The sequence below is a fragment of the Brevibacillus sp. SKDU10 genome, assembly GCF_001645205.1.
Lineage (GTDB): Bacteria > Bacillota > Bacilli > Brevibacillales > Brevibacillaceae > Brevibacillus_B > Brevibacillus_B halotolerans.
In genome coordinates this window covers 1-57,671 of sequence record NZ_LSSO01000169.1, presented here as the reverse complement: position 1 = coordinate 57,671, position 57,671 = coordinate 1, and the positions used below count along the sequence as shown (strand labels likewise).

Annotated in this window: 47 protein-coding genes and 1 pseudogene (1 of these 48 running past the window's edge); 15 read left to right on the top strand and 33 right to left on the bottom strand. The window is 40.6% G+C overall.

All coding sequences use genetic code 11. The features are described from left to right. Together AYJ08_RS14430 and pgtP are read left to right on the top strand one after the other, a co-directional pair. Window positions 1-649, top strand: the 3' portion of a protein-coding gene (locus AYJ08_RS14430; RefSeq protein WP_064018357.1) for an ABC transporter substrate-binding protein. The gene continues 401 nt to the left of window position 1, outside the view; the window shows 649 of its 1,050 coding nt (coding positions 402-1,050); the start codon falls outside the window, past its left edge; the stop codon is at window positions 647-649. A 3-nt stretch (window positions 650-652) separates the two neighbouring features. Further along, window positions 653-1,987: an MFS transporter gene (gene pgtP, locus AYJ08_RS14425; protein WP_064018310.1), complete on the top strand. Its 1,335-nt coding sequence runs from the start codon at window positions 653-655 to the stop codon at window positions 1,985-1,987. 52 nt (window positions 1,988-2,039) lie between these two features. Here pgtP and AYJ08_RS14420 read toward each other — a convergent pair whose 3' ends face one another. The 6 genes from AYJ08_RS14420 to AYJ08_RS14395 all read right to left on the bottom strand — a co-directional run bounded on the left by AYJ08_RS14420 (window position 2,040) and on the right by AYJ08_RS14395 (window position 7,344). Continuing rightward, window positions 2,040-2,972: a response regulator gene (locus AYJ08_RS14420; protein WP_064018309.1), complete on the bottom strand. Its 933-nt coding sequence runs from the start codon at window positions 2,970-2,972 to the stop codon at window positions 2,040-2,042. Then, complete coding sequence (locus AYJ08_RS14415) at window positions 2,954-4,240, bottom strand: ATP-binding protein (protein WP_064018308.1); 1,287 nt, start codon at window positions 4,238-4,240, stop codon at window positions 2,954-2,956. Before AYJ08_RS14415 ends, AYJ08_RS14420 begins: the two co-directional genes overlap by 19 nt. Before the next feature lie 79 nt (window positions 4,241-4,319). Further along, window positions 4,320-4,970 carry an amino acid ABC transporter permease gene (locus AYJ08_RS14410; protein WP_064018307.1) on the bottom strand — a complete coding sequence of 217 codons (651 nt, stop codon included), beginning with the start codon at window positions 4,968-4,970 and terminating at the stop codon, window positions 4,320-4,322. 14 nt (window positions 4,971-4,984) lie between these two features. Beyond that, the gene (locus AYJ08_RS14405) at window positions 4,985-5,638 is read right to left on the bottom strand and encodes an amino acid ABC transporter permease (protein WP_003334084.1); all 654 of its coding nucleotides are present in this window, start codon (window positions 5,636-5,638) and stop codon (window positions 4,985-4,987) included. Window positions 5,639-5,729: 91 nt separating this feature from the next. Continuing rightward, window positions 5,730-6,578 carry a glutamate ABC transporter substrate-binding protein gene (locus tag AYJ08_RS14400; RefSeq protein WP_064018306.1) on the bottom strand — a complete coding sequence of 283 codons (849 nt, stop codon included), beginning with the start codon at window positions 6,576-6,578 and terminating at the stop codon, window positions 5,730-5,732. 37 nt (window positions 6,579-6,615) lie between these two features. After that, window positions 6,616-7,344, bottom strand: a complete 729-nt coding sequence (locus AYJ08_RS14395) for an amino acid ABC transporter ATP-binding protein (RefSeq protein ID WP_003342894.1) — start codon at window positions 7,342-7,344, stop codon at window positions 6,616-6,618. Between the two features lie 292 nt (window positions 7,345-7,636). Between AYJ08_RS14395 and AYJ08_RS14390 the strand changes: the two genes are divergently transcribed. Further along, entirely contained in the window at window positions 7,637-9,319 is a 1,683-nt protein-coding gene (locus tag AYJ08_RS14390; RefSeq protein WP_064018305.1) for a family 10 glycosylhydrolase, read from the top strand. 424 nt (window positions 9,320-9,743) lie between these two features. Here the strand turns inward: AYJ08_RS14390 and AYJ08_RS14385 are convergent, their stop codons facing one another. Next, window positions 9,744-11,756 (bottom strand): methyl-accepting chemotaxis protein, encoded by a 2,013-nt coding sequence (locus AYJ08_RS14385; RefSeq protein WP_064018304.1) that lies wholly within the window; start codon window positions 11,754-11,756, stop codon window positions 9,744-9,746. 450 nt (window positions 11,757-12,206) lie between these two features. Between AYJ08_RS14385 and AYJ08_RS14380 the strand changes: the two genes are divergently transcribed. From AYJ08_RS14380 to AYJ08_RS14370, 3 genes are all read left to right on the top strand, one after another. After that, the gene (locus AYJ08_RS14380; RefSeq protein WP_064018303.1) at window positions 12,207-13,262 is read left to right on the top strand and encodes a MerR family transcriptional regulator; all 1,056 of its coding nucleotides are present in this window, start codon (window positions 12,207-12,209) and stop codon (window positions 13,260-13,262) included. 79 nt (window positions 13,263-13,341) lie between these two features. Continuing rightward, window positions 13,342-14,034 carry a class I SAM-dependent methyltransferase gene (locus AYJ08_RS14375; RefSeq protein WP_064018302.1) on the top strand — a complete coding sequence of 231 codons (693 nt, stop codon included), beginning with the start codon at window positions 13,342-13,344 and terminating at the stop codon, window positions 14,032-14,034. Between the two features lie 92 nt (window positions 14,035-14,126). Further along, window positions 14,127-14,594, top strand: a complete 468-nt coding sequence (locus tag AYJ08_RS14370; protein ID WP_231929112.1) for an SEC-C domain-containing protein — start codon at window positions 14,127-14,129, stop codon at window positions 14,592-14,594. A gap of 100 nt (window positions 14,595-14,694) precedes the next feature. Here the strand turns inward: AYJ08_RS14370 and desA are convergent, their stop codons facing one another. From desA to AYJ08_RS14325, 9 genes are all read right to left on the bottom strand, one after another. Continuing rightward, window positions 14,695-15,717, bottom strand: a complete 1,023-nt coding sequence (gene desA, locus AYJ08_RS14365) for a Delta(5) desaturase DesA (protein WP_064018300.1) — start codon at window positions 15,715-15,717, stop codon at window positions 14,695-14,697. Window positions 15,718-16,351: 634 nt separating this feature from the next. Continuing rightward, window positions 16,352-17,086, bottom strand: a complete 735-nt coding sequence (locus AYJ08_RS14360) for an alpha/beta hydrolase (RefSeq protein WP_064018299.1) — start codon at window positions 17,084-17,086, stop codon at window positions 16,352-16,354. A 199-nt stretch (window positions 17,087-17,285) separates the two neighbouring features. Further along, window positions 17,286-19,787 (bottom strand): GAP1-N2 domain-containing protein, encoded by a 2,502-nt coding sequence (locus AYJ08_RS14355; RefSeq protein WP_064018298.1) that lies wholly within the window; start codon window positions 19,785-19,787, stop codon window positions 17,286-17,288. Further along, entirely contained in the window at window positions 19,787-21,052 is a 1,266-nt protein-coding gene (locus AYJ08_RS14350; RefSeq protein WP_197490678.1) for a TRAFAC clade GTPase domain-containing protein, read from the bottom strand. The genes AYJ08_RS14355 and AYJ08_RS14350 overlap by 1 nt, the downstream gene beginning before the upstream one ends. Before the next feature lie 12 nt (window positions 21,053-21,064). Continuing rightward, a complete protein-coding gene (locus AYJ08_RS14345) occupies window positions 21,065-21,700 on the bottom strand; it encodes a hypothetical protein (RefSeq protein ID WP_064018297.1) in 636 nt (211 codons plus the stop codon). A 19-nt stretch (window positions 21,701-21,719) separates the two neighbouring features. After that, entirely contained in the window at window positions 21,720-23,006 is a 1,287-nt protein-coding gene (locus tag AYJ08_RS14340; RefSeq protein ID WP_064018296.1) for a vWA domain-containing protein, read from the bottom strand. After that, on the bottom strand, window positions 23,003-25,351 hold the full coding sequence (locus tag AYJ08_RS14335; RefSeq protein WP_064018295.1) for a hypothetical protein: 2,349 nt from the start codon (window positions 25,349-25,351) through the stop codon (window positions 23,003-23,005). Before AYJ08_RS14335 ends, AYJ08_RS14340 begins: the two co-directional genes overlap by 4 nt. A gap of 19 nt (window positions 25,352-25,370) precedes the next feature. After that, window positions 25,371-28,760, bottom strand: a complete 3,390-nt coding sequence (locus AYJ08_RS14330; protein ID WP_064018294.1) for a tubulin-like doman-containing protein — start codon at window positions 28,758-28,760, stop codon at window positions 25,371-25,373. 15 nt (window positions 28,761-28,775) lie between these two features. Continuing rightward, on the bottom strand, window positions 28,776-30,557 hold the full coding sequence (locus AYJ08_RS14325; RefSeq protein WP_064018293.1) for a vWA domain-containing protein: 1,782 nt from the start codon (window positions 30,555-30,557) through the stop codon (window positions 28,776-28,778). A gap of 204 nt (window positions 30,558-30,761) precedes the next feature. Between AYJ08_RS14325 and AYJ08_RS24015 the strand changes: the two genes are divergently transcribed. Genes AYJ08_RS24015 through AYJ08_RS14315 form a run of 3 tightly spaced genes read left to right on the top strand, consistent with a single transcriptional unit; the run spans window position 30,762 to window position 33,672 of the window. Beyond that, window positions 30,762-30,911, top strand: coding sequence for a hypothetical protein (locus AYJ08_RS24015; RefSeq protein WP_197490676.1), 150 nt, complete (start codon window positions 30,762-30,764; stop codon window positions 30,909-30,911). Beyond that, the gene (locus AYJ08_RS14320; RefSeq protein WP_064018292.1) at window positions 30,908-31,849 is read left to right on the top strand and encodes a hypothetical protein; all 942 of its coding nucleotides are present in this window, start codon (window positions 30,908-30,910) and stop codon (window positions 31,847-31,849) included. The genes AYJ08_RS24015 and AYJ08_RS14320 overlap by 4 nt, the downstream gene beginning before the upstream one ends. Next, window positions 31,846-33,672 carry an SH3 domain-containing protein gene (locus AYJ08_RS14315; protein ID WP_064018291.1) on the top strand — a complete coding sequence of 609 codons (1,827 nt, stop codon included), beginning with the start codon at window positions 31,846-31,848 and terminating at the stop codon, window positions 33,670-33,672. Before AYJ08_RS14320 ends, AYJ08_RS14315 begins: the two co-directional genes overlap by 4 nt. Before the next feature lie 127 nt (window positions 33,673-33,799). On the opposite strand, the gene AYJ08_RS14310 is transcribed toward AYJ08_RS14315, so the two are convergent. The 7 genes from AYJ08_RS14310 to AYJ08_RS14285 form a co-directional block, all read right to left on the bottom strand. After that, window positions 33,800-35,515, bottom strand: coding sequence for a methyl-accepting chemotaxis protein (locus tag AYJ08_RS14310; protein WP_064018290.1), 1,716 nt, complete (start codon window positions 35,513-35,515; stop codon window positions 33,800-33,802). Window positions 35,516-36,479: 964 nt separating this feature from the next. After that, complete coding sequence (locus AYJ08_RS14305; protein ID WP_064018289.1) at window positions 36,480-37,979, bottom strand: DUF4179 domain-containing protein; 1,500 nt, start codon at window positions 37,977-37,979, stop codon at window positions 36,480-36,482. Further along, complete coding sequence (locus AYJ08_RS14300; RefSeq protein WP_064018288.1) at window positions 37,972-38,541, bottom strand: RNA polymerase sigma factor; 570 nt, start codon at window positions 38,539-38,541, stop codon at window positions 37,972-37,974. The genes AYJ08_RS14305 and AYJ08_RS14300 overlap by 8 nt, the downstream gene beginning before the upstream one ends. A 401-nt stretch (window positions 38,542-38,942) precedes the next feature. Next, window positions 38,943-39,767, bottom strand: coding sequence for a Cof-type HAD-IIB family hydrolase (locus AYJ08_RS14295; protein WP_064018287.1), 825 nt, complete (start codon window positions 39,765-39,767; stop codon window positions 38,943-38,945). A gap of 163 nt (window positions 39,768-39,930) precedes the next feature. Further along, window positions 39,931-40,065: a hypothetical protein gene (locus AYJ08_RS24765; RefSeq protein ID WP_003342937.1), complete on the bottom strand. Its 135-nt coding sequence runs from the start codon at window positions 40,063-40,065 to the stop codon at window positions 39,931-39,933. 16 nt (window positions 40,066-40,081) lie between these two features. Beyond that, complete coding sequence (locus AYJ08_RS14290) at window positions 40,082-41,377, bottom strand: helix-turn-helix domain-containing protein (RefSeq protein ID WP_064018286.1); 1,296 nt, start codon at window positions 41,375-41,377, stop codon at window positions 40,082-40,084. A gap of 190 nt (window positions 41,378-41,567) precedes the next feature. Next, window positions 41,568-42,293 (bottom strand): Crp/Fnr family transcriptional regulator, encoded by a 726-nt coding sequence (locus AYJ08_RS14285; protein ID WP_064018285.1) that lies wholly within the window; start codon window positions 42,291-42,293, stop codon window positions 41,568-41,570. Between the two features lie 117 nt (window positions 42,294-42,410). Between AYJ08_RS14285 and AYJ08_RS14280 the strand changes: the two genes are divergently transcribed. Then, a complete protein-coding gene (locus AYJ08_RS14280; protein WP_003342943.1) occupies window positions 42,411-42,752 on the top strand; it encodes a DoxX family protein in 342 nt (113 codons plus the stop codon). Between the two features lie 164 nt (window positions 42,753-42,916). Beyond that, a complete protein-coding gene (locus tag AYJ08_RS14275; protein ID WP_031412678.1) occupies window positions 42,917-43,432 on the top strand; it encodes a Crp/Fnr family transcriptional regulator in 516 nt (171 codons plus the stop codon). 2 nt (window positions 43,433-43,434) lie between these two features. Here the strand turns inward: AYJ08_RS14275 and hmpA are convergent, their stop codons facing one another. Further along, complete coding sequence (gene hmpA / locus AYJ08_RS14270) at window positions 43,435-44,649, bottom strand: NO-inducible flavohemoprotein (protein WP_064018284.1); 1,215 nt, start codon at window positions 44,647-44,649, stop codon at window positions 43,435-43,437. Window positions 44,650-44,950: 301 nt separating this feature from the next. Here hmpA and AYJ08_RS23050 point away from each other — a divergent pair. Further along, window positions 44,951-45,286: pseudogene (locus AYJ08_RS23050) on the top strand (NAD(P)H-dependent oxidoreductase); the annotation flags it as partial. A gap of 92 nt (window positions 45,287-45,378) precedes the next feature. Here the strand turns inward: AYJ08_RS23050 and AYJ08_RS14265 are convergent. From AYJ08_RS14265 to AYJ08_RS14250, 4 genes are all read right to left on the bottom strand, one after another. Next, on the bottom strand, window positions 45,379-46,101 hold the full coding sequence (locus AYJ08_RS14265; protein WP_064018283.1) for a stalk domain-containing protein: 723 nt from the start codon (window positions 46,099-46,101) through the stop codon (window positions 45,379-45,381). Between the two features lie 182 nt (window positions 46,102-46,283). Then, window positions 46,284-46,835, bottom strand: a complete 552-nt coding sequence (locus tag AYJ08_RS14260) for a phosphoribosyltransferase family protein (RefSeq protein WP_064018282.1) — start codon at window positions 46,833-46,835, stop codon at window positions 46,284-46,286. Between the two features lie 11 nt (window positions 46,836-46,846). Then, complete coding sequence (locus tag AYJ08_RS14255) at window positions 46,847-47,908, bottom strand: SulP family inorganic anion transporter (RefSeq protein ID WP_064018281.1); 1,062 nt, start codon at window positions 47,906-47,908, stop codon at window positions 46,847-46,849. A 694-nt stretch (window positions 47,909-48,602) separates the two neighbouring features. After that, complete coding sequence (locus tag AYJ08_RS14250) at window positions 48,603-48,986, bottom strand: winged helix-turn-helix transcriptional regulator (protein ID WP_064018280.1); 384 nt, start codon at window positions 48,984-48,986, stop codon at window positions 48,603-48,605. Window positions 48,987-49,161: 175 nt separating this feature from the next. On the opposite strand from AYJ08_RS14250, the gene AYJ08_RS14245 reads away from it, so the two are divergent. From AYJ08_RS14245 to AYJ08_RS14235, 3 genes are all read left to right on the top strand, one after another. Next, entirely contained in the window at window positions 49,162-50,373 is a 1,212-nt protein-coding gene (locus AYJ08_RS14245; protein ID WP_064018279.1) for an MFS transporter, read from the top strand. A 131-nt stretch (window positions 50,374-50,504) separates the two neighbouring features. Beyond that, window positions 50,505-51,347, top strand: coding sequence for an aldo/keto reductase (locus AYJ08_RS14240; RefSeq protein ID WP_064018278.1), 843 nt, complete (start codon window positions 50,505-50,507; stop codon window positions 51,345-51,347). A gap of 188 nt (window positions 51,348-51,535) precedes the next feature. Next, entirely contained in the window at window positions 51,536-52,003 is a 468-nt protein-coding gene (locus AYJ08_RS14235; protein ID WP_082890964.1) for a hypothetical protein, read from the top strand. Window positions 52,004-52,045: 42 nt separating this feature from the next. Here the strand turns inward: AYJ08_RS14235 and AYJ08_RS14230 are convergent, their stop codons facing one another. From AYJ08_RS14230 to AYJ08_RS14210, 5 genes are all read right to left on the bottom strand, one after another. After that, the gene (locus AYJ08_RS14230) at window positions 52,046-52,867 is read right to left on the bottom strand and encodes a hypothetical protein (protein WP_064018277.1); all 822 of its coding nucleotides are present in this window, start codon (window positions 52,865-52,867) and stop codon (window positions 52,046-52,048) included. A gap of 298 nt (window positions 52,868-53,165) precedes the next feature. After that, window positions 53,166-55,253, bottom strand: coding sequence for a Fe(3+)-hydroxamate ABC transporter permease FhuB (gene fhuB, locus AYJ08_RS14225; protein WP_082890963.1), 2,088 nt, complete (start codon window positions 55,251-55,253; stop codon window positions 53,166-53,168). Continuing rightward, a complete protein-coding gene (locus tag AYJ08_RS14220) occupies window positions 55,250-56,278 on the bottom strand; it encodes an ABC transporter substrate-binding protein (RefSeq protein ID WP_064018275.1) in 1,029 nt (342 codons plus the stop codon). Before AYJ08_RS14220 ends, fhuB begins: the two co-directional genes overlap by 4 nt. Window positions 56,279-56,302: 24 nt before the next feature. Beyond that, entirely contained in the window at window positions 56,303-56,587 is a 285-nt protein-coding gene (locus tag AYJ08_RS14215) for a hypothetical protein (protein ID WP_064018274.1), read from the bottom strand. Between the two features lie 28 nt (window positions 56,588-56,615). Next, window positions 56,616-57,479 carry a DNA adenine methylase gene (locus AYJ08_RS14210; protein WP_064018273.1) on the bottom strand — a complete coding sequence of 288 codons (864 nt, stop codon included), beginning with the start codon at window positions 57,477-57,479 and terminating at the stop codon, window positions 56,616-56,618. Window positions 57,480-57,671: the final 192 nt, after the last annotated feature.

Sequence of the window (57,671 nt, the reverse complement as noted above, 5' to 3'; positions counted from 1 at the left end):
GTACGGCTATGAGATCGAACAGTTATCTATCGCTATTAACGCAGACCGCTGGCACAAAGAGATTGAACCGTTAGGATTATCATTCCCAACAAAATGGGCCGATTTGCTGCATCCTGCATATAAGAACCAAATCGTGATGTCCAACCCTAATTTCTCCGGCACGGCCTACACGTTTATTTTATCCTTGTTTGAAACATTAGGTGAAAAGCAGGCAATCGACTATATTACACGTTTACATCCAAATATAGCTGCTCTAACTGTAAACGGCTACATGCCGGCACAGTTAGTAAGTTCTGGAGAGTATCTGATTGGAATTAACTTCCTCGGGGATCAGCGAAAGCTGCGCGAAGCCGGCTTCCCACTGATCAGCATTGTCCCTGAAGATACAGGATTAGCTGTCAATGCTCTCTCTAAGATTAAGCATGCACCAAACGGACTTGTTGCTGATTTATTTATTGATTATTCGTTGTCCAAACAAGCAGCAAAGGTATTAGAACGTGTATCATACGGGATTCCTACCGTACAACAAGAAAAGATGAATAGGTTGAATATGGATGTTATACAGATTCATGAGTCTATGAAATGGCATGATACCATCATCAAACTTTGGAACAAATTACGAGATACAAAACAACCTCAAGGAGAATGATTCATGTTTGGATGGTTAAAGCAAGCTCCAGCCGCACCTCGTCTACCTGAACATATGATCGCTAAGATGTACAAGATCTTCCGTATCCGTACATTGATCGGAATTTTCATCGGTTATGCTGGTTATTATTTAGTTCGTAGTAACTTCGCACTTTCTACAACCTACTTAAAAAGTGACTTTGGTTTTACTACAACTCAAATCGGTCTATTAAGCTCTGTTATGGCTATTACCTATGGCGTAAGTAAATTCTTTATGGGTAACCTGGCAGACAAAGCTCATACACAACGCTTTATTGCTTTTGGTTTAGTACTGTCTGCTTTGGCTAACATTTGCTTTGGTTTCACTTCTAGCTTTGGTCTGTTTATCGTTTTATTGTTCATGAATGGTATGTTCCAAGGTATGGGGGCTCCTCCATGCAGTATCGTAATGGCAAAGTGGTTCTCCAAGAAAGAACGCGGAACAAAAATGGGTATCTGGAATTGCTCTCATAATATTGGTGGCGGTATCATCGCTCCAATCGTTGGTGTGGGTCTAGGTATTTTCGGTACACATTTCTGGCAAGCAGGTGTATACATCTTCCCAGCAGCTCTAGCTATTCTTATTGCAATCTTTGTTTGGTTCTGCGGTAAAGATACACCTCAATCTTGCGGACTTCCGCCAATTGACGAGTATCGTAACGATTATGATGATGTAAAAGATGAATCAAATGGCACTGATCTATCTCCTAAAGAGATCTTGATGAAATATGTTGTGAAAAACAAATTTGTGTGGTTCCTCTGCTTTGCTAACGCATTTGTTTACTTGATTCGCTTCGGTGTATTGAACTGGGTTCCTCTATACCTAACTGATGTAAAAAGCTTTACGCAAGCACAATCCCATATGGCATATCTTGCATTTGAATGGGCTGCGATCCCAAGCTCTCTACTTGTTGGTTGGTTGAGCGACCGTGTGTTTAAAGGTAATCGTATGCCACTATGTATCATTAGTATGGTAGGCGTTGTTCTTGCAACATTGGTATATTGGAAATCTTCCAACATACTAGCAATCAGTATTGCGGTGTCTGTTATCGGTTGTTTGATCTATGTACCACAATTTTTAATCGGGCTATCCGCTATCGACTTCGTACCAAAGTTCGCTGTAGGTACAGCAGTAGGTATGACAGGATTGTTCGGTTATGTAGGCGGTAGCTTCGTAGCTAATGCCGTAATCGGATTTTTAGTTGATGCTTCCGGCTGGGATGGGGGCTTCATGCTAATGCTAGCTGGCGGTATTGCAGCTAGTGCCTTCCTAATCCTTATTCAAATGGGACAAAAGAAGCAAAAAGAAAAACTAGCATAACAGTGGTTTAAAAATAAAGGATGAGGGACGTCTCTTATGATGGAGACATCCCTCATTTTTTTGTTTCCATAAAAAATACAGATAAAAACTTCCTTACATTTATGCGACATTTCGTAGTTTTTTCGCCGGCTTCAAGCTCCTTCATTCGCAATCTCACCTCTTTGAAATCAAATAAGCGAGGAGCAAAATGTTCAAATGTAGGATTCGCATAATCGGTTAATCCTAACGAGGATAAATGTGTAAAGGCCTGTAGCACCATTCGGCGAATCCGCTGCTCCATAGCCCGAACTTCTTTTACAAGTACCTGCTCATCTATTTTATTGGACATTCTCTGCAATACCCGGGCATACAGCTCCTTTAGCTGCATATCCCGCAATAAATGCCCCCCACGTTCTTCCGTAGCCAGCCATTGAATCATGGCAAAAAGATCACGTGCCCCTGCCTCACCTGCAATTCCTAGCTGTAGTAAGAGCTGGCGTGCATTTTGTTCCAGATGGTTCTGTTCAAACGATCCAAGACGTGGTGCATGAAAGCCTTGATACCGCTGATTCATCTGTTCCTTCCCCTTAATATCCAATATCTGAAGCGATTTGCGAATAGATTGTAAGGATGCTTCCAATGAGAGATGGTCGGCTACCCGTTTTAATACGGAAAGCACCTCAAGCTTATTAATCGGCTTTTGAATAAAGGTATCTATTCCTTGTAAGTACGCTTCCCCGATCATTTCTTTATTTTCTACCTGAGATACCATGATAAATTTACCGGTAAAGCCCTCCCCTTGAAGCTTTTTAATCGTCTGTATTCCATCCATCCCTGGCATTAATAAGTCAATTAAAACAACGTCTACACCATATAATTGGTCAATAGAGACATGGATACCATCGCTGGCTTGTCCAATGATTTCCCCCAGCTTACTTTCATGAATCAGTCTCTCCAGCATTCTGCGTACAACAGCATCATCCTCAATTAGGAAAAACCGAAGCATAAGCCCCCCTCCTCTCTTAGCAACTGATCGGTTGGTATTCTCACCTCAAAATGTGTGATTGGTTCTGATTCATGTATGATCCTGAGTGTACCATCCAAGCTATGAATAATGCCTTTTGCATGCGTAAGGCCTATGCCTGTAGAGGGCTTTCCTTCTCTGTCATACTTTGTGGTATAGCCTAGTTCAAACACCCATTCCCGATCTTCATGCAAAATACCCGCCCCATTGTCCCTAACATGAAAAATAATTTCTCTCTTATCAAAACCCACCGAAAGCTCAATTTTCCCTTCAATAGGAATAGCCTCTACTGCATTGGCTACCAGATTATTTAACACAGAGAGTAGCTCATAGATTTGACTAGTGGACAGATTAACATCGCACTTCTCGGTGAACTGTATCCTCTTTCCCATCATTTCGGCATACTTCTGATTTGCGCGTATAACTAAACCACATAATTCCGATATGGATAACTGAGGCGCTAATTCCTTTTGATTAATAATTTTTAATAACCCAGCCAGCATGCGTTGGGAATCCTTTTTTACCTCATGCACATGCTCGGCTATGTGTAAGGCTCTTGATGATTCAGTATTTTCTGACGATAAAAGCTGGCAATATAATTGATAGCTCTCTCTGGTAATTTCCTCTAATTGCGTCATGGATTTACGCAGGTAAAAGGTTTCCTCATACAAGCCGGTGTTAATCATTCGCAGCCGTTCCAGCTCCTGCTGTCTAACTTCCCCTACCGCTCGTACTTGGCGAATGGAAAAGCTATTATATAGACCCACCGCAAAGAAGCTGCGCAGGGCTCCAAAGAACAAAAGCACCAATATACTTTCTCCCCAACTAGCAGGAGCTACTCCACTTATCTCACGTACCCACAGCTCTACTAAATTTGAAGCGCAGTCTATCGTAGCGCCTATCAAACCTAACAGTACCGGAGATTCTACATAGCGGCGGGCGCTTACTATCTGAAACAATAACGTGAAGCTACCATAATAAAAGGCGGAGGGCAAATGAATGAACAAGCTTTCTTGCCAGGCTGTCCCGTATGCCACAATGTCCAAGCCTACCCGAAACCACATAGTAAACACACCAGTTAACAATCCAATCAGCAATACCGGCACAGACTGGAACCACAATAACCCGAAGAAGAAGGCAGCAATCCCTAACGAAAACCGAAATGGTCCTCCAAACGGATTCACTTTCATCTCTCCAAAAAAGGCGGTTGCTAGCATAATGATCAGCAATAACAGAAGACGTTCGCGCATAAAACCTCCTTTTCTTAAAAAAAGAAAAATCTCTTTCCCCTATTTTACTAGGAAAAAGAGATGTGCAAAACCATTTCCTTTATATATGTTTATTTTCTAAGCGTTTAGAGACACGTGACAAGCTGTAATTCACTATAAAATACATCATCGCCACCATCAAAAAGGTTGGTATCACATAATTAACGTTTCGGCCGTTAATAATTTGGGCATGGTTCATTAATTCTGGCAGCGCAATAACAACTGCAAGCGATGTATCCTTAAGTAAGGAGATAAATTGACTTACAATTGGCGGAACCATTTTACGCAGAGCTTGCGGAAGCACCACATGCCAAAGTGTCTGCATATAAGATAGACCGGATGAACGCGCCGCTTCTATCTGCCCCCTATCAACGGAATTCAAACCGCTGCGAACAATTTCAGACAGCATAGCCGCTTCAAAAATTACCAATGCTAAAATAGCCGCTGCTACCTTATCCAGCTTTAAGCCAACCTCTGGCAAGGCAAAATACGTGAAAAAAATGATTAACAGAAGCGGCAAATTACGAATAAGCTCAATCGCCGTAGCAAGCGCCTGTGACACAACAGGAATCCGAGCATATCGCAAGGTTCCGATAATAATCGCAATAGCAAAGCTCAAGACAATCGAAATGAATGCTACTTTGAGCGTAACCCCAAAGCCCTCTACCAAAAAGACAAGATACTGAGGAGAGTATGCTCCGATAAAATCCATATATGCCCTCCCCTTTATTTATGGCTCGCCAAGCGTCGCTCCAGATATCCTACGAGGAAGCTTAGCGGCAGAGTTATCATGAGATAAAAAATAGCAACAAATATATATACATCAAATGTAACAAAGGTCTCGGCTGATATCAGATCACCAAAATACATTAAATCAAGGCCAGCAATAACCCCAAGTATCGAGGAATTTTTCACCAGATTGATAAATTGATTCCCCATGGGTGGAATTACAACTTTAAACGCCTGCGGCAAGATAATGTAGCGCATGGTTTGTACGTAAGTAAGGCCTGACGAACGCGCTGCCTCACTCTGCCCCTTAGGTATAGCCATGATCCCTGCGCGTATCGTTTCTGCAATAAACGCCGCTGTGTAGACTGTAAGCCCCAGCGTGCCAGCCAGAAACGGTTTTAATACAATTCCCAATGCAGGTAACCCCACAAAAAATAAAAACACAACCAGAAGGAGGGGAATATTTCGAATAAATTCTACATATGCTACCCCTATCCAATTTAGTGGGCGTACTGGTGCAATGCAAAAAACGGCAATAATTGTCCCTAATAACAAGCTTCCCGCTAATGCCAGCACACTCGCTTTAAGCGTATTTCCAAAGCCTTCTATAAATAGATCGGAGTGCTCTAAAAGAATAGAAAAATCGATCATCTCTGCTGTAATCCCCCTTTATCTTCATGACATAAAGGAATGAGCGGTAGGGAGGACGCCCATTCCATTCAGGTCTTCAAATCACTTGGTTCTAATTTTTTGGCTTTTCGCCAATCCATTTTTCGTAAAGCTTGTCATATTCACCATTTTGCTTCATTTCCTTTAGGAGATCGTTGACCAATGCTACGAATTCCGCATCACCCTTTGGCAAAGCAATTCCATATGGTTCTTCAGTAAATGTTCCCTCTACGACACGGAAATTCGGATCTTGTTTAGCCATTCCGTATAACAAAGCATTATCTGTAGTTAACGCATCACCTTGACCTGCCTTTAATGCGGTAAAGGCTTCTGCATAGTTTTCAAATTCAAGAACCTCTGCCTCTGGAGCATTTTCACGTATGTTTTTGGCTGAAGTAGAACCCTTTGCCGTCACTACTTTTTTACCCTTTGTAAAATCCTCCAGACCTTTGATGGTGCTGTCTTTCTTCACAAGGAAGGACTGACCGGCCATGAAGTATACGTCAGAGAAATCGACTTCCTTCTTGCGTTCTTCAGTAATTGTCATCGTTGCAATAATGGAATCAATCTCTCCGTTTTTTAACATCGGAATACGAGTCTTAGAGGTTACTTCCTTCAATTCAATTTTATTTTCATCGCCTAGAATTTTTTTAGCAATTGCCTTCGCTATATCAATATCAAAGCCTTCGACATTCCCCGTGGCTGGATCTTTTAACCCAAATAAATTCAAATCATACTTAACCCCGACTACGTACTTGCCTCGCTCTTTAATCTTAGCTACTGTACTAGTCGCTGCGGCCTTTCCTGATGAGCTAGCCCCATCCTGTGTTTTACTAGACCCGCATGCTGCTAATGCTGTTGCGCTCAACATCACTGCCAAGCCTACACCCAATACTTTTTTCCAGGTTTTATTTGCTTTCATTTGATTACCCCTTTTCCTTATTTTTATCTCGAAAAGATTAATGATTTAAAATCCGGCTTAAAAATAACTGGGCCCGCTCCTCGCGCGGATTGGCAAAGAACTGATCGGGATGCGCTTCCTCCAATATTTGGCCTTGATCCATAAAGACAATTCGATCAGCCACCTCACGCGCGAAGCCCATTTCATGTGTTACCACGACCATCGTCATTCCTTCTTTAGCGAGCTTTTTCATTACATCAAGAACCTCTCCGATCGTTTCCGGGTCAAGTGCAGATGTAGGCTCATCGAACAGCATGATTTTGGGCTTCATGGCTAGCCCGCGAGCAATGGCGACACGTTGTTGCTGACCTCCGGATAATTGGGATGGCAGCTTATCCGCTTTATCAGGTATCCCGACTTTCTCTAAATAAGACATCGCAGTCTCTTTTGCTTCTTTCTCAGAAATCCCCAACACCTTAATGGGAGCTAATGTGATGTTTTGCAACACAGTCTTGTGCGGATACAGGTTAAAATGCTGAAACACCATACCGATATCTCGACGAAGCCGATTAATGTCGGTATTTTTGTCATTGACCTTGATGTTGTCTACAATCAGTTCTCCATTTGAAATCGTTTCTAGGCGATTCATACAGCGAACCAATGTGCTTTTCCCAGACCCGGAAGGTCCGATGACCACGACAACCTCTCCCTGGTTGATGTGAAGATTAATGTTTTTAAGCACGTGGAAATTTCCATAATGTTTGTTCACTTGATGAAAGCTAATCAACCAGAATCCCCCTTATTTATGGTTTTATATTTCGTATCGTAAAGAGAACCTACCCGATTCTACAGAAAAATACAAAGAATTTTCTTTTTATTAGAATTTTTAAATAAAATGAAAGCTACTCTCCATATCGAGCTACATAAAGCAGTAATCCTGTTCCTCTCTGTTGTCCATGTTCTACCTAATTTTTTCTACTTGTTCTGGTAAATAAACGTAACAAAGTTTCCTACTAGAACGTCTAAAGCTAATAGAGCATTTTTTTAAAAAAATCTATTGATTCGGGAGGATTGTAAGAATGAAGCTTCGCCAGTTATTCGCCCTGCTTCTTTTGTTCACACTATGCGTCCCCATGATGGGCCAGTCGGTGCAAGCTCAGGCTTCCCAGGGGATTAGTATCTACCTGGATGGACAAAGAATAAATAGTGATGTTCCACCGTACATCATTCCAAAAGTAAATGTCACCATGGTTCCGCTTCGTGTTATCAGCGAAGGCCTAGGTGCTCAGGCCAATTGGGATCAATCTAAGCAAACCGTGACAATTCGTAAGCCAGACACCAACATAAGCATGACCGTAAAGCAAAATTATGCAACGGTAAACGGATCGAAAGTTCACTTAGACTCTTCCGTAGTAAACAAGCAAGGTCGTGTCATCGTTCCGCTGCGCTTTGTAAGTCAACAATTAGGTCTTCAAGTAGCTTGGGATCAGCCTACACAAACCATCACACTGCAATCAGGTAACCAAGCTAATTCTAATCAGTTGCCGCCACCAGACATTGCAGGACCGGGAAACGGACTATACCCTGAATATCCTGGCAATGTCATCAGTCCTGAAAATACAAACCCTGATTTCACTCCTATTCCCGGAGTGCCTACTACCATCGATCGTTCTTTGCGAGGTGTCTGGGTATCTACCGTTTATAATTTAGATTGGCCTTCCGCCGCTTCCTACAGCAATATGGGCAAACAACAACAAGAGTACATACAATTGCTAGACTCTATACAGGGAATGGGCTTAAATACTGTATTTGTCCAGGTTCGTCCTTCTGCAGATGCCTTTTATCCATCAACACTAGTTCCATGGTCTAAATACCTGACAGGAACACAGGGAAAAGACCCAGGCTATGATCCTCTTGCTTTTATGATTGAAGAAACACATAAACGCGGTATGGAGTTTCATGCTTGGTTTAACCCTTTTAGAGCTAACGTTGATGCAAAAACCGATCAATTAGCTGCTAACCATGTAGCAAAGCTCCATCCAGAGTGGATCATTAATGCGAAAAACAAGCTCTACATTAACCCGGGAATACCTGAAGCACGTCAACAAATCATCACGGAAATTATGGAGGTAGTCAACCGATACCAAATCGATGGAGTTCATCTGGACGATTACTTCTATCCATCTGACGGGGTATTCCCTGATGACGCCACCTTCAAGGCTTATAACTTCAACTCGTTTGCCACAAAAGCGGAGTGGCGCCGCGATAATATTAATCAATTTGTTCGTCAATTAGGGGAAGCCATTCATAGCGCTAAGCCACAAGTACAATATGGTATAAGTCCATTTGGTGTATGGCGCAATAAATCGATGGACAGTACCGGATCGGACACAAAAGCCGGCGTGACTGCTTATGACAATATGCATGCAGACGTTCGTACATGGATTAAGCAAGGCTGGATTGATTATGTTATGCCGCAAATCTACTGGAGCTTCTCCTTCTCTGCCGCCCAGTACGACAAGCTCGTTAATTGGTGGGCTAATGAAGTGAATGGAACCAATGTGAAGCTATATGTAGGGCATTCTCCTTATAAGCTGGGAACAAAGGAAGCAGGCTGGCAATCAGCTCAGGAGATTATTAATCAATTGCAGTTTAATACTCAGTTCCCTCAGGTAAAGGGCGATGTATTCTTTAGCGCTAAGGATCTTCGTAAGAACCCGCTTGGAATCGCCGATTTGCTAAGAAGCTATTACGGTAAATAGCAAAGGAAAATAGGAAGTACGCAAAACCCCCTCCTCGTCCATTTTAAAAGGGCGCAGGAGGGGGTTTTGTATGTTGGGGGTCTATCTATCATATGCAATTACTTCGTAAGCCTCTCGACAATAAAATCAAGCTGCCCCCCCCCTAACGAAATTGGGTCATTAAATACAGAGGAGTTTTTATCCATAGTAAATACTCGATCGTTTTTGACAGCAGGTAGTGATTTCCAAATACTACTGAATCTATACGGTGGAGCAAGACTGTCAATGTGGGCATATCTCATATATATGCCAGAAGGAGTGTTGGTCAGAAAATAAAAAACTGCTCCTCTTCAAGAGAGAAGCAGTCATCTGCAAATCAATATCAGTTGGTAAAATCTATTGCAAACACTCTATTTCTAGCAAGTCTGCTTTCATGGAATAATCCTTACACTTTAAAACGCTCTAATTCCTCCTGCATTTGCTTTGTCATGCCTGCAAGCGAACTTGCCGTTGCATGAACTTCCTGAGCTGCTGCAGAAGCTTGTTCAGAGGTTGCAGCGATTTCTTCCGAGGAAGCAGCTACTTCTTCAGAAATGCTAGAGCTTGTTTCTACTTTTTCTAAAATCTCTTCTTTTTGTTTTTGCATTTCTTGTGCAGAGTAGCTAATTTGCTCCAGCTTCGGATTGATGTTCTCTATTTCGCGAATAATTTCACGGAAGGAGCTCATTGCCAAATCCATTTCCTCTTTTTGACCAGACATAGCTTGACTCATTGATCTTGCATTTTCTAGCATCTGATCGGAATCAGAGGAGACAGAGGTAATCATATCGGCAATCATTTGAGCTGATTGGCGAGATTGCTCTGCTAATTTGCGCACCTCATCTGCTACTACAGCGAAGCCTCGTCCCGACTCACCTGCACGTGCAGCTTCTATAGCCGCATTTAAAGCCAATAGGTTTGTTTGTTCGGCAATCTCATTGATGGCAGTCGTAATATGATGCACACCGTTTAAATTTTCATTTGCTGCAACGATTCTATCAATAAATTCTTTGAAAATTTGATTCACCTGATCTACCGATACAATCAATTTGTCCATGTTTTCATTGCTTTCACTTGCTCTTGCATGAATGTTTTTCCCGTTGTGGTCCACATCCTCGATAGAGGCTACCATATCATCTAAGCCTTTGCCATACGAGGTCAGAATTTCACTGATTTCGACAAGCTCTTCTGTTTGAGAAGTTACTCCAGCAGCTACCTCTTGAATTGAATTGGAAACCGTTTCTGTCGCTGTACTCATCTCTTGCGAAATATTGCTTAGAGTATGGGAGGAACGATCAATTTCAGTGGACTGCTTTTGAATAACGCCAATTAAGCCACTAAAGGATTGTTTCATATCCTCGAGCATGTGTGACATATCACCGATTTCATCACGGCGGTTTAGTAGCTTCTGATCAATAGCGGTACATAGCTCACCTTTAGCCATGAAGGAAAAGATATTTTTGAAGCCTTGAATCGAACGTGATAGAGAATAAGAGTAGTAATAAACCGCAATACCTCCAAGAAGCAGGAAGACGGAGGAAATAGCGAATAAATAGTTGCGCATGACAACAGTTCCATTCAACAGGTCATTCTGCTCAATATAGATAGCAAGTCCGCCGCCAGTAAGTGGAATAGGGGCAAAGCCTACATATTTATTTACGCCGTTATATTCGTAAGACCCTGTACCATTGACCCCACTGATCATTTTTTGTTCGAGCTCAGCCAAATCACGGAGCGCTGGATCAGTTTCAGCCGCTTTTATTACGTTCTCTTGGGCAAAAACTAACTCCATATCTTCATGGGCTACTACCGTTCCTTGTTTATTAAGCACATAAGCTCGTCCTGTTTTACTAAAAGTAAGGTCTGAAATCATTTCCAATAATTTATCAACTTTATACTCCATGTACAACACGCTATTTATTTTTCCTTCTAAGTAGATAGGAGTTCCGAAAATGATGATTAACGAATTATCTTCCATGGAGACAATCACATCTGAAGTATTGGAATGACCAGCAAGGGCTTTCTTAAAATAGTCTCGCTGTGCGATACTCGTATTCGATTGAGGTCCTAAAACTACTTTTCCGGAGAGATCAGCAATTCCCCATTTACTTGCCCCACGTTTTTTTATCAGCCTAGAAACACTATCTTGAGCTTCCTGTGGGTTGGCTTGGTAATTTTCGATTTCCTTGCGGGATGCTACTCCCTCAATAAATGTTACCTCATTTTTTAGCTTATCCTCATAATAATTGGCCGTTTGCTGGGCAAGAGGAGAAAGCATCGTTTCGGCTGTATTTTCAATTTGTTTTTGAGCGGTAAAATAAGCTAACAATGTAAGCCCAATACATGTGGTAATAAGCAACCCACCAATGATAAAAAGCAGTTGCGCTTTAATCGATTTAAACTGAAGCCTAAAACTCAAATTAATCCCTCCACTTTCTGTGATATCCGTATATCGAAATTTTCTTGTACATTACTTTAATCGTACAAAATAGTAACAAAATCCATAGACAAACTGTTACAGATTTAATTTTAAATTTTATAAATATTTTCAAGAATAAAATATCCGTCCAAAAAAGGCCTCCCCTAGGCAACGATCTACCTCAAATGGGAAGCTGATGCACGAATATGAAATAACTAGTAAACTAGATAGCAGAAAAGCAATTTCTAGCAATCGGAAGGCTCGTAACCAACTGGGTCAAAGCACTCTCTTTAAGCTAGGTTCCTTGGTTTACAAGCTAACACTATGGATTATTTTTCGATGATGATTACCATTTTTTTATTCTGACATAGAAGTAGTTTCGCGAGCTTTCGTGCTTTCGACGTTTCCCCTGCGTTATTGTTTCAATAATCTTGGGTAGGTGACTGACAGATGCAAATCAAGGAAATATCAGACAAACTTACTATTTCTCCACGAGCCATTCGCTTTTATGAAGAAAAGGGATTATTAACACCAGCTAAAAATCAGGAGAACAACTATCGTGATTTTACAGAGAAAGACGTCTGGCGCCTGCAAACCATTATTGCCTTACGGGAAGTGGGGATGTCTATTCCTGATATTAAAGTGGCCCTAAAGCAAATCGATGAGGGCAATCATGACGAGCTTCAATATTACTTGGAGCTACAGCGGTATGTCATGTTTGCACAATGGCTGGAGCTGAAGGAAAACATTCGTACAACCGATCAAATGATAGAACGCTTGGTACAAAACAAGGAACTGTCGTTGGAGCAGATTTTTACTCTGGCAGAAGGCTCTAAACGTCTTAGAGACTTACGCAAAAACTGGCATGATAAGTGGAATTTTGATCATCAGGCTAGAACCCATGATGTGCACGTCTTGCGTAACGAACAGAGCTTTCATGTCTACCAAAACTACGAGGAAGCACTGGATATAACGCTTCAATGGGTCGATCCTATTCCTAAGGAAAGAGGATTGGACATGGGCACAGGTACGGGGAATTTAGCAGCACGCTTTATAGATAAAGGCATCCGGATGGCAGGTGTCGATCAATCAAAAGAAATGCTGAAGCAATGCAAACGCAAGTATCCACAAATGGAAACGAAACTGGGCAATTTCCTAGCCATTCCCTACCTGGACAATCAGTTTGATTTTATTGTGACCAGCTTTGCCTTCCACCATATTACAGATGCTCAAAAGCTGATGGCATTAGACGAAATGCGCCGAGTCTTACAGCCACGCGGCCGGATTTGTATAACCGATTTGATGTTTAAAAATGAAAGACATAAAAAGCAATACCTAGATGGGTTGCTGAAACAGGGGAAAAGAGACATCTATACAGCTATTCAGGATAAATATTATGCAAATAGCGAACAGCTTCTCGATTGGTTTACTCGCAATGGATATATTGTGAAGCACCAGAAACTACATGAGCTACTCTATGTCATGTATGCCGTCCCGATCAGATAGAGATGTGTCCCTTGGTATTGACCTTCTCGTAACGTCAAGCCTTATGCTAAAGTCCAACAACATATGAGGAGGACTATGCATGGCACAACCAAATCATCCCGATATCTATCAGAATCAAGCCGAGAAATACGAACGATTAATTTCAAAGCAACCAAGTCTCTATGCTGTAATGAACCAGATAACACCGATTGAAAATACAGACATTATTGATCTGGGAGCCGGTACAGGCAGACTTACTACAGCGCTAGCTAAGCATGCTAAATCAATCGTTGCTCTCGATGCATCCGAAGCTATGCTGCAAATAACAGCACACAAATTAAAGCAAGCCGGTCTTCACAATTGGAAAACACAGGTGGCTGATCACCGCGCTCTTCCCGCAGCTAATGACTCTGCTGATCTATTAGTATCAGGCTGGAGCATTGGCTACCTAGCAAGCTCTGCCGATCCTACTTGGAAGCATAATATCAAGCAGGTAATGGAGGAAATGAAACGCGTCCTTCGCCCTGGCGGTACAGCTATTATTTTGGAAACAATGGGGACCGGATATGAAACTCCGCATCCCCCGGTATTTTTACAGGATTATTACAGATCACTTGAACAAGATTATGGCTTTTCCTTTTCTTGGATTAGATTGGATTATCATTTTGAGAGTGTAGAAGAAGCTACAGACCTGACAAGGTTTTTCTTTGGAGAGGAGCTAGCAGAAAAAGTGGCTAGCCAATCGCTCCTACAGGTACCAGAGTGTGCAGGAATATGGACCTTACAGGTTTAACAAAAACAAAGACCATTCTTCGTCATCAGTCGAGGAATGGTTTTTTTATATGTTATACTACATATTATTAACAATCAGGTTATAAAAAGGAAGTGGTTATTTTGGATATTGGCAGAAACTCACTTTGCCCATGTGGGAGTGGCAAAAAATATAAAAAATGTTGTTTACCTAAAGATGAGCAACGCGATTTCCTTCATTCATCATCAACAGGAACCAATCAATTGTTGCATAAATATATTGATTTAGATTTAACATGGGATAACGAGGATTATATAACTACAGCCCACAATATTGTGAAGAATATGCAGGCAGATTACAAGCCTGACATCATTGCTGCGGCCATCAATTTATGGCATAAATACGCTCATGCTACCCATCCCGTAATCCGAAAAGCTGGAATCATAGAAGCTTCGATTGAATATTCGATTGCGACGATTATGGATATTCCCATCACTCAGGCGGCATTAGCAAGCAAATATAATGTCTCTGCCGGAACAATCTCCAAACGCGTACAGGACATGCTTGATAACGATTGGTTTGCAGAACAGACGACTTCATAACAACTACAACAAAACCTAGCCCATCATTCAGGTACTTGTTTTGTACCTATTGATCGGTGCTAGGTTTTTATTTCATGACTTTACATGGTACTCTTTTGAATTAACTGGTTTTTTCCAAATTATTTTTCATGATCCTGTGGTGTACATCTTTAAACCCCACGAATTTCTTGCTTTCCTCACTCCACAGTCGGAAGCGGAGTGATCTCAGACTTGATAGCAATGTAATGCTTCTCACGTCCTGTAAGAAGGCATTATTCTTATAAGCCGAAGCCAAGTAATAGTTAGGTACACGCGGACTTAAATGGTGAATATGGTGAAAGCCAATATTACCTGTAATCCAATGCAGGACCTTTGGCAATTTGTAAAAGGAGCTTCCCTGTAAGGCCGCTTTTACATAATCCCAGTTCTCTTCTTGTTCAAAATACGTATCCTCAAACTGATGCTGTACATAAAACAACCATACACCTGCTGCACCTGAGATAAGAAAGATCGGTCCCTGAATGAGCAAAAACGCTTGCCAACCTAAAGTCCAGCACAGTACACCCGATAGGGAAACGATGCCTAGATTGGTTATATACGTATTAAGGCGTTCCTTTTGCCCTACACCTTTGCGGTTAAATCGGTAATTAATCAAAAATATATAGATAGGGCCTAGACCAAACATGATGAATGGATTCCGATACAACCGATAGAACAACCGCTTACTAGGTGACAAGGCTACGTACTCATCTACTGTGAGTGTCCATACATCTCCCGTGCCTCGTTTATTTAAATTACTGCTTGTCGCGTGATGTATAGAGTGGGATCTCTTCCATTGCTCATAGGGGCAACATGTTAGAATCCCTGTAATCAAACCAACAATCTCGTTTGCCTTCCGATTTTTAAAGAAAGAGTAGTGGCAACAATCATGAAAGATAATAAATATACGAATGAGAAAACCTCCAGCAGGGACAATCAATACTAGACTCAACCAGTATGATACAGATAAACATAGATATGCACCATACCAAAGCAGACAAAATGGGATCAACGTATTGATTAGCTGTCGTACACTATACTTAATCTGGGATTTTTCATAGGGGGCGATTTTCTTTCTCCAATTAACTTGTTTTTCCAGCTTCACGCTAATAGTAATCTTCCTCTCTTTGAATCTTTACTTTTACAGTAACGCATGGATTCCGAATCAAAGGGGGAAGATGATTCATGCCCATCTATAGTACACTATAACAATGCAAAGGTTTTGATTGTTGTTAACCCTCTCTTTGTTAGCGACATATAACGTTACGTTCAACTCGTAACTAATCGTGCTTTTCCTTCCTAACTGCCTTTCATCATTATATTCGAAAATCGTTCTCAGTTGTCTTATAATTTTTTGCCGAAATCCACCACTTTTCAGAAAATTTTTATTCTTAGTTCTGAGAATCACACCCCAGATTAATAGATTACCCAATATTGTATGTATAGGCTCTATGTGTCAATAAGACTCTGACACAAATCGTCCTTCATGCATTCTAATTTTTGACACGATAAATAGACAAAATATTCCACACTAAACTCGTTATTTTACATGGAACATGTGAGTGCCCATATCAATAAAATAAAAAAGAGAAGATAGCATAATGACCGTATCTTCTCTCAATCTATTTCATTTGACAATCAATCCTCATGATGTAATTTTACTATCCAAGCATTCATCTCATTGGCGAATAGAATCGACGAGTTAATATCAGTTTTACATACTAGTTCAGTTTTTTTATTTACGATGTAAACAGCCATTTCATCGCCTGTGGAAAGTGCTTAATAAAGAAAAGCCCGTCATGCGTCCCGCCTTCTTCTACCACGAGCTTCAATTGCTCCTTTGGAAATCCATTTCCGATTAAAAACTCATGAGCCTTATACGTATACTCAACCATATTAGCCTGAATGTTTTTCTTATAGATGCCTTCCAGACTTCCTACATACATGTACATTCGTTGCTTACCAGAACCAATCTGATGGTCACGGATATAATCTAGCAGTCCTTCAAACCATACGGAGGCAGATAGCAATCCTATACGTCCAAATACTTCAGGATACAGGTAAGCGGCATATAATGAAATCATTCCGCCAAAAGAGCCGCCGATTATTCCCGTATGCTCCGCTTCCGCTTTTGTTCGATAAACGGAATCTACATGAGGCTTTAACGTATGAACAACGTAAGAAAGGTACTCTGCGCCCTTACCACCAAAATCAGGGTAGCTGCTAAACAGTGCTTTTGCAGGCCATGGCGTATATTCATCATTTCGATTGTGCGGTGGAATACACACGAAAATCATTTCGGGCAGCTCCTTGGTAATGAAAAGATGCTCCAGCAAATTCATGCATGTATGGACCAAATAGCTGCCATCCTGTACGTATACCACAGGAAAGCTCCCCCCGGCTTCATAAGTAGGAGGCAAGTAAATCATAATTTCCCTGTCTCCCACCGTTTCTGTAACGAAGACCTCTCTCATCTCCTTATCCCCCTTCTCATCATGTCTTTATAAATAGTAGTTGAAATAGAGACGCGACAGCCATGGATTAAATCCCGAATCATAATGGAGAATTTGAGCTTTCTATAAAAAAAGAAGACCAGTCCAAATGAATTGACTAGTCCTCTTTTTTATAGGTAGGGCTCTTTGGCCTTACCTGCTTCTATTTTTTATACCTGCTCTATTTAGCTGGGACAGACGATATGTTCACCGGTTTCACATTTGGCTGCAATAGCATATAGATTGGTGTGTTGTCTATTGATTCAGCTTGTCCCTTTTCCACAAATATCGGTGTAGCATCCTCTTCTTCACTAGTAACAGGTGTTGTTACTGCAGCAGGAAGGGTCGCTGGAATAGGAGCCTGGCTTTTGGAATAAAGCATTACCCCTCCAACTGTACCTACCGTAAGCATCGCTAGCAACCCGATCACAGCCATGCCCTTGTTTTGGCGAAAGAATCTCGATACAGCATTTGACGACTCACTCTCTGCCTCATGCAGTATTTCTCTAAATTCCGGGTTACGAATAGCGTACCAACGTTTTCGCCATTCTTTATCCCGTAGTCTTTTAGCGTTATCATGCAATAGATATTGCTTCAAGACGTGACGATAAGAAGGGACAAGCTTTCTATCTATCAGAAACATCCTTTGCTTTACGAACCACCGAATGAACAGATAGGCAGTTTCTTCTCCCCCATGCTGCCGAACAAAAGTAAGCATGCTGTCAAAATCAAACGCGGTATGCGAATTCTGGGAATCGCCACGATAAAAAATAAGCGCTATCTTTGGGAAACTGCCTTCATCTAATGGACTGACTACCATCTTGCGAATCAGCTTCTGCTGGATTTGGATGTCAGCCGCATCCCAATTCCGATAAAATTCTTCGGGCAAAGGCGTCCCCGTCTCTGTTTCTAGAGAAAAGACGTTCATTAGTAGTTCCAGCTTATATTCGCTCTGTGAATCTAGTGCTGTGAAAAAGCTTTGCGGTTTATGCTCAAACAAAGAAACAATCTTCTTAACATCCTCCTTGGATAAGACCTCCAAAGAAAGATGCTTCAGTAAACTTTTGTCTAGCTCTTCTAACACCCTGCTCGTATAACTGTGACCGACTCGCCACTTACCCAACGTTTGATGAACCGACAGTGCCGCTTCTACCTTTCGTTTCTCCTCTTTAAATAAGCTCAGCAATTTTTGCTCCGTACTATTCATGAAAAAAGGATTCTGCAGAGCTTGGGAAGCATGAACAGCCCAAAAGCTCATTTCCTTGACTGCATCATCTAGTTTGTAGCAGTTTGCTAAGCGTTGAGCTACATATTCCTCAAATAAAGGCTTCACAACCTTTTCATAGCTCAAAATGGTATTCATCATAAACGTAAACAATTCATGATTACCTGAGAGTTGCTTGTATACCTGCTCAACATACTCTGTTTGCTGAGAGCTTTTCCCCTTCAGAAGAACATCCATCAGGTACATCACGATCTCTTTGCGGGTATCTTGATTCTCAACAACGTTATACGCTTCACAGATCAAGGTAATCAGTTCGACGGAGGGCAGGCTCTTGGAAGTAACAGCCGTTTTTTCCGTCCCAAATAAAAGTCCAAACAACGCAAATAATCTCTGTTTGTTTATTAAGCGTTCATTACGAAGGTAATGTAGGAGTACCTGCCATACCGCCGCTTTATTGCGTTCATAGACGCTCAGTTTACCTGTTTCTATCAAAAACAGCGTACATAATTCATAATACGTGGCAATGCTCAAACCCTTAGCAGGATCCTCTCCTGCAAGAATTTCGTCAACGAACTCGTAAAACGACTTGAGCACAACTGCTTCATTCAAATTCGTCCACGCAAAGCTAAGATACTCGTGCTTACCTTGGATATCAGCATGAAGTATCGATTGGTTTGCAAAATCAAACAGAAAATCTTTATTCATATGTCCGTTACCAGACCTAATGCTACCCTTTTCAACAAAAATAACGTGGAGATACTTTTTACTTTCTGGTTCATTTGTATAAGTAAGGAACCCAAATTGTCTACGCATCTCATAAGGCAAGCAGCCATACAGAATCTCTAATAATTGAGCAGCAGCTTTAGAGGTCTCACTGATATCAACATCCAAGCTAATAAATACCTTTTTCTTCGTTGATAGAGAGCTCATGGTAGCGAATAGAAGCTGTTTAAAGGCTTGCTCATCAATCCCTAACCGCGCTAGAATCTGCTTTTTATCACCAGTGCTAAGACTCTGATATGGTAAATCCTCTAACTCAGGCAACTCTTTCCCGTCTGTTTCCTCATGATGATTTACAAAGGAATTGATGCCGAAAATTTTTGCTGGCGTTTTACAAAATTCATCTCGTTGCACACTTGGGATCACATAATTATGGGTAAAGAATGTGTTCCGCTGTCCTGTAAAGTCTGCTCCTACATAAACGCTTTTCCCAATGACCATCTCGCCTGATTCAGCGCGAAAACAGAAAAGTGCCTCTGGATACTTCTCTACCTGTGTTTCTCCCTTTTCCTGCAGCTCTTTAGGAGCATTATAGACACAAAACGGATGAAGCGTCTTCTTGATAAATGAATTGTCCAGAGAAGCAGATTTAGAGACGGTGTCGTATCCTTCGTTTGAGCGGAAAATCCCTTGCCGCCCTCGCGTATAGTACTGCTGTTGAATATGCTGCCGTCCCACTATTGCTCCCTCCCATCAATATAATCCAATTGATGTAACAGCCAAATAAACGGTTCATCTACACGAACAGGCGTCACTACGCCAGTCACCTTTTGGTTAACCGGGTTACTTCCCAGCGCAGATACAGCAAAATAAGCCGTATTTGTAAAATAAACCTCCAGTGCATCCTTAAAAGGTCGATCTACTTTTTCAATGAAGCGCCTTATCTCTCCATTGATATTTTCGAATTCACTCGTGTTCAGATACTGTTTATGAACGAAATTTCGAAACACATTGCTGTTTGATTTAATATACTCACTATCGTCTTCCTTCAGCATGTGTAGCATATCGCTTTTGGTCAGTACAACAGCAGTCGGTATATTGGTTTTGCTGTGCTCCTCATATCCGATAAAGTTCTCAAATAGGGTAATGAGCACTTCACGAGGCTCATCATATCTAGCAGTAAACTCCCCTGGCTCATCGCCTACATTAAACATGATCTTGTCGCGTATCGTTCTAATTTGCAGCGGATCGACAAGGAATAGAATGCCTGAGGAATTTTTCACGTGGGATGCATATAGCTCCAAATATTCACGATCTACCATTCCCTCACCCGCAACATCAAAAAACACTAGAATGAGCGGGGCTTGTTCACTATCCTTAAAAATAAACTGAAAAATAAATGGCTCCTGCCGCTTTTCCTTTTGTGTAGAGTCAAGCAATTGGCCTCTCTCAAATAAAGGGGCCTCGTAATTTTCCCGGAACTTGCGACTAATCTGTGCGTTTAATGGCATGCAGGCAGCATTAAAATGATTTGCCGTTGTATTTTGTAGGGTGTGAATCAGCGATGTCATATAGACAGACTTGCCTACTTGTGAGGCACCCACGATGGAAATAATATTACTTGGTGCTTTTCCGGCTGTAATCGGAAGTTCATTATGACATTTCGGGCAAAGTCTGCGTTTGGTAACCATACCGTAACGATCAGTCAGCCCTGCCAAAACCTGATCAACATAAAGCTGATTTTCCTGCGGTATCGTAGCCGGGTCAATTACTGCTTCCAGCTCCTCGATCGCATCAAGCCCAAATTTATCTCTGTACTGGTTTAGAATCTCATCTTCCTGCAAAGCATAATTTTCGTCATCATCACGATGATGCGTGGCTCTAAATACTACCTGATCGGGGGAATACTTCGCAAAACAATAGGGACAAACAATATCATAAAAAGGAAGCCGTTCCTTGACTGGCTGTTTTTTCTCAAACATATTTTTCAAAAATGTAAACACGTTGGTTCCCTCCTATTCAGGAATCAGCTCATAGCTCTGCCCGTATTTTTTTCCGTCTGTCAAAAAGAGGCGAATGTAATCCTTTTTCTTGATCTCGATTTCAGGCATAACGTTTTCTCCTGGTTCAAGATCACGGATAAAAGCATACTGCGTGCCATCATCCTTATTCGCTGGAGGAGAGCCTTCCTTTTTTACATAGCATAAAGCTTCCTTGGGAATAAGAATCTCCGAAAAAATGCGAATCTGTAAAGTTTGATACTGACTAAACCATTTCTTCCCTCTTTTAAAGGAATAATAGATTTTAGCTTTACCGGAACTAACGTGAGCGACGTGATCCTTACCCTCCGGAATTAGCATAACCGGTCTGCCATTCTGTAGCTGGCACGGAAAAATTCGATACGTATATCTTCCATATCCATCAATATATTCACGATATCCCTGATGCACCTTGTACTCCTCACGTGTATATAGCTTCATATCCTTCTCATTGATCTGGTCAGGATGAAACGGTGTCTCAAATCGGGATTTGTACACGTAGACGCAGGGAACGGATTCTGCCCAGTACCAATTTATCACGCATTCGTTCCCCTGCATGTGGGAGGTGACATCCTTAATCAGCGCAATGGATAATTCTTCCGTTCTGCTCATTTCACATCATACTCCTACTCTACCTATCAAACTTATTAGTACTGATCTGCTTAGCTTCCTTGTTTTTTGCCGATAAATATCTGCCACCGGTAAACCGACTTTTCTCAGAGGCTAGAGCTTGGTTAGGCATAGGGATAAAAATCGTAAACAAAGGCATGACAGCAGCTAACAGCAAGTCAGCTACAAGGCGAATCCCCATAGCTGGATACATGCCGGATGCCAATCCCTTCTCAAGAATCAATCCAGCAAGAAGACCAGACACGATTCCTCCTAAAGTGAAGCCCTTGGCTATATATTTGTTATCAAAGAATAGTCCTACTGCCAAACCTAACAATGCTCCAATCACAAGCAAGCTCACGACACGCAGTATTGCATAGAAAAGGCTATGTTCCGTTGCGCCTACTCTTTCCTTTACAAGCTCACGATCCTGACGACTCATATCATAAATTTGGCCGAACACACCTGTGATTTGATCTGTATGTTCAATATCGTAGTAATTACCATTGGTCTCTTCTGCAATGCGCTTCAACAACTGTGTTCCATCTGCGCTGACCGTACTCATCCCCACTGTATGAACAATGATTTGAGATTGTTTGAATGGCTGAAGAGACTTATCTAAATCCACATCACTATAGCCATCTGACATGAGAATAACCGTGTTATTACCAGAATTGTTTGTTTCCCTGTTTATATGGTTTAAAGCGGTTTGCAATGCCTCCTCTATATCAGTGCCACCAGAAGGACCCTCATGACTATTCAGCTTTTGTATAACATCATCTCTTACCTTTTGATTGTTCAAGAGCACCAAGGGCTGTAGCACGCTCGCTTGTTGATTAAAGGTGATGACCGCTACTCTTGTATTAGCATCCATTCTACGAACCACATCGGCTGCTGATTTAAAAAGCTGATTATCCTTATCCGATTCCTGCATGCTGGAGGAAATGTCCAGCAGCATAACAATGTTGTTTGAACCCGACGCCTTCTGAAAATTTGTCCCATAGAAAAATTGTAATAGCATAGCAACTACACCTAGCATGATAAAGGTACTCGGTACAAGCATCTTCCATGAGAATCCGACATAGCGCTGTCTCCAGCCCTGCCCGTTTAATCGGGGTGAAATTAATTCAGCTATTAAACACATAAGTCCAACAAATAAAGCATACTGTCCAAAATAAAGTCCCATAACCACCCACTGAGGTAGTTCATTAGACAAAAGGTTTACAATCATTTCGCCTACTACAAAGCCGATTACTCCACCTATCAAGCTACAGAAAACCATGAGCAGACTGATTTTTTTTTGACTCATGACAATTGCCCCCCTCCTTGTCGGCGAAATAAAAATCCATTTTCCCGATAGGATTCATAATATTTCCTATTATTGCGGTAATACATGAGGTCTTCTATGCCGAAACCACCCATGAGCTTGATTTTCTCAATCCCACTTTTGTTTGCTTCATGAATGCACCCCTGCTTATAGGTCCGCATTCCCTGCTCAGTTCGAAATACATATTGAACAAAATCATTCTTATAATCAGCAAAAAAGTATTTTTCCTCATATCTATACTTTTGCATAAATTGAAAGACTTCTATATGGACAGATGATCTGCTTTCCAACTCTAAAGCCAAATCTCTGTATAGCTGCTCTCGGGTCAAAACAGTCCTGTTGTCGTAAGCCGCCGTCACATTCGCTCTTGCCAGGAGTTCATCCTCAAAGGAAAGGGAGAACGGCTCACTGGTCATAATCTCTTTACGGCACATGTCACATAGCCGCTGGATCATTTCAGTAACTCCTTTATCTAATAGGAAAGAAATGCCCCCCATGTATTTATCCTCAAAGTAAAAGCCAGTTCCTCGTTTGGCTTCTACTATTTCAATCGATTCCTGTACAACAGCTCCGTAGTATTCCTCTATGTTTTTGTCTAGATAGTCTACAGCCTCTCGGATGCTTTTTCGCGACATCTCACTGACTTGAACCTTGATTTCTTCAAGCTGCATGACCTGTTGTCTTAGCTTCTGATGAATGTCCTCCAATTGTCTTTCATAATCGGTTAGAAGCTCTATTTCCATTTCCAATCCTAAAATCTCATACTTCTTTCCATAAATGACCGGGAAAAAATGCCGTATAAAATTTCGTACACGCTCTTTATCTCGTGTGAAAAGACCACCCGTTTTTATCTCTTGTCGGTCAACCCGCTGACGATAAAGATCCTCTAGCTGATCCTTGCAATACTCTAGCTGTCGAATTGTATCTCTGATTCTGGAACGCAAGACATTAGCAAGGCTCTTCTTAGCATCAGATCCCAAGGTTAATTGGTAGGCAGCATATAATCCGTATTTGGGATTTTCAAGAATCTCTTCTCTAATAAGCTGAGTGAGCTTATGCTTTTGTTCAGAAGAATCCCGTTTTGAACGCGCGGCAAGCACAAAATTCGTTGCAAAAAAGGTCTGACTGCTATCCTCGAACAATGCTACCTCTGCCTCTTTAAGAGTCATGCTCGTAAGCTCTTTGTAGCTAACGCCCGAAGTCATCAAACCTGTCATCTCTTCTAATTTGCTCTCATCCGGTAAAACTGACTTCACTTTTTGTAGAATCTGCGAGTCTGTGATCTCCAGTCTCTCTAGTACTTCTGAAACATCATGCGTGCCATTTTGCTTCAAACGTTCTAGAAAGTGATCATACACCTTTGCAAGTACAGTATGTGCAATAGCGTGAGTAGGTCGCTTTACTTTGGAGAGCCCGGCTGAAGCAAATGTAGGTCGTCCAGTAACCCCGGTAATATTGTGGATAAATTGTGTGCGATTATAGCTTTCACTGCCTTCGTATACTTCTGATTCCACTCGTTTATTGTTGAGCAGCACGATATCGCTAATCAACTCATAATTATCTTCCTTACCGTTATCAATGAACATTCCCTGCTCATTCTTATCACTTAGGATATACACAAGTGAATAAAGCGGAGAACTAGTATGCTCCACAGCCAGCTTCACTCGATCCTCTGTCATCTGAAGATCAGCGCAGAATTGGTAATCAGGCTGTTGATATTCATTTAATTCATCCAAGAAGCTAACTCCTATTGACGTAGAAAATCCAAATTCCTGGCCATTGTTCTTTTCCTGTATCAAAACATACAAATCCAACGAGACATTTTTAAATAATTCACTAAGATAGCTCTTTACAAGCAGCGTAAATTCCGGTAACAGCACATTAGCAATATCATCTGCTCTGGTGACTACTGCAATATTCATTTGTTGGTGATAAGTAAATAGCTTACCCATTTCTGCTACACGAACACTTACCATCTTCATCATTTTATTTAGTTCAATCAACAATGATTCATCTTGATAAAACATGTCATAGAGAGAAGCCCGCATCGTTTTTTTATCAGCAGAAGGCTGCGGCAAGCGGCAGTTATACACATTCGCACGCTGTAGAGTATCTTCCGAACAGGCGTGAACATAGAGCACTCCCTCGCTATTTTGCCACTTTTGTTCATTGGTAGCATAAATCGACTGGAGTGCCTCTAAGCTCTTATCACCTAAAAAGAGAAAAAGCACAGGGTTCTGAATGCTACGCTGTCCGTTCTCACTATCCAGTTGTTTTTCTAAATCCGACACATAGTGAGTTGCGAACTGTTCAATCAAATCCCTCATGCTTTTCTCCCCTAATGAATTATTGTAATGTTTTGCGCATATCGTTTACTTTCGACCACGCTTTTTTATAAAAACGATACATGTCTTCCCCGTTTACATAGTCATCGCGATCGTACTCAAGCTCGTTCTTCGCTTCCTGAAAAGCAACAGTGATTTCCTCTAGCTTCGTTAACAATTCCTGCGTATCAACTGCTGATGTCATCTGGTCGCTTCGTTTACTCGCTTTGCGTTGAAGAGCAGTCATTTGTTTACCATCCAAATTGCGATATTGATTGTAGATCGCAAACTCTACATGCTTGTTCACCTTCATCAGATTGACGAAAGGCTCCCAAGCCTCTTCTTCCTCGTCCTTATCATACACATACAAGGCACCCTTTTTACAAATAGTACCTGTGTATAGTGCTTCAATGAAACGATTTAGCAGCTCTTCCTCACCTTGAATCGATTGGATGATCTGTTCTAGCTCACTGATTTTACTCTCGATATCTTCGTATTTACGCACTTCCTGCTGAAGGAGACGAATAAGTTCTGGAGAGCGGATTAAATTTTCCTTGGCCATCTCATCGTTGATGCTGCCAAACAAATCCTTTGTATACTCCTGCTCCAATCCCTGTTCCATAAAGTCCTTCAATTCAGTAAGACATCTCTTAATCTCCCCTGGGCTACCTTTAGATGGATCTTTGTCCAGCTTGTATGTAGCCAAGAAGGCAGTGATTTCGAACGGCTTGGTAATGATACAGTCGTATCGGTTGCTTGTTTGATTTTCACTGTCTTTTTCGATGATGCACCCGAAACGAACAGCTCTGTCAAATAGCTCACGAATCCTAGCATTGTACTCTTTTACACGTACATTCAGATACGTTTCTCCCCAAGATTTCTCTGGAATAGGAGATGGTAGGTACGTCCAGTTATTCTTTTCTGATTGAACTAAGTGACGACCGACACCCTCTTTTTCAAGAATGGTTCGTTCATAGCTTTCCTCATACACTTTGAGCGGTGTATAAGCAAACAAAGGAACACCATTTTTTGTATTCAACCAGAAAATACGATTTTTAACTCCGCTCTCCTTCACTGTAAAACGAGAGCCGCTGATTGACGTATTTTGATAGTTCTTGATCCCCTTCAAAATAGACGGAGCCTGAAGTGGCACCGAAACAAAGCCCCACGAAGGGAAATTCATATTGCCCAGATTATTGCTGAGGTGGAAAACTGGAATAGCTTCTTCATCTAATTTACTAGCTATTTTTCGTTCTACGATACGATCTAGCGTTTCGTCCTGCCCGTATTTCATCAGCAAAAACTCTTCCATCGACGTTGTAATCAGATGGCTGAACTTATCGGATAAAAAGTCTGAAATAGCACCGACGATATCTACTTCCGTTTCCTTGATCCAGTGATCCGAGCGCTTCAGCAATTCAGCAGTGAAATCACGTATTAAATCATCTGTATCCTTTTCATCAATAGTGTTTGCTATAACCTTCGCAATATCAGGTACGCTCACAATATTCCAGTAATACGTTTTATTTCCGGTACGATCCATCTCCTCCCCACCGTTGATGAGGATGTCACCGTTCTTTTCAAAAATTTGGTTGAGCGTATTTAAAATCTCCGTAAATACACTGTAAATCCGATTGTTTTCATCACTTAATCGGCGGTATAGCTCCTCGTAGAACTCGATCATTTGCTCTAGCTTTTCATGATCTGCAAGAAGCTGGTATTCGGTGATTTTTGCTTCCAAATAGCTATTTTTCTTCTTTTCCTTTGAAATAAAGGCACTGCGAGCATCACCTAGCTTCTCATTAGCTGTTTCGCGCGCTCCCTCAATTTCTCTTGGGAAGCTCTCTAGATTTAGTTTTAAGCTCTCGATATAAGAGAGTATCATTTTAAGCAAGGAAAAGCCCTGCTCGGAATGAATCAGACTCGATGCAAAAAACGGCCCTTGCTGTGCATGTAAAAATACTCTTGTAATCATTTCACCAAATGTAGTGGTCAGCTCGCCTGGAAGCTGTTTTTTACATTTGATGTATTCCTCTCTCGCTTTAGCCAGATAGCCCTGCTCCAGCTCATGATCGATACTTACGACCTGTTGGCTAATGACATTGCTATAGCTGAGACGCTCACTATTTTCGTAGCCTGGAATAGGTTCTGGAACCCGCTCCTCAAATCTCTTGGAAATCGAGTCGATATCGATGCCTAATTTGCGAGCAAATTTTTCTACATCTTCCTGTGTAGGAGCGGCGACAAACATATTTTCCATCTTTTTAAACAATCGGTATGCCAAATAAGTAGTCATCTCTTCAATCGGCAGTACCGCAGACGAAGCACCTATGACGTTATATTGGTAGTTAGCCGCATATGCTTTTGGCATCTGATTAATGTTGGTACGAATATTACTAATATAATCATGAATCGCAAACTCTTCGCCCGACCGTTTTTCTTCACTAGCCATGAAGTTGGTAATATTCTCAGCCGTAACATTCATGCAATAATCGTAGGCATTTTCTAATGCTTTACCCTCAAGATTTGTTGCCGAAATAAGGTGGCACAAATTGAATGGAGGCATTGGGGAAGAGACATGTAAGGCGTTGCCATATTGCTGCTTAAAGCGATCCATACGTTCGTCTGCATTCATCCAATAATCCAGCTCTTTTAACGCAGCATAACCATTTTTCATGATGTAATCGCGCGTATGCGAGCTGAGGCTTTTATTCGACAAGTTAACATCTGGTGTAAACAGATAGCCAAGCGAGTTAACCTTATCGACTCCTGCACTGCCAAATTCTCGTTCTAAAATACCGCGAACAATATAGGCAATATCCATGAAGCAGCCACTGCCGGTTCCGCCTGAGATACCCGTTAAGATAAATACGATCAGCTTCTTATTAGTGCCCTCGGTAAGCATCTTAATCTTTTTCTCAAGGGTTTGGACGACCTGTGTAATTTTAGTAAATAATAGCAAGCGCCCCGCCTGTCTAACCCCTGATGCTCCACTGATTCCATCTGTGATCGTCAGCTCAGGTGAAAGCCAATCCGTAATGTATGGTTCTAAAATGCTTCTATTCTGCAATACTCCGCCAATCTCCGGATTAGAAAGCAACACAAATTCCGAAATAGGATCAAGACCAATACCCTTGTAACGCTTGTTGCGATCATGCTCATTTGTTTCAAAAGCGACAAACTCAATATTATCCGGTTTTTCCTTCCGTTTTTTCGATAAAGAATCCACCGGTAGCTTGAAACGTCTGTTTACCTGATATTTTAAACGGAGCAACGCATCAATCCCCGTTCCACCTAAACCAATAACCAGCATCGGGTTATCAATCGTATCTACACGAATCTTCTCACTAACGATTCCCCCGCCTAAAGATACATCCAACTGCTGAATATGTTCTCTCACAACTGCTCTCATATAATCGATCCTCTCCTAGATGATATAGTCAATAAAGACTGATTTGTTTACACCAGAAAGGGATACCTTGATTCGATCGTTCTTTTTTAATTCCCTTCCTTTACTTGCATCTAGTACTCTTCCAGCCTTTTCAATCTGACAATCAGATTTGTTTTGAATGATAAGCGTGTCATTTTTGCCTGGTAGAAAAATGATTTTGTCTGTCTCCTGAAACTCTGGGGTAAGCTGCAACAATTGATGCAATTTAACCTTTCCTTTAAAGGCATTTAGTTTTTTATACTGCGGACTCGACTTTTCGCCTGTATCCTCATTGATAATTTCGATAGCCATTTGCCCCATAAATCCTTTGTTTGCCTTTTTCCACATGGATAGTACATATAACGCAATCGCAATAAGTAAAATCAGACCCAAAGTACCACCAATCGTCATGACCCACGGAAAAGGCTTTTCTTCCCCTGTTGGGGCAGTTGGAGGTTGCTGTGACCCCGTTGCCCCTGCATTTGCTGCATTCACAGTAACAGGCTGTGTTTCTCGATAAAAACTGCTATCCTCCGCTTTCACCTTAATCTCGTATTGATGGGAAGCCGGGATAGAAAAGGTACCTGTAAATCCACTGCCTGTATTCGTTAGTTCCATTTCACTTGTTTTGTTGTCTGTTACATCGTTAACGAGTAGCTTTGCCTTCATGCTTTTGTAAAGATCAGTGCTAGTTATTTTTTGTCCATTACTAACTAGTTCTGCTTTAATTTGGATATCATCGCCAGCTTTATATGTCTTAGTAGGGATCGGTTCCATTGCGAGCTGCACGTCATAGTTAAAGATCATGTTGATATCAATCTTATCCTTGGCTGCTCCTTTGACCTGTAGCTTCCAATCTCCCTGCTGGGGTTTTAGCATTTTAATCATGGAATATGCATTTGATTTCGAGAAATGAACCTGATTAGACGGAACTGGTACCGACTTGCCAGATGGATCAAACAGCTTTACCTGTACGGCATTCTTCGACATGATCGAAATATTTGCTTCCAATACATTGGTGTTAGGTATCGAGATTGTTACGTCCTGAAAGGCTCCATTTGAAGTCATGCTTTTCACCGGAACAACCTTCAGCTTCAGATGATTAGCAAAAATCTCGCTTAGAATTTGTGGTAACTTGTCAGCCGTACTTGTTTCAAAGAACTTGGCATTCGTTTCTGTCGCGATCTGTTGCAAAGTCGTTCTGTTCAATTGTCCATCAGCATTAAGTCCTATCGTATAGATAGGGTACCCTTTGCTTTTGGCCATTTGTACCGCATCCTGCAATTTTTGATCAGACATCTGCTGTGTGCGATTGGAGTCCTTATTTAAAAAGTTGTTTCCATCTGCTAACAGCACAACGATAGGAGAATGCGCCGGGTCATGTCCTGCATCTAAAATTTTTACTGCTTCATCGACCCCTACAGAAATATCTGTGTAAGCACCTTTTTGCAAGCTATCAATAAAAGCTTTGATTTGCTGCTTATCTTGATCGGATTTAACCTCAATCAGTGCCTTTTCGCGCTCAATTTTATCCGTATATGCGATGACCCCGATCTTATTCCCCTGAATAGAGGTCATATCCACAAACATTTTCATTGCTTCGTTACTTACTTTGTTTTTATCACTTTGGGTCATGGAATTGCTGACGTCTACAACCAACACAGCGTCCATTTTATCTCCACCGGTCTGTGCAAAACCAAACGTGGCACCTGTGGTTAGAGAAGTCAACAGAAGTCCCACGCACAATATATGCTGAAAAAACCTCTTACATTGAAGCATGCTATTGAACCTCCGCTACTTAATTTTTTTGTAAAAAATATCCAAGTTTTTGAACAACTATTGCAAAGAATGTGACTATATGACAAGATTACCACTATATTTTACAATTAAAAAGAGAAAAGCCATGTAAGATCCATATAACGTTATACGGACGTATGTACTATTATGTTACATATTTCGACATTGATATTTGGAGAATGATAGATGATAACTTATATCTTTTTAGCTATTTCTTTGGTACTACTGGGCTATCGTTTCACTCAACTATGGATATTCAAACGAAAAAGTAAAACAGAAGCTGAGATGGATCAGTATCTTCATGCGCTGTTAAATAATGAAGGTGAGCAAAAATGAAGACAAAAACTGGTGTTCAATTCAGAAAGACTGTCAAAACAACTCATGCCTTTGAGCGTTTAAAATATTGTCCAAAATGTCATTCCTATTCTGTGCTGTGGGATACGGAATGCCCCTTTTGCGAAAAAAACGTAACACTCCTGCCTATCCGTGCTGTCGCAGCAGCCACTACTAGACGACACGTTCAAATTCGCTTTCTTTGGATCGGTCTCTTTGTCTGTCTCGCAGCTATTTTTGCTGATACGACAATGAATTTGGTACTTGCGTGTAGTGGAGGCGTTCTTCTCTTTTTGCTCTTTTGGCTCATGCAGAAGCGGTATGGCTCCTACGAACAAAAAGTTCATTTTGAACAGTTCATCAAAACAGAGCAGGAAAATATGAAAAATGCTCTCTATCGACAGCTAGAGGATATTGATGCTGATGTAAAGGCAAAAAAATATAAGGATGCCTATGAAAAAATCAGGGAAGTTGGCTACTTTATCGACTCTGATTTGGTAAAAATCCTCAAGGTCAAATATCTCAATCACTTTGTACTTCGCAAGGACATGGAATTAGAGTTAGATACGCTGATCCCTTCTGATTACAACTATCATTTTATTGCCTATCTTCATGAGGCACTAAAAGTCCAACCATGGTTAGTAAAACAAGCTGTTTTAGATTATGTTATTTCAAATAAATCGTATATTCTTCAGGAAAGTAATGGTACGCAAATCCTCGGTCAGGTGGCAGGGGCATCTTTACGGGTACGAGCTCATATAGATCACTATCAGGATTTTATTATTGAGTTCATAGAATATTTGCCTAAGGAGCGTTTGATTCGTTTAGCTAAAATGGTGAGTGCCCATCAAAATAGTCAGTGGGCCAAATTATATGAAGCTACCAAGAGACACGTGGATCAGCACTACTCGTTTGATCCCGAACTGAAAGGATTGCTATGAAGAAATTTATTAGCAAACTACTCCCTGCCTATCAACGATCACTTTGGATACGAAATATCCTGCTAATTTTATTCCTGTTGGCTTTAATAGCCATGGGTGTCAAGATTAGATATAGCCTGAAAAAAATCAATTTATATGAAGAGGCAAAAAAGCACTATCAGGAAAGAAATTTGCTTGCGGCCGAAGAAAGCTTCGCTAAAGCACAAGCCATTACTACTATCAGCTATGGCGATGAAGCATGGGATAAGCCATTATCTGCACTGCGTTCCATTCGCCAACAGCTAAAATCCATCTCTGAGCAGATTCATGCTGCCGCAGGAGATAATCAGGTAGGAGATATGCTAGAGCTGTATACGACCTACCACACCTTTAAACAGCACGCCCAGCAGGAAGAACAGCTATTCGTAGATTTTTTCACACAAGTTTCTGAAGAGCATGCAATCGAAGCTACTTTAAAAAATTACTTTCTTGCAATGAAAAAAAACCATACTACATCTATGCAAGAAAACCTGACCCAGCAAAATTATTATGATGAACGCTTTGTTCATTCTTTGGCCGCTATTCCAGATGAATTTTTTGGCGGGGAAAAACAGAAGAAACAGGAGCTCATTTCCCTTTTTCGTTCCTATGATCAAAAAAAATACAGGGATGTAACAAACAGAAGTACCTTCGACCAGGTAATCCAATCAGCCTCCAGAAGCTTACGTGCCTATAAGCAAGTAGATATACAAGGTGATTGGTTACTTGCTTTACTAGAAAAGTATGCTAGCTCCCAGATCAAGCGTTCGATTCGCAATAAGGACCTAGACACATTTATCATGCAGGCAAAGGCTTACCGTCAGATTAGTGACTTGCTACCTACTGATTCGGAGTCCATCAGCCTTCTTGATCAACATCTCGCCTCTCAGTTAAAGCAAGCGGAGCGTTACACAAAAGCAAACCAGTTTGAAAAGGCACGTGACCTGTATCAAAAGCTAAGCGATCTTCAGGATACATCCCGGCTCGTAACGGAATTAGAAGACCGCTGGATCAAGCATGATCCAATTCGCCTATTGAAAGAAAAATATCCAGATAAATCGTTTGAATTCGTCCTCACAGGAGAGAAGCGCTGGGGGTCTGTCGTTTATACAGCCGGTATTTCAGAGGAAGATCAACATCTTCATTTGGCAGCAAAAATGCCGGATGATCATTCTGTTCTGTACTTAGAGGAGTCTTTTCATACGGACACAAAGCTCAAAAATCTCAATATCTCAGATACATTAATTAGTAAAGAGACCCCCATCCTCCTTGTGGAAGCAACGGGTAAAAACCGTCTCTCTACATACTATGGATTTGTTCCCGATTTATCCAAAAAAGATTGGGTGAAGCTATTTGAGGTAGAGGCAGATGGATTTACAGTGGAAGGCACAGGCTCCGTAATTCTAGAAAATGCCGAGGGCAAAGGGGAAAAGGAAATAGCAGCCTTTAAGCTAGAGGATAATGGGCTTGTCTATGAAGAAAAGATAAGGGATTATCTATCGCAGCCCCCCGAGACTGAGCCTGATGTAGATTCAGACACGGTAACAGATGAGAAACCCGAGTCGGGAGCAGAAGAAACCTCCCCACACGATAATGACCCAGCCTCTCCTTCCAAAAAAGACGGGATGGGAAATGGCTCGTCCGAGGATTCCATCAAGGTTTATGCGGGTCCAGGTGAAGAATATGGTGTAATTGGCCAGATCAAAAAGGGTAGCCCGATTCAGGGCATAGCTGATCAAAACGGTTGGCATCAAATCTCATTTAACGGGAATTCTGGCTGGGTACGTCTTGACCCATTACCGTAAGCGAGTACCCATAGATAAAAAAGCAATTTGGTGCCTAATAAAAAAACAAGCTGGCAGAGTTAAGATTCCGCCAGCTTGTTTTTGTTTCTATCTTTTCGGTTCCTGCCTTTAGAGAAAAGGTTATCAGTTACTGAATTTTAAATTGTGCTAATAGCTTCTCAAGTTCCTTAACTGTCTCATTCATTTTCATAGAATGATTAGCCATTTCATTGGTAGAAGCCGATTGGTCCTGAATTGATTGTACAGTTTCATTTGTAGACCCAGCCACCTGGGTAGCAGTAGAAGATATTTCTGCTAACGACGCATTTATTTCTTCGGTTCCTGCTGACATTTCTTCGGTTGTTGCAGATACCTCTTGAATTTGATACGTGATTTCATTTATTTCTTCCACAATAGCATTGAAGGTTTTGCCTGCCTCATTGGCTGTAATAATTCCTTGTTTTGCCTCTTGCTGTCCTTTCTCCATGACATGAACAGCATCCTTCGAATCCTGCTGGATATAAGTAATCAAATGATTGATTTCACTTGCCGATTGCTTGGATTCCTCCGCTAGCTTTCTCACCTCGTCTGCAACTACAGAGAAGCCTCTTCCAAATTCACCGGCACGCGCCGCCTCAATCGCCGCATTTAACGCCAATAGATTTGTCTGTTCAGCAATATCTGTAATAGACAACAAAGCTTTATCAATTTGCTGTGTATTTTCCAGCAAGCGGCTTATAACAGCCGATGTTTCCTCTACAGAATTATGAATCGTATCCATTTGTGTAATGAATTGCTCCACTACCTGACTGCCCTCTCTCGCCTGTTCCACTGTAGTGATTGCTAATTCAGCAACAGTAGAAGCAGATTCGGCCACTCGCTGTACTCCGGTCGACATTTCATCCATGGCCTTAGCACTTTCCTGAATACTTAACATTTGTCCTTGCACTTGTTGGTTCATTTCATCAATGGTAACTACAGCGTTGCTAGAGATAGCAGAAACATTTTGTGTTTCGTGTAGCATATTGTCTGTTGAAACCATTACGGTGTTTGTTGCTGCTTGAACTTTTCCCATCAACTGCTGAAGATTTTCTAGCATTTCATTGAAAGAGGAGACGATGCTTCCCATCTCATCTTTTGATTCATAGGAGGTGCGAATGGTTAAATCTCCTTGAGCTACTTGTTTCATATCTGCTTCTAGTAGATCAATAGGATGCTTAATCGATTTGCTGATAATATAGCCTATCATACTAATAAAGATAACAACTAGTAAGGCTACAATACCAAACATAAGTATAGTGAAATTGGCTTCCTGATAATTTTCAGTTTGAATTTTATCTGCTTTTTCTTGCAAGTAGGTCAGTAATTTGTTAAGAGAAACAATGGCATCTGTTCGTGAAGGCTGAAGTTCGGCTAGGTAATACGTATACGCTTCTGCATTTTTATTTTGACTAGCCAATGAAATCGTTTTGCTTGTAAATTCACGCAGCTTGTCAAAGCTAGTTCTAAATTCTTCGTATAATTCCTTTTCTTCCACTGGAATACGGCTGCTTTCCAATTTTTTGAGTAAATCATCATTCTCCACGCGTAATTCCTTGATGATTTTATCAAGTTCGTTGTTCCTTGTTTCATCAGTGGTAATCATATATTCCAAAACATTCATATGAACCCTAAAGAAATTCGATTCTAAATCTCCTAACCACTGAATAGGAAGTAAACAATCCTCATACATGCCTAAGGCAGCTTCGTCCCCTTTTTTTAATCCGCTGTACCCTAATGACGATAAAGCTACAAAAGATAAGATAGACGTTAAAATGATGAGTAATAATTTCGTTCTTATTTTTAAGTTTTGAAATATCCGCATGGGGTTCTCCTTAATTGTAGAATTTTCTAATTTAATTATATAATGCTCCAAGCTGAAAACGATACTTATTTTGAAAAAAATGTTGAATTTTGTCGAAAAAAATCAAACAATGTCGATAAATATATTTTTTATCGGAATATTAAGATTAGACATATAAAAAACACCTCTTATCCATATTAAAATTGGAATACTGCCCAACCCTTCTCTTTTTATTATCGAACTTTTTATACGAAACATTTATTCTATCCAACACTTACTTACTGATTGAGGTTTATAAATAGGCATAATGCATGTAAACCTAATAGCTTTTTTGCTATTAGGCCTATTATTTATCATTCTTATCTAAATGTCTGTCTTGGTATCATTATTAGGGAGCGCTTGTCAGTATTTATCCATTTGTGGGTATGTTCGAATATTTTCATATATGCTTACGGTTTATCTTGTAATCTTTTAGTAGTAAAAAATACCAATAACCAGTCTCAACTACTGCAACTACACCGAATATTGCCCAAATTTCCCCTGAACAAAGCTTTCTAAAGAAAAATTCAATTTCATTGCCATATCCCCTTGTCAATGCATGTTAAAAGCTTAACGATTTTCGCGATAATATTGCCTATTTCATAATCATAAAATCTTGAACTTTGATGTCTTCCTTAGGGAGATTAAATAATTGTTCGATTCTTACTGTCATTATATCAATAATACAGAATTTTCCTATCTTTTAATTACCAATTTTGAGGTACAGGTAATACGCTTTGCTCAGACTGAGCTTCATTTCAATTCGTAGCATTTTTTTAAAGCGGTCGATAAAGTGGATTACCTGCTTTTTGTGTTACCGAAATATTCACTCTATAGGATTCAATCAAAAAAATGGACAGGCTATTTTTCCTGTCCATTTTCCTGCTTATACACAGCTCAATATTATTTTTCTTGCCTCCATTACTTTTCGCGCAACCATTATTTCTCATTTATCTTCTTTTGGCATTGGCAATGGTACTCTCCAATCCAGCTCATAGCTCTTTTCTGCCAGTTCGGAAATAAGGCTGATCTTTTGCGGAAGTTCTTTCATTTCATAACTTTGCAATTTCATTCGGATATGGTTTCTGCCTTGTTCGTCCTTTCCTAACAATTTAAAATCTCCGCCTGTTACATTGTATATTTTGCCCTTCTCATCTTTTATCGTCCAATCAAAGTGATTAATAATTTTATCTGTATCATCATCCACTAAAATTGTATTTGGTATTTGAACAATATCCTTTAAATAAGCCTCTAGTGTAATAGTAGCATGCTTCTCATCCTTGGGAGATGCTTCATTTTGAGGTTTGTCAAAGGTTACTGACTTGATCTCAATCGTTTTGCCATCCTCATCTACTCTTACAGGTTTATCGGCAAGCTGCTTCGGCTCAAATGATATGTCCAGCTTATACGGTTCTGTTTTTACTAAAGAATCTAATACTAGTGTATATTGATGATCTGGAGACAGAGGAGCAAATCCGTACTTCCGGATAGAATGACCATATTTATCTAGGTACTTGCGCGGAGTAGCAATCTCCGTACTTAGGTCCTTTACTTTCTCTCCCTTTTCATTTTCAACATGAAAATTCAGCTTATAATCATCATAGCGAACATAAGGGGGAGCTGAAGCTATTTTTCCTTTCACTTGTTTGCTTTCCTGCACTAATCTTTTCTTTGCCTCTTCCGTCCATTTTGTTTCATATTCGACACGCCCAGCAGTCGGTGAATACATCACGCTGTTCAAATTGATTTGCAGTCCCTGCGGTGTTGTATACATCCCATTCATTGGCAGCACCTTTGAAGCCGTAATTGATTTTTCTAAATCAAAAGGAACCTGTAAGGACCAATCCCCTTTAACAGAGTCAATCTCACTTCCCTTGACTTTCAGTAAAAGCTTCTGTTGTTTTTCCCCCACTGGATTTTTCAGAGTGAGATAGCCGTATTTATCATCGTAATATCCTAATGAATATAATTCGCTAGATACTCTCTTAAATGGATTCCCTTTTAAATCTGTTACTTCTGTATCCCATATACTTATCTTATCAGGATGAATAAAGTTATTCTGCTGATCCTTGACCGAATATACAGCCACAATTCTCATTGGGTCAGCCAATATTTCCTTTATTTCAAAAGTATAGCCCTGATCCGTAACAGAGGCGTTTACCTTCTGTGAAAAGCCCTCCTCTGCTGCATTTTGCAGCTCTTTATTAGAACTGCCTTCAAATAACGATTTTACATAAGCTGCAAATGTGGGTGATACATATGAACCCACCGATACCGTTAACAGCAGAGCGCAGGTAATTGAGACTGGCAATAGCAAAGTGCCTAGTAAACGCGACCTTTTTCTTTTATAGGCCACCGCCTGGTCAGGCATCACAAAAGTAGGCTGATCCAATTCTCCAGCTACCTTTTTTAGAGTTTGTGCAATCTGTTTGTCAAGATTAGTCATGCATGATCACTCCCATCTCGGAAATTACCTGTGGTTCTTTTTCAGCTTGTATTTTCTCAGCGATTAGTTTTCTGGCCTTATGCAGCCTTGATTTTACCGTTCCCTCAAACACGCCAAGGATTTTTGCAATTTCAGCTACACTAAACTGTTCATAATAGTAAAGAATCACTGCGGAGCGATGCTTCGGCGTCATTGACTGGATTGCTCGCCAAATCTGTTGCTCTTGCTCCTTTTGCAGAATGCTCTCCAATGGGTTTTGGTCAGGATCAATGGATTCTGCGTACTCTTCCGTATTTTTCCTTCTACGCACCTGATTAAGTGCCCGATGTGTCACAATTTTCATAAACCAAGCTCGAAACGATGTCCCTTTTCGTTCATCATAGCGATAAAGTGATTGATATGCCTCCCATAGTGCTTCTTGAACAGCATCCTGAGCGATATGGTAATCATGGACGATTAAAAAAGCGACTCGAAATGCCGTAGTTAAGTGAGGCTGAACAAGTGCTTCAAAACCAACTGAACCTCCTTCTCTAGCTATTGGAAAATGATGATTTTCCTCCACGTAAAAAACCTCCTCGTTTTCCCTGTCACTCCTTATTCACCAGTTCTCGTATTTTGGTTCATTTTAAAGAGAGAAAAATTTCCCCCACTTGCACTGGGGTAAACCGTAATGGGACAATCGATGCAATCTATGTATTCTTTTCTTAATGAAATAATTGATCATTCAGACACTTAGGTGAATCATCAGGATTCGAAAATTGCCGTCCCAAACAACCGTTGCTTCGGCAGGAGACAAGGCTTTCCTTGCATAAATCTTTGTTTGCTATTGCTTTCCTGTCAACACTGTACTAAAAAATACAATTTGTCAAAAACATTACCAATAAAAAGAAGCGTCAAAGGAACAAAAATGTTCACTGACGCTTCTTTCATATAAGTACAGGAAAGAAATCATTAGTACGATTTCTAAGCTTGTGGCATTTTATTTAAAATAAAGGTCTCAACAACCTTTGCCACACCATGATTCATATTTGTATCTGTTACATAGTCTGCTATTTCCTTAATGTCATCTGGCGCATTGCCCATTGCGACACCAAGCCCTGCAAAATTAATCATGGCAAGATCATTGTAGCTGTCACCGATCGCAATAACCTCTGCTTGTTCAATTCCTAATTTATGAATGAGCTGATGTAAGCTGGTTCCTTTATCCACACCCGCTTCTGTAAACTCCAAGAAAAACGGCTTCGACCGCATTACACTCAATTGACCCTCTAGCTGTTTTTGCAGTTTCCTTTCCACAATTGCTAGTTTAGCAGGATCGTCTACCATTAGGACTTTTACTACTGGTCGTGTGATTGCTTGCTTAAAGCTTTCTACCTCTTTCATGTTCATTCCCGTAATCTCAGACTCTTTTTGGGTATACGCAGTCACTGTTTCAGCTACGATATCATCCCCATCGTAGGAGAGAATCCCAACCTGCTCGTTTTTACTGATATCATATAGCTCATGTACGGTTTCTACTGGCAGTGTGCTACTAAATAACTCTTCTTTTGTTTTCCAGTTTATAATTTTTGCACCGTTGAAGGACAAAATAAAGCTACCGTATTTTGCCAGCTCCAACTCTTCAGCAATATGCGTCATGGCGTACGTGGGACGACCTGATGCAAGAACTACTTTTACTCCAGCCTCTTGAGCCTTCATTAGTGCAATTTTTGTACGAGTTGAAATGGTGTGATCATCTTGAAGCAATGTATCGTCTAAATCGAGGACAATCATTCTATAATTTTGCATGACAAAACCATCCAATCTAATCTAGTTGTATAAATCACTATAATCATATCATTGATATTGTAATTTATGTGTAAAAAAAGTTAGATGGATGAGTTTGGTTTCATAGACCAATATGTTTCCATAAAAAAGAACGCTCCTAAGAGCGTTCTAAGTAGAGATACAATTAAAATCCTGGATCATATACATACTGAATAACATGAGGTTTACTAGCTTCTGCGACATGAGAGAAAGAATCAATAGAACCAATAGAAGTTACCAATGCTAAAGTCATGAAAATCGTTATAATTGCCTTTTTCATCTCAATCCCTCCTACGCTAATTAATTTCTTTATTCTGTATAATCCTATTATATACATCTTGAAGCTTCTGTACCATTTGTAAATCTATAGATTTTTCCATAGAGAAATAAAAGGAGAGAATACTCTTCATACAGTCATTAATTTCTTGATAAGCATTTATCTTGCCATAGATCTCCATGCTAGCAAGATAACTATCCAATCCTTCTTGATAGGATTTAATTAAGATTTGATAGTTTGCTTTATATTGGTAATATAATCCTATTGAATAATATTTATAAGGTGTTTTCGATTCAACCCTCAAAAAGTTATCTTCCTGGGCCACTAATTCTGCAATGGCATCGAATTTTTCCATTTGCAGATACAACTCAATTAACTCATTTACTGCATGAATTCTTGAATCCTCACTCGTATTTTGTAAGCAATCTAGCAATAATGGAATGGCTGCTTCATAGTCTTTCTTTTTTGCCTTTACGATTGCACCAGTTAATGCCGCGGATTCATGCACAAAATGGAATGTAAATGTTTTATAGGTAGAAAGATGTTTTTCGACTTCTTCATATTTGCCTGATAATAAGAGAGCATTAATCATAGCCAGATAGGCTCTAACCTTTAATTCATTTATGGTGTGATCTCGCAAAAGCCCCATTTTTGTCAATTCAATACATTGCTGATATTTTTTGATAGCAAATGCGTGCAGACCCATCCTAAAATAGAAAGTGATTTTTTCTTCCTCGGACAAAAAGTCTGCATAATGAATAATTTCTTCCCCGATTTTAAAAGACTCCTCTAAATTTTTGAAATCCTGTCTCTCTATTAGGTATTTTTGTAGGGATGGTTTGGCTATATAATTTGGGATTCCATGTACTCTCGCATACTTAATGATAGCGCTATAGAGAATAAGTTTAATCTCGTCGCTAGTGATGCTATTGCATAGGTCATAAAGACGTTCTAAAGCCGTATATGTATCTTCTTGGGGATTTTCAAGAATTTTTTGTGCAACCTTACTAATTAGCGTTGTATTAGATAGTTCAATCATTTCTAAAAGAAGCTCATATAAAATTTCTACACGCTGTTGTATTTCGATATAATTCGCTATTATCTCTTCATATGGCAATACTAGTACAGTAGTGATTGCCTTAATGGTTCGAAGCTCTGGTCTCTTGGTTTCACATGATTCAATTTTAGAGAGTACGCCCTTACTAACCCCTGACAGCCTTCCCAATTCTGATAAACTTAAATTTGCTTGTTGTCTTTTATTTTTTATTAATTCACCTAGAGAGGAGTAAAGTACTGCTCCATTTCCTTCCATCATATTCCCACCTTAGGACATAATTTCTCAGAACAATATTCGACAACGGTATTCGGTTTCATTCATTACTCCTCTATAATTCTAGTTTAATTGTATATTATTGTAAATATAAATAAAGAATAGTGGATAAATTATTGTTAAATAAGTAATTTATTAATGAAAATTAAAGGAAAATTACCCTTTATTTAGTTACTTACCTCATCTGGTCTTTTGCTAATGCCTGTTTTAATCGAGAGTAATGGATTTGGAAAGGTTTACGCTGCCCTTCTTTCCGAATAATACCTTCTGCTGTGAAATCTTGTAATAATCCCGTCACAGTCTCACGAATACTGCCCATCATTGTTGCTAATTCTTGATGGGTAACAGCTATATCAAGTTGAATCCAGCCTTCTTCTTGATGCAAGCTCTCTTCCATAGATATTTTAACTCCGAATTTATCCGATAGTTTATTTAATAAAAATAGAAGGCGTTTTCGAACACTTCCATATGCCATGTATTCAAGCAGCTCCTCTACCTCCTGTAAACGTTTGGACAAAATTTCAATAAACTTTAACGCAATATCAGGCTTTTTTTGCAAAAAGTTCTCAAACTCAGTCTTATCGATCGTACAGATCAAGGAGTCCTCCCATGTTTGGGCATATAGATTTTCAGACCCTGTTGTAAACGTACCCACTTCCCCAAATATATGTCCAACACCTAATACATCAAGAGTTAGTTCACTTCCTTCTGACGTTATCTGATATAAGCGAACCTTTCCCGATTTGATTAGATACAGGAATTTTTGAGATTGATGCGGGGTTGTAATCAGTGTTCCTTTTTTCATGATTGTAATCGGGGCAACAGGTTCGATTTTTTCTAATTCCTCTACCTCAAGCTCACTAAATAACTGTATTCTTGATAAATATTTTATTTTCTCCATACAATACCCCCAGAATTTGTAAGTGTAGTCTAGACTACATCTTTTTCATCAAAACCTGAGTATACTCTCCTACAAAGACATCCCATCTTACTTATCTTATCAGAGGAGGGCACCATCATGCATTTCACTATTTTACTTTTCCAAATTGTATGTATTGGTTTGTTTTCCGTTTCGATTTTCAACAAATTTACAAGTTCAAAGACAATGGTTCAGCATTGGAATGACTATGGCTATCCAATGTGGCTCATGTACGTCACAGCCACTTGCGAATTAATCGGATTTATTGGAGTAATCGCTTCCTTTTGGATACCGGCGGCCTTAAAGTTTTCGGCTTCTATTTTTATTGTAATTATGATTGCCGCTCTGTACGCCCATATCATTAGAGCGAAGCATAAACCAATCACGTCACTTCGAGCCGTTATTGTACTTATCTTATGTATCATAGTGGTTTCCGGGTAAAACATTAGCTATATCTAGGGTATTGCAAAAAAATAGACGGTTAAACACGTTTTTCGTAACATTGGTTTTTATAAACCTGCTGATCCTGCTATAATCTCTATTAATAAACAACAAAGCGAAAGTCAGAAGGTTCCGACTTTCGCTTTGTTACTTTGGAGGTTACTATGAGATTGCATAGGGGTGAAACTCTATTTCGCCAAGGAGAAACGGGCCCGCTGTACCATCTGAAAAGCGGCCTATTAAAAGTAATTCGGATTCATGAGGATGGAACGACAACTTTGGTAAATATCATTGTGCCTAATGAAATCATCCCACACCATTCTCTTATTAGTCCAAACCCTTATTTTGGTACGGCTATCGCCCTTGTCACTTGTGAGATCGAGGTTCTTAATGCGCGGGAGTGGTATCAAAAGCTACAGAACAACCCGGACAGATGCCGAACCATTGCCTTACAGCTTCAGGAAAAGCTCCGCATGATGCAGCATCGGATCGATCAATTAACAGAAGTATCGGCCGCCGATAAATTGCGAAAGCTCCAAGCTTGGTTTGAATTCTATATTGCTCCCACCACTTTGACCGAAGTGCTTACACAGGATGAGATCGGGCAATTTATCGGACTGCGCCGTGAGACTGTAAATAGATTATTGCGTGCTCAATCTGCCTCGAAACCGGATTCATAATCCTACAGGCTATCAGCAGGGCCAAAAAACTCAAAATGAATGTCTGCTTCTGCAATTCCGTATTCTTTCAGGGTACGATACAACGCCTTCATGAAGGGAGTCGGACCACAGAAATAGAAGCTGACATCTTTAGATGGAACCATTTGCTCTAATGTAGAGATATCTACATAGCCTTCTTTATGAAAAGCGTTTGTTGCTCTGTCGTAGTCAGTTGGTTTGTCATAGCACCAATGAACAGACAGTTGTGAGTGCTGGCGAGCTAGCTCTTCTACATGCTCTTTCATCGCGTGCACCTGCCCATTTTGAGCCGCATGAATGAAGGTTACTGGGCGGTTCGGATTCGTCTCCACAAGTGTGTTAAGCATACTAACTAAAGGCGTTAATCCAACCCCTCCGCTGATCAGGACGACAGGACGAGCATCTTTTTGATCCAAGACAAAATCCCCTGCTGGTGCCGAAAGAAATAAAATATCTCCTTGTTCGACCTGTTCATGCAGATAAACAGAAACCTTACCGGCAGGCTGATCCAGATTGCCATCCTCTCGTTTAACAGAGATGCGATAGTAAGACTTGCCTGGAGCATCAGATAAGCTATATTGACGAATATGGGTATTCTTTTCACCAGGAATGTCCACTTTCACACTAATGTATTGGCCTGGTTCAAATCCAGCGATAGCATTTCCATCCTGTGGAACAAGATAAAAGGAGGTAATAACATCACTCTCTTTTACCTTTCTGTCCACCTTAAATGCTCTAAATCCTTCCCAGCCGCCCTGCTGTTGTTCAGCTTGCTTATAAAACTCAGCTTCTACACCAATAAAGGCCTCTGCAATTACACCATAGGCCTCTGCCCATGCCTGCAAAATCTCGTCTGTCGCCAAATCGCCAAGTACATCCTTAATCGCAGCAAGCAGATTTTCTCCAACAATCGGGTAGTGCTCTGCCTTAACTCCAAGACTGCGATGCTTATGACCAATCTGCTTTACAACAGGAATAATCGTTTCTAATTTGTCTATATATTGGGCGGCAGCATACACTGCATTGGCTAATGCCGTCTGTTGTCTCCCTTGCTTCTGATTAGCATGATTAAAAATATTTAATAGCTCTGGATGTTTTGTAAACAGTAATTGATAAAAACGTTTTGTAATATCGACTCCATGTTTTTCTAATACGGGTACCGTAGATTTAATGATTTGAATAGTCTTTTCACTTAGCATCTTGATTACCTCACTTTCGTTTTGCGTGGTATGACCTCAGTATATAGAGTGAGAAATGTCACCCTGTGTGATCGAGATCACTGTAAAAGGCACAGATTTGCGAAGATAATTTCTTCTAGCAAACTCCTATATGTAACTATCTGAATAAATGTAGAATGAATGATGAGTGAAAAGCCTTCCATCGTAGCTGCTATCCCTATCAGTTATCCGATTATTCAGCTATTTTTTAGGGAGTGTGAGCGACATATAGTAGCAGGTTCCCTTATTCATTCTTTACTAATTTATGTGAAATTATAATTGATTCCCCTTTTATTGGTATAGTTCACCCCCATTACTGAAAAAATGGCTTGACGATATTTTTACCTATGGATGGGCATATGGTTCTCAAGGGGATAAGCTACAAGGCAAGCAATCAGGTCTGGCAATCTCGGCTGGTGTTCTTCAATCTGATTATCAGGCTGACGGAGCCAATCAATTCACTTTGAGTGAATTGACCAGACCTTTTCAGGCAACCTGCATTTATACAGGCATGACATTTATACCTACATTTGCTATTTACGGTGCTGAGCATCATCTTACAAATGAAGAGGTAGAACAAAGTGCTAGAGATTATGTAAGACATATTCTAAAATCTTAATTCGTACTTTTGCTTATTTCTACTTTTTGACATCATATAAAACAATAACAGCCTATCACCTTTTTGAGGAGTAAATAGGCTGTTTTTATTATCTATTTCTTTATATCGCTCACCTTTACCAGCTTTCCATCTTTATAGCCAATGATGCAGGCTTCCAGCACATCTCCCTTACCAACGCCTGTCTGCGTTACCTTCATAGCATGGTTAAAAGCAAATATTTGTTTCGTCTTGTCATTGTAGACAACATCCTGCTCACGCCAAAGCTCTTTTATTTCTTTTGCAACAAACACTTTAAGGGTGCTAATTCTCCTTGCCTTCCCTTTATCGTTTTGGAACAAAGAAACATATGTAGCAGAGGTTACATCTTCAAAACTGGTATACGAATACATGACTAAAAACTCGGTATTGCTTTTGCCCGATAAATTAATATAGGTATCGTTTAATAATTGAAGCTTAGGTGGAATACTTTTTGGGTCAGTTGGATCGTACTTAACTGGATAATTGCCTCTAGCGGCTTCTTCCCACAATTTCTTTGGAACTGGTGAATGGTTGCTAAAACGAAGCGCAGGTGTTTTGTTATCCCACTCATACTGGATACCCATTGCTTTTGCCACGGTTTCCATAGGCGCATACACATTGTTTTTATAAATAAATGGCTCCGCGGCTGTTTTTACTGGTTCTCCATTTGCAAATAATTGAATCTGAGCAAAGCGTACAGCAATATTTTGGGTAATGGTTTTAGAATATGCCGTGCCTGTGATAAGTAAACTGCCTGCTATCAGTACTACTAACAGGTTTCTTTGTTTGCGTTTCATCTGATCTACCCCTATTTTGAATATTCACATAAATAATAAGGTTACTTCGCTTTTATGTTATCTACCTACAATATACTATATAATTTAGCTTTTACCGATGGTTCTTCCTACCTAATGTAAAAAAACCCCTCTGTCTAGCGATAGAAGGGGATGCTTGCTTAAACATGCACCTGATGTTGCTGCTACTCTATTTCATGAGGAAACAACGGAAGCTCTTGTAAAAATACAATATCACTCCGCTCGGCTGCCTCTCCCTCAGCAAGAATTGCCGCTCTAGCTACCACAATGCCGCCAGCTTGAATGACCAAATCCTCAATAGCCTGCAACGACTTACCGGTACTAATTACATCATCAATGATGGCAACACGTTTTCCTGCGATTTCACTGGCGTCCGCTCCGTCTAAGCAAAGAACTTGCTTTTTCTGAGTAGTGATTGATTCTACTTCATTAATTAATGGAGTTTGCATATAAGGCTTTGTGCTTTTTCGAGCAACATAGTACTTCTTCATTTTAAGCACGCGCGATACCTCATGAATGAGAGGAATCCCCTTGGCTTCTGCTGTAATAACCACATCTACTTTAGGAAGTTTTGCCGCAAGAAGTGGGGCTACTGCTGTTACCAGCTCTGTATCCCCAAGAATGACAAAGCTGGCAATGCTGAGTTTTTCTGTTATCGGAATAATTGGTAAATGGCGAATAATCCCTGCTACCTCTAGCGTATAAGTCTTTTCCATGAAACTCCCTCCTACATCCCAAATAAGCTGATTAATGCTCTCATCAATAAGCCTGCTAGCATCCCAAAGAATGGATCGGAAATTGAGGTAACCACCATCGTTACACCACCTACCAGGCTAGAGGAAGCCTCGCCACCAGTCAATGCAGATATAGCGTTGGTGGGTACAGTTACAATTGCACCTAACACAAACAGAAATCCAGAGATAGATTCACTAGGAATATAACGACCGATTTTGGGCAACAAGCCAGCTAGAAGAATTCCCGCCATTACTACCATCATCAGGACACCTGAGGCAACAGGATGTGGAGCGCCTGCTGTAGCAGAAATGATCGCTTCAACAGGAGCCCCGCCAAATAGAGCAGACACCATATCCGCTACACTGCTAATTACGCTAAGCGTGTCAATGTTCACATCCGCCTTGGCAATTTCACCATTAATTTGGCCAAAAGCAATATTTGCGCCAATATTAAGACAAACCATCGCCATAGCCCCTCGTAAGATACCTGCTGAAAACGTTGGTTTTTGAAAAGCAAAGCGGTCATTTTCTAGCGGTTTGATGGTATTACCCTGTTTAAGAAGCAGCGAAATGAGACTAGAAATAAGAACGGAAATTGTAACCGTATAGACCAGATCTCTTGTTACAAAATAGGTGAGTAACCCTGTACTCATCGAAACGATTCCAACAGGCATATTATTGCGAGCCATATCCCAAGAAACACGTGCTAGCATAATACCAACGCCAGCCATCATCCCACTTGTAATGACAGGCCCGATGAAGCTTACGATTTTCTCTAACAAGCCGAATAGACCGATCGTGGCCATAATTGCTCCGCCAACAAAAATCATAGATAGCCTGTCCCTCATCGTTTTTCCCAAAGTTCCAGCTAATGCAATCGTCTCGACCTGATAAGATACAACGGCTACAGAGCCAGTAATGGCGTTTCCAGTCGCACCAATTAAAAACGCCAAAGCTGTAGGTACGGAAGCAAAACCCAGAGATAGTGCTAGTAGACCCTGCGGCAATCCGTTGAGTACGACGCTAAGTGCTGCGATAATATCTTTCCATTCCATTTCTGACTTTCTCCTTCTGTTATATGAAATGAATTTCACACCTGTAAAATATCATAAAACACGATTAATATCAAATTAAAACTTTAAATAGTTCGTGTTTTAGTAAATTACTTATAAATAAATACCTTTATCATTCGGATTCTAAAGGATTCCAGAAAAAAAACCCATGATCCCTATCTATTCTAGAGATCACAGGCTTTGCATTTGGTTAGATACCGTGAATACCTACTAGATTGTGATACGGTGTTTACCTCAACTCTCTTCGTCAAGGTAAACACCCTGTTCATCCCGAATCAATCAGTAGTTTAAAACGTGAGACGTTACTTAACACATGATTCTCATTTGGAAGTGCGCAGATACCTATCAGATTTTACACCCAAAACTACGTTGTGTTTGTACCCTTACATACTAATACCAATTGCAAGGATGATGCGGTTTTCTAACATGTTTTTTTCTTTTTTTCTTAACCCAGCATTTACAAACCAACTCTACCTTCTTCTTCTTAGGATGATGATGATGGCATTTACTCATGTGTCTCACCTCCATCGTCTGACTTACTATATACTATGTAGTCGTTCACGACTTGTACTAGTCAAAAGACTTTTCTTTGCTAAATTAGATATATGTGAAGGTAGAGTCATTTAGAGATTCTCAAAAACGAAGCGCTCGGGAGCAAAATGAAGACCGTTGAATCTCAATCTAAGGTTTCTTTATCCTTTTTATTTAAAATGTTATCCTCCAGCACAGCGAACTTATCTCCATATTCCTTGATAATATGTTTCTCTCCCCATACACATAAGGAATCTAATATCGGCTTTAAGCTCCACCCGTACTCACTTAGTTCATACTCCACCTTTGGAGGAACCTGATTATAAATAATTCGATTTACAATACCATCCTGCTCTAATTCTCTGAGCTGTTGCGTTAACATTTTTTGTGTAATGCCAGGCATAATTCGTTTTAATTCGCTTGTGCGTTTTTTCCCATGTGTTAAATGACAAAGGATTACACATTTCCATTTTCCACCTATAACCTCTAAGGTAGCTTCGACAGTGATATTATATTTTTTCTTACTCACAGCTTATCCCTCCTAGACACACCCACGGGAACTTTTTAGTACCTATATTACTTTTTAGTAAGTATGTAACTTTACTGTTCGTATATTACTTTATAGTGCGTACTATTCATTTTCATTATCTTAAATCATAATAGCATGTACCGGCCGGTCATACCATACTGTAGGAGTGGAGTGAATGTTATTAGATCAAAAAAGAAGCACGTTGGCGCTCCTTGCGTTAGCGATTAGTGCATTTGCAATTGGAACAACAGAATTCATCAGTGTGGGACTACTTCCGCTTATCGCTGATGATTTAAATATATCTGTCTCAACATCCGCGTTAACCGTTACTTTATATGCATTAGGGGTTACCTTTGGAGCACCGATTTTAACCTCTCTAACCTCTGGCATCCCACGCAAAGCCTTATTATTGTGGATCATGCTAGTGTTTATTGTAGGAAATACTCTTGCCGCCACTGCGAATGGAATTGTCGTATTGCTGATAGCAAGAATCATCTCCGCGTTGTCCCATGGTGTATTTATGTCAATCGGCTCCACTATCGCTGCTGATCTGGTACCAGAAAATCGCAGGGCCAGTGCAATCGCCTTTATGTTTTCAGGACTTACAGTAGCGACCGTCACCGGAGTTCCTTTAGGCACATTTATCGGACAACAATTAGGTTGGCGTGCTGCTTTTATTGGAATCGTCGCAGTTGGCATCTTAGCTTTCCTAGCCAATATCATTTTAATTCCTTCCGATTTGCGTAAAGGGACCAAAACACCGCTGCGAGAACAGCTTACACTGGTTACTAATGGAAGATTGCTTCTTGCCTTTCTCATTACCGCTATTGGGTATGGTGGCACTTTTGTCGTCTTTACGTATTTATCACCATTACTTCATGATATAACTGGCTTTAAGGAAACGACCGTTGCCGTTATTCTTCTTGGCTATGGAATTGCTATTGCGATTGGAAACATCATTGGTGGAAAGGCAGCCAACCGCAAACCTATTTCCGCCTTATTTTATATGTTTACTATACAATCTATCATACTCTTCATCTTAACGTTCACCGCCCCGTTTAAAGCTGTCGGATTAATAACAATCCTCCTCATGGGCTTGTTAGCTTTTATGAACGTGCCCGGATTGCAGGTCTATGTCGTCATGTTAGCTGAACGTTACGCACCGAAAGCAGTAGATGTAGCTTCGGCTATGAATATCGCCGCTTTCAACGCAGGTATCGCAATCGGAGCATACCTGGGCGGACTCGTTACTGACAAGCTTGGACTGATTCATACCCCCTGGGTAGGAGCATTGATGGTTTTAGGAGCCGTACTTTTAACAGGTTTGGCTCGCGCCTTGGAAAGAAAAGATAAGACTACCAACAAGAATGAGCTAGCTCGCCTGTAAAAGTCTATGTTTTAATGATCGCTTTTGATAAAAAGGCAAGGGCTCTCTTGACGATATTTTTGTTATTGATCATTTGTACAGCGTTTTTCCAGCACATCATTATGTAAAAAATGACATAGGAGGCTATTTATATGGCAAAAAATTTACAAGATACAACAACACTACACAACGGTATTAAAATGCCTTGGTTTGGAATTGGCGTATTTAAAGTAGAAGAAGGCTCTGAGCTGGTAGCAGCCGTCAAATCAGCTATTAAGCATGGTTACCGCAGTATCGATACGGCTGCTATATATGGAAATGAAACAAGTGTGGGACAGGCGATTCACGAAAGCATGCAAGAAGAAAACATCTCCAGAGAAGACCTCTTTGTGACCTCAAAGGTTTGGAATGCCGATCTGGGATACGAAGCCACCCTAGCTGCCTTCGAAACAAGTCTAAATAAACTCGGCTTAGAATACCTCGATTTGTATCTCATTCATTGGCCTGTGGAAGGTAAATATAAGGAAGCTTGGCGAGCGTTAGAGAAGCTCTATAAAGATGGGCGTGTAAAAGCAATCGGGGTCAGTAATTTTCAAATCCATCATCTTGAAGACCTGATGGGGGAAGCTGAAATAAAACCCATGATAAACCAAGTGGAATTTCATCCATATCTGACGCAAAAGGAATTGATTACCTTCTGTCGGACGCACGATATTCAAATGGAAGCATGGTCCCCATTAATGCAGGGCCAATTGTTAGATAACCCGGTGTTACAAGAAATTGCTGATAAGCATGGTAAAACAGTTGCTCAGGTCATCCTTCGCTGGGACCTCCAGCATGGTGTTGTCACCATTCCGAAGTCTACTAAGGAGCATCGAATTGTTGAAAATGCATCTGTGTTTGATTTCGAGTTAACACAAGAAGAGATGGATCGCATTGATTCTTTGAATCAAAATCATCGAGTCGGTCCAGATCCGGACAACTTTGATTTTTAATTCTGTTAGAGAAAGCGGAGTAAGCCGCCATTTCTTTTTTCGGTGAGAAATGGCGGCATTATATTTTACAAGCACAGGAATGAATATAAGTATTGCATCAATTTCAGATAGATCGAAGGTTCCAAATTCAGACGATATTCATTAAATCAAATACCACGTAGAAATGAATACAACTGGGGAGAAGATAGATGTTATTTTCGATTTCAGCAGCAGGGATGCTAGTTAACAGTTTACTAGCCATCTATACAGTAGCAGGACTTTTTATAGGGGTAATTTTTTGGCTAGCAGGTTTTCATAATTACAAAAATGCAAGAAACTCAAAATTAAACAAACGCATTAACAAGGATTCACTTTCTATTTTGGGAATCCTACTGATTATTTTTATCTTTCTGCTCATTCTTTTTGGAAATATATCCATTGCAAAAAAACTAAGCTTTTCAAGCCCATTAACATCGCAATCACTTTTTGGATTGGGCAGGTTCCTACTTATATTAGGTTTGTTGGAAGGCATCTTACTTTTTATAAGTACAAAATGGCTATTTCCTATGCTAATTGGTCCTTTGGATTTTAATAAGAAACCAACTTGGTTTGTGCTAAGCGGATCTTTTTTAAGTGTCATTTCAGGAGTAGCCGCCATGATCATACATTCAAATTAATATCGTACATCAAGGGACACCTCCCCTACGTTTCCCCTCTTGCTATAACCACTGGCTAAAATAATGATGTACAGCCTGCTCAGAGTACCCGTCTTCACCACGCCAGTTTACAATTGCAAAAAAATCATTTTTCCCTCCTCGACCCGGTCGATTCCTGCTAGCGGTCAGTATTCCTGCTGTAGCTAAAATCTCAAGCAAGGCATCCCGTTCATTTTTACTTGAAGGGAGAACGTCCTTAAGCCGTTTCTCCAACTGACGGGCCGCATCCGTCGGCTCACAGCTACTAATCGCCTCCAGAATTCTGCGAAAAATCTCGATATCCTCTGCTTGTACCTCGATATTCTCTTCCTTGCCCAATAGCTCCAAATCAAGCAGATTATAGACAATGTGGTTGAGCCGGATTCCGCCCCATTTGATTCTCTCAAAATTCAACACGTTCAAGTCTTCATTCTTGTAAGCTTGCAGACTGGCAACATGATAACCGTCACAGATGTAACAATCACCATACATTGCAAAGGTACTGCCGTTGTTTATGGTCGTATATTTTCCCACGTTGCTCTCAAAAGCATGCTGTGGAAGTTGGTGAGTCAATGTCCAACTGGAAAGCGCACTTCTAAGATATAGCTTTCTGGTCGACAAGCTATGTAAGAACGCTTTTACCACCTGTTCTTTTGTTATGATCTGATGCAAATCTATTAATCTTTGCACACACTCATCATGTGTAATCGTAAGCTGCTCAAACATCAGCCCCTTGCTCTTGGCATAGGCAAAATCTTCGTCTGAGATGCTACGTGATTCCTTATCAATCCAGCCCTTACTATTCCAGAAGGTCTTCATTAGGATCTGCTTAGCTTTTTTATCCATCGGTTATTTTCCTCTCCCTGCTCATGTAGATATTTTTCATTTACGAAGTGCCGTAGATTAATAGGTTCTGTCTCTCACCTGTCCTATAAGTAACCCAAACACGAGCATTCGAAATACGGCGAATAAAATATTTTGTGTTTAGAAAGAACATATCCTAATAAATCTCTCTATCTGGTCTATCCAAAATTCCCAAATAAAAAGCAGATAAGCGAAAATGATCTTCATCCCGCCTATCTACTTTTCCCTTTATCATTCTACGTTAATTGATTTCTGTTGCAAAAACAAATGACGCTCCTGCTCAATTGATCGAACGCGCAGATCGAATCATCAGCAGGAATAAGTAAGGTGCCCCTAGCAAAGCAACAACGATACCCGACGGAATATCCTTAGGAATGAGGATGACTCGCCCGATTAGATCGGCTGATGCTAGAAGCACTGCCCCAATCAGGGCAGAAATAACAACCATCCGGCGATGATAGGAGCCCACCAGCATTCGTGCTGCATGTGGAGCCAGTAAACCAATAAATCCAACTGCTCCCACACTGGCAACCGCGGATGAAGCAAGTAGAACTGCGATAACTGCTACAATCAGCCTCGTAAGACGTACATGTAAGCCTAATCCCATCGAGCTCTCGTCATTAAAGGACAGGAGATCTACCCTGCGCCCCAACCACCAAGCAATCGGTGTCAGAAGGAGTATACTAGGCAACAATCGACTTACTTCTGTCCAGCCACGTCCATATGTACTCCCTGCCATCCAAGCCAGAGCTGGTGCTGCTAGAAGCTGAGCTTTCACGATCAAAATATTAATAAAGGCAGAACCCACTGCTGCTACCGCAATCCCCACCAGAGTCAAGATAACAGGGTTTAATCCTCGACGCCAGGAAACGGCGTAAACAATGGCTGCTGAGATAATCCCCCCGAGCATAGCTCCTAATGGCATCCACCCTGAGAACTGTGGAAATACAAGGAGCAGCAGAATTGCACCTACGCCTGCTCCGCTGGTAACCCCCACAATTTGCGGATCAGCCAAAGGATTTCGAACAGCGCTTTGCATAAGACTTCCGCTGATTGCTAATGCCACTCCTGCCAGCATAGCGGTCAAAAGTCTCGGCATTCGCAGTTCAAACAGCAATTGACGGTACAAATCATTTCCTTGCCCTATAAAAATAGCACTGATCTCTGTCCACGAGATGTACAGGTTTCCGCTGGATAGACTGATCATCCAAATAACAGCTAGCATGGCACAAAGCAGAAAAACCAGTAGCGGATAAGAGATTCGACGGCGCCAGACACCAACACTCATGGAAGAACCCGAAGCTGATCCCGCATTCAAATTGCGGGAAACGCGCAACGCCAACCATATCAACCATGGTCCGCCGATCGCAGCGGTGATGGCTCCTGCCGGAAGCTCCCCGTACGCATTTACAAACGTGCGGGCAATCGTATCAGAGGCAATGAGCAAAGCGGCGCCCCAGATCGCACTAATCGGCAACAACCAAATATGGCGGTTCAATCCTGACAACCGTACTAAATGAGGAGCGACCAGTCCAATGAACCCGATTGGCCCTACTACACTTACACTGACACACGTAACCATAATCGCTAAAAGCATGGCAAACAGACGAGTCTTACCTACCTTTTGTCCAAGCGAGCGCGACGTCTCCTCATGAAAGCTGAGTACATCTAACTGGCGAGCCATCAGGCATCCAACTGCGATTCCCCCTAGGATCAAAGACCAGCTAAATTGAACGCCTGTCCAATCATTTTGTTTTAACGAGCCTGAACCCCAAAGGAAAATCCCCTGCGTCGTTTCTTCGTTAAATAAAATGATGGCACTCGTAAGGGAGGAAAACACCAGCGTGATGATCATCCCAGACAAAGCCACTCGTACTGGAGTTCCTTTTCGCCCGCCGGCCATGAAATACACGGCGGCCGCAGCGAGAATGCCGCCAGCCATTGCAAAAGGAAGCGGGAACTGATGCAGGATCGAAGGCCAAAAAACCATCCCGAACACCACGAAGAGATAGGCGCCGGCATTCACACCCAGAGTCGTCTCAGAGGCGAGTGGATTTCGTGTGACGGTTTGCATCACCGCTCCTGCTACAGCTAAGGCGGCACCAGACAACAGTCCCATCACGGTTCGTGGCAATCTGATTCCACGAATCATCTGATGATCGGCGATATCCTGAGGAGAGATAATCGCCTGCACTACAGCACGAAGAGAAATATCAGCCAAGCCTTGCGTCAGACTGACAAAGGTAAGGACCAATAAGACCGCAAGCCCTCCCAATAGCATCCAAAACGGCCTCCAGCCCCTTCTATGGGCAGAAGGTGCTGGATGGATGTCGGTTGAGGCAGACGATACATGCTTGCCTAGGCTCATTTCGCTAGTAAATCTGCCGCTTTTTTAGCCATGATTTCCGCGGACAATGGCCCGCCGTATGGCCACATGTCTCCTCCCAACGCATAGATGCGATTTTCTTTTACAAAGGTTAACCCATTCCATACTGGATTATTTTTCAATTGATTGTTAATGACATTATCATCATCCTGAATGATATGCAGGAAGTTAGCCTCCTGCAATGGTGGAAGCGCCTCCACGTCCGTGGTCGTCATTCCATTTAGCTCAAACTTCTTCGGCTTGTACGCATTTTTCAACCCAATATGCTCCAAAATTTTTACCGCTGTAGAGTTATCAGTAGACAAACGGAATTGTACCGCATTTTGACTACTGTAGCCCATTGCCAATACGAACGGAATTTTGTCCATACCAGCTTTGACAATTCTGTCCTTCGCCTCTGCATAAGTCTTGTCGAGTTTTTTCAACACGTTATCTGCTTCTGCTTTTTTGTCCAGAATATCGGCAATCTCCTTAAAAGTCTCAATCATTCTGGAATACTGATCACCTTGACCCTCAAGTGGATTAGAATCATACACGATCGTAGGAGCGATTTTGCTCAATTCGTCGTAATTTGCTTCCACGTTACGTTTAATTCCGATGATTAGATCTGGCTTCAACAGCATGATCGATTCCAGATTTGGTGCAATGCGGCTTCCCACATCCACTACGTCTGGCGCAATTTCAACCGGTAGCTTAACCCACTTTTTCATATTTTTAATATCGGCAATCCCTACAGGCTGCATACCTAATGCCAGCACATGTTCAGCACTGCTCCATTCCAGAGCAACGACACGCTTAGGGACTCCTTTGATCTTTGACTCACCCATTACATGCTTCACTGTCCGTTCCTGCTGCTCTCCCGATTTGTCAGACTCTCCCTGGGCTGTTGGAGCTGATTGGGTCTGCGTTCCCCCGGTTTGGGTGGCGGGGCTTGAATTGCCGCATGCTGCAAGCACCAACATCAACGATAGAAAGACAAAAAAAACTGGCAGTTTAACAAAACGCATTAAATGATTCCCCCTACTTGAGTTCTATGATGTAGCATAAAATGATTGCATAGTTGAACCAGAGGATATGCCTCCTAAAGAAAGATGATAATGATTATCATTTTCTGTGTCAATATTAGAATATGCATATATTTTTTGTTTTTCTTTTACCGGGAAGATGCAAAGTTGGTTTCTGGCGGGAGGATTTGGGGGGCTATGAATTTTGGGAGGGGAAAAATGCTGTGGTATAGCTGTTTTGAGAAAATTATTTTTTATTTCGGAATTTAATAATGACATAAACTTTTTCCTTTCATCAGCAAAAGATAACAAAAAAGCCACCCTCTAAGGATAGCTTACTTTATAAATGAGTTATAATGTTTATTAATTCACGTTCATTGTCTAAACGATTGATTTTCTTTGAAAAAAACATATACTCTGAACCATTCTTTTTTTCTTGAAGTGTATAGGACAAACTAAAAGTGATGGAATCATACTTAGAATATATCTGTTTAATTTCGCTAGTTGAATCGTACGTAACAATCCATTTTCGATTCCTCATTGTATTACTAATAGTTTTTGATAAGTTTTCATGGTCTCCGTGCGTATAAAAATTGGTATATAAACCTTGCCCCTTTTTATAGTAGGGTGGATCAAAAAAAGTAAACGAATTCCTTGTTTTAGTGATTTCTGAGTGAATGAAATCCATCGCATCTAAGTTACATATTCGAATCGCGTCTTTATACTTTGATATTTTATTTATCCTCTTAATCAAATTCTCTTTATTGAATCTGCAGTCAATTGAATAATTACCTGTTTGATTCAAGCCACCTATTGGCCCTGCTTTATCTATTATTCCTGATCTGTTTACTCTATTTAGAAAAAAGGTAGAAAAACCTACTTTAAGTGGTTCATGTTCATACAAATTTTCTCTTATCGATTTTTGTTGATGCCACTCTTCAAGTGTAATTGGTGTAAGTTGAATCAACCTAATTAAATCATCGGTTTTATTTATTACACTATCCCAAAAACAATAAATCGAATAATCGTAATCATTTATAATTACTCTTTTGACTACACCGTTAAACAACATAGCAAGCGAAAGTGCAGAACCTCCTGCAAATGGCTCAATATATGTTGAGCAATTGTTATTTTCAACTAACTTACTTATAAATCTATATAATTTATATTTCCCCCCTGGATATCTTAAAGGTGAAGGGTTCATTAATTAATTCACTTCTTTCTGTGTTGAAACTAATGTATATTCTGATGAATGTCTATAAACAAGTATAACATTTTGATAAAAAATGCGATATATTAGCCTCTTAATTTTAAAGATAGACCCCCTACTAATAACCCTTTTAAAAATAGAGATAATTCCAAAAAAATACTATTCAACCATTATATAATAGATCCC

What these genes read in the sequence shown, in the direction of transcription:
- pgtP (WP_064018310.1), top strand. Translation starts at nt 653, where the DNA reads ATGTTTGGATGGTTAAAGCAAGCTCCAGCCGCACCTCGTCTACCTGAA.
- AYJ08_RS14420 (WP_064018309.1), bottom strand. Translation starts at nt 2,972, where the DNA reads ATGCTTCGGTTTTTCCTAATTGAGGATGATGCTGTTGTACGCAGAATG.
- AYJ08_RS14415 (WP_064018308.1), bottom strand. Translation starts at nt 4,240, where the DNA reads ATGCGCGAACGTCTTCTGTTATTGCTGATCATTATGCTAGCAACCGCC.
- AYJ08_RS14410 (WP_064018307.1), bottom strand. Translation starts at nt 4,970, where the DNA reads ATGGATTTTATCGGAGCATACTCTCCTCAGTATCTTGTCTTTTTGGTA.
- AYJ08_RS14405 (WP_003334084.1), bottom strand. Translation starts at nt 5,638, where the DNA reads ATGATCGATTTTTCTATTCTTTTAGAGCACTCCGATCTATTTATAGAA.
- AYJ08_RS14400 (WP_064018306.1), bottom strand. Translation starts at nt 6,578, where the DNA reads ATGAAAGCAAATAAAACCTGGAAAAAAGTATTGGGTGTAGGCTTGGCA.
- AYJ08_RS14390 (WP_064018305.1), top strand. Translation starts at nt 7,637, where the DNA reads ATGAAGCTTCGCCAGTTATTCGCCCTGCTTCTTTTGTTCACACTATGC.
- AYJ08_RS14380 (WP_064018303.1), top strand. Translation starts at nt 12,207, where the DNA reads ATGCAAATCAAGGAAATATCAGACAAACTTACTATTTCTCCACGAGCC.
- AYJ08_RS14375 (WP_064018302.1), top strand. Translation starts at nt 13,342, where the DNA reads ATGGCACAACCAAATCATCCCGATATCTATCAGAATCAAGCCGAGAAA.
- AYJ08_RS14360 (WP_064018299.1), bottom strand. Translation starts at nt 17,086, where the DNA reads ATGAGAGAGGTCTTCGTTACAGAAACGGTGGGAGACAGGGAAATTATG.
- AYJ08_RS14345 (WP_064018297.1), bottom strand. Translation starts at nt 21,700, where the DNA reads ATGAGCAGAACGGAAGAATTATCCATTGCGCTGATTAAGGATGTCACC.
- AYJ08_RS14340 (WP_064018296.1), bottom strand. Translation starts at nt 23,006, where the DNA reads ATGAGTCAAAAAAAAATCAGTCTGCTCATGGTTTTCTGTAGCTTGATA.
- AYJ08_RS14335 (WP_064018295.1), bottom strand. Translation starts at nt 25,351, where the DNA reads ATGAGGGATTTGATTGAACAGTTCGCAACTCACTATGTGTCGGATTTA.
- AYJ08_RS14330 (WP_064018294.1), bottom strand. Translation starts at nt 28,760, where the DNA reads ATGAGAGCAGTTGTGAGAGAACATATTCAGCAGTTGGATGTATCTTTA.
- AYJ08_RS14325 (WP_064018293.1), bottom strand. Translation starts at nt 30,557, where the DNA reads ATGCTTCAATGTAAGAGGTTTTTTCAGCATATATTGTGCGTGGGACTT.
- AYJ08_RS24015 (WP_197490676.1), top strand. Translation starts at nt 30,762, where the DNA reads ATGATAACTTATATCTTTTTAGCTATTTCTTTGGTACTACTGGGCTAT.
- AYJ08_RS14320 (WP_064018292.1), top strand. Translation starts at nt 30,908, where the DNA reads ATGAAGACAAAAACTGGTGTTCAATTCAGAAAGACTGTCAAAACAACT.
- AYJ08_RS14315 (WP_064018291.1), top strand. Translation starts at nt 31,846, where the DNA reads ATGAAGAAATTTATTAGCAAACTACTCCCTGCCTATCAACGATCACTT.
- AYJ08_RS14310 (WP_064018290.1), bottom strand. Translation starts at nt 35,515, where the DNA reads ATGCGGATATTTCAAAACTTAAAAATAAGAACGAAATTATTACTCATC.
- AYJ08_RS14305 (WP_064018289.1), bottom strand. Translation starts at nt 37,979, where the DNA reads ATGACTAATCTTGACAAACAGATTGCACAAACTCTAAAAAAGGTAGCT.
- AYJ08_RS14295 (WP_064018287.1), bottom strand. Translation starts at nt 39,767, where the DNA reads ATGCAAAATTATAGAATGATTGTCCTCGATTTAGACGATACATTGCTT.
- AYJ08_RS24765 (WP_003342937.1), bottom strand. Translation starts at nt 40,065, where the DNA reads ATGAAAAAGGCAATTATAACGATTTTCATGACTTTAGCATTGGTAACT.
- AYJ08_RS14290 (WP_064018286.1), bottom strand. Translation starts at nt 41,377, where the DNA reads ATGATGGAAGGAAATGGAGCAGTACTTTACTCCTCTCTAGGTGAATTA.
- AYJ08_RS14285 (WP_064018285.1), bottom strand. Translation starts at nt 42,293, where the DNA reads ATGGAGAAAATAAAATATTTATCAAGAATACAGTTATTTAGTGAGCTT.
- AYJ08_RS14280 (WP_003342943.1), top strand. Translation starts at nt 42,411, where the DNA reads ATGCATTTCACTATTTTACTTTTCCAAATTGTATGTATTGGTTTGTTT.
- AYJ08_RS14275 (WP_031412678.1), top strand. Translation starts at nt 42,917, where the DNA reads ATGAGATTGCATAGGGGTGAAACTCTATTTCGCCAAGGAGAAACGGGC.
- hmpA (WP_064018284.1), bottom strand. Translation starts at nt 44,649, where the DNA reads ATGCTAAGTGAAAAGACTATTCAAATCATTAAATCTACGGTACCCGTA.
- AYJ08_RS14265 (WP_064018283.1), bottom strand. Translation starts at nt 46,101, where the DNA reads ATGAAACGCAAACAAAGAAACCTGTTAGTAGTACTGATAGCAGGCAGT.
- AYJ08_RS14260 (WP_064018282.1), bottom strand. Translation starts at nt 46,835, where the DNA reads ATGGAAAAGACTTATACGCTAGAGGTAGCAGGGATTATTCGCCATTTA.
- AYJ08_RS14255 (WP_064018281.1), bottom strand. Translation starts at nt 47,908, where the DNA reads ATGGAATGGAAAGATATTATCGCAGCACTTAGCGTCGTACTCAACGGA.
- AYJ08_RS14245 (WP_064018279.1), top strand. Translation starts at nt 49,162, where the DNA reads ATGTTATTAGATCAAAAAAGAAGCACGTTGGCGCTCCTTGCGTTAGCG.
- AYJ08_RS14240 (WP_064018278.1), top strand. Translation starts at nt 50,505, where the DNA reads ATGGCAAAAAATTTACAAGATACAACAACACTACACAACGGTATTAAA.
- AYJ08_RS14235 (WP_082890964.1), top strand. Translation starts at nt 51,536, where the DNA reads ATGTTATTTTCGATTTCAGCAGCAGGGATGCTAGTTAACAGTTTACTA.
- AYJ08_RS14230 (WP_064018277.1), bottom strand. Translation starts at nt 52,867, where the DNA reads ATGGATAAAAAAGCTAAGCAGATCCTAATGAAGACCTTCTGGAATAGT.
- fhuB (WP_082890963.1), bottom strand. Translation starts at nt 55,253, where the DNA reads ATGAGCCTAGGCAAGCATGTATCGTCTGCCTCAACCGACATCCATCCA.
- AYJ08_RS14220 (WP_064018275.1), bottom strand. Translation starts at nt 56,278, where the DNA reads ATGCGTTTTGTTAAACTGCCAGTTTTTTTTGTCTTTCTATCGTTGATG.
- AYJ08_RS14210 (WP_064018273.1), bottom strand. Translation starts at nt 57,479, where the DNA reads ATGAACCCTTCACCTTTAAGATATCCAGGGGGGAAATATAAATTATAT.